This window comes from Pseudomonas sp. B21-047, from assembly GCF_024748775.1.
GTDB classification, from domain to species: domain Bacteria; phylum Pseudomonadota; class Gammaproteobacteria; order Pseudomonadales; family Pseudomonadaceae; genus Aquipseudomonas; species Aquipseudomonas capeferrum.
On record NZ_CP087169.1, the window covers coordinates 1,143,874 to 1,199,251 of the forward strand.

Sequence of the window (55,378 nt, forward strand, 5' to 3'; positions counted from 1 at the left end):
TCCCCTACCTGGGCCGCCTGTTCCGTTCCGACGCCAGCAAGAACACCAAACAGAACCTGATGGTCTTCATTCGCCCGCGCATCCTGCGCGATGGGCCGAGCCTGGCCGGGCTCAGCGAAGGCAAGTACCGCACCCTGCAGCAGACCACCCCGCTGCAGTTGCCGGACCTTGCCGGTGCTGAAGGCGCCACGCCGCTGCTGCAGGTGTTCCCCGCCAGCCGGGCGCGCCTGGACGGCGGTAACTGGTGATGCTGCCCTATCGGCTGGCACGCCAGGCAGGCCTGGCCATGACCCCCGCGCAAGACGGCTGGCAATTGTGGCTGCGCCGCGACGCTGACAGCGAGGTGTTGCAGGAGCTGCTGCGGGTGCATGGCCAGCCCGGTGCGCTGGCCTACCTGGAGCCCGCAGCATTCGACGAACAACTGGCACAGCTGTATCAGGGCGGCGATGCGGCCACCGCAGCGCTGATCGAAGGTATCGGCGACCAGGTTGACCTGGACAGCCTGATGAGCGAGATGCCGCGCATCGAGGACTTGCTCGAAAGCGATGACGAGGCGCCGGTGATCCGCCTGATAAACGGGCTGTTCGGCCAGGCCTTGCGCCTGCGTGCCTCGGATATCCATATCGAGACCTTCGAACAGAGCCTGGTGGTGCGCCTGCGGGTCGACGGCCACCTGCGCGAGGTGCTGCGCCCGCCGCGGGCGCTGTCGGCGATGCTGGTGTCACGCATCAAGGTCATGGCGCGGCTGGACATCGCCGAGAAACGCCAGCCCCAGGATGGCCGCATCACCTTGCGGGCGGCAGGGCGCGAGGTCGATGTGCGGGTCTCGACGCTGCCGGGCATTCACGGTGAACGGGTGGTGATGCGCGTGCTCGACAAGCAGGCCAGCCTGCTGGCGCTGGACAACCTGGGCATGCCGGCCGCCGTGCTGCAAGGCCTGCGCAGTTGCCTGGCGCGGCCCAATGGCATCGTGCTGTCCACCGGCCCCACCGGCTCGGGCAAGACCACCACGCTGTACGCCAGCCTCAACAGCCTCAACGATGGCAGCCGCAACATCCTCACCGTCGAAGACCCGGTGGAGTACGCCATCGCCGGCATCGGCCAGACGGCCATCAACCCACGCGCCGGGCTGACCTTTGCCAGTGGCCTGCGCGCCATCCTGCGCCAGGACCCGGATGTGATCATGCTCGGCGAAATCCGTGACCAGGAAACCGCACAGATAGCTGTGCAAGCCAGCCTCACCGGCCACCTGGTGCTCTCGACCCTGCACACCAACAGCGCAGTGGGGGCAGTGACCCGCCTGCGTGACATGGGCATCGAACCCTTTCTGATCGCGTCGTGCCTGCGCGGTGTGCTGGCGCAGCGCCTGGTGCGGCGGCTGTGCCAGTGTGCGGTGGCGCAGCCGCTGCAAACCGCCGAACGTGACTTGTGGCCCGAGCTGTGTGCGCTGGGCAGCAGTTACCACGCCGTCGGTTGCGAGCACTGCCAGGGCAGTGGCTATGTCGGGCGCCTGGGCCTGTACGAGTTCATCGAGCTGGACGCCGGCCTGATCGCGCTGCTGTACGACGGCGCCAGTGAGCAAGCCATGCAGGATTACCTGGCCGACCGTCGGCGCAGCCTGGTAGCCATGGCCAGCGATTGCCTGGCGCGTGGCGAGACCAGCCTGGCCGAAGTGCTGCGCGTGGTGCAGGGCTGAGCCATGCCGACCTATCGTTATCAAGCCGTCGACCTGGCCGGCAAGACCCACAAGGCCAGCCTGCAGGCCGACAGCGAGCGCCATGCGCGCCAGCTGTTGCGTGACCAGGGCCTGTTCGCCCGCCAGTTGCAGCGCCACGAGGCAGGCGTGCGGCAACCCCGCCGCCAGCGCCTGAGCCGTGCGCAACTGTGCGAACTGACCCGCCAGTTGGCGACCTTGACCGGCGCGGGCATCCCCTTGGTCGACGCCCTGGCCACCCTCGAACGGCAATTGCGCCAGCCTGCTTTGCACAGCGTGCTGGTGGCCTTGCGCGGTTCGCTCGCTGAAGGCCTGGGGCTGGCGCGCAGCCTGGCCCGCCAGGGGGCGCCGTTCAGCGGCCTGTACTGTGCACTGGTCGAGGCCGGTGAGCGCTCCGGGCGCCTGGCCCAGGTGCTCACGCGCCTGGCCGATCACCTGGAGCAGGTGCAACGCCAGCAGCACAAGGCGCGTACTGCATTGATCTACCCCTGTGTGCTGATGGGGGTGTCGCTTGCCGTGGTGATCGGCCTGATGACCTTCGTGGTGCCCAAGCTCACCGAGCAGTTTGCCCACGCCGGGCAGAGCCTGCCGTTGATAACCGCCTTGCTGATCGGCCTGAGCCAGGGGCTGGTGCACGCCGGGCCCTGGTTGCTGGGCCTGGCGATGCTGCTGACGCTGCTCGGTGGCTGGCTGCTGCGCAAGCCGCACTGGTGCCTGCGCCGTGATGAGTTGCTGTTGCGCCTGCCGCGTGTGGGCGGCCTGTTGCAGGTGCTGGAAAGCGCGCGGCTGGCACGTAGCCTGGCGATTCTCAGCAGCAGCGGCGTGGCCCTGCTCGAAGCCCTGCAGGTGGCCACCGAGACAGTTTCCAATCGGCGTATCCGCCTGGCCATGGAGCAGGTGCGCCAGCAGGTGCAGGGCGGCACCAGCCTGCACCGCGCGCTGGATGCCTGCCAACAGTTTCCGCCGTTGCTGGTGAACATGGTCGGCAGCGGCGAGGCCAGCGGCACCCTGGCCGACATGCTGGAACGGGTGGCGGACGACCAGGAGCGCGGTTTCGCCCGCCAGGTGGACACCGCCATGGCGCTTTTCGAACCGCTGATGATCCTGGTGATGGGCGCCGTGGTGCTGTTCATCGTGCTGGCGGTGCTGCTGCCGATCATGCAACTCAACCAGGGCCTGCAATTGTGAACACAAGGAGTACTTCCATGCAGCATCGTCGTAACCGTCAGCGTGGCTTCACCCTCATGGAGATCATGGTGGTGATCTTCATCATCGGCCTGTTGATCGCCGTGGTCGCACCCAGTGTGCTGGGCAACCAGGACAAGGCCATGCGGCAGAAGGTCATGGCAGACCTGGCCACACTCGAACAGGCGCTGGACATGTACCGGCTGGATAACCTGCGTTTTCCCAGTAACGAGCAAGGCTTGGCTGCGCTGGTGAAAAAGCCCGAGCAGGCGCCGCTGCCGCGTGCCTGGCGCAGCGATGGCTATGTGCGCCGCCTGCCGCAAGACCCATGGGGGACGCCGTACCAGTACCGCATGCCTGGCGAGCATGGGCGCGTTGATGTCTATTCGCTGGGTGCCGATGGTGTGCCTGGCGGCGAAGGGCAGGATGCCGACCTGGGTAACTGGGCGCTGTAAGGGTGCGCCGTGAACAAGGCTTCAGCCTGATCGAATTGCTGGTGGTGCTGGCCATCGCCGGGTTGATGTCCAGCCTGGCCGTGGCCTGGCTCGACAGCGGCAAGACGAATGTCGACCAAGCCCTGCAACGCCTGGCGGCCGAAACCCGGACCCAGGCGGCCCTGGCCCGCCATGCCGGGCAGTTGCGCGGGTTGCGCTGGACTGGCCAGCGGCCGGAGTTTGTCCGCCGCGAGGGCGACGCCTGGGTGGTCGAGACCGTCGCGCTCGGCGACTGGCCCAAGGGCCTGCGCCCGGACTGGCCCGCCAGCGCGCAGCCGCATCTTCTGTTCACGCCGCAAGGCTGGGCTCAGCCGGGCTCGGTGCGCTGGCACTGGGCCAAAGGCAGCCAGCAATGGGCCTGGCGCAGCGATGGCAAGCTACAGCTGGCGCCACTGCCATGAAGCGCCAGCAGCGCGGTTTCACTCTGCTGGAAGTGACCGTGGCCCTGGCGATTGCCGCCGTGCTGGCGGTGATCACCAGCCAGGTCCTGCGCCAGCGCCTGGCGGTGCAGGACAACCTGCAGCAGCACCGCCTTGGCCTGCTGTGCGCGCGCGAGCTGCAAGCCCGTTTCGTCGTCGAACAGTACTGGCCGACCAGCAACCAGGTGGGCGGCCAACTGAGCCAGGGCGGCCAGCTGTGCCATTGGCAGATGCGATTGCGCCGCACCGGCGTGCGTGACCTGCGCCGGGGCGAACTGCAGGTGTTCGGCGACCGCGACCAGCGGCTGCCGCTTGGCCAATACAGTGTTTTTCTGGAGCGCCCATGAAGCGGCATCAGGCAGGCCTTACCCTGATCGAACTGATGGTCGCGCTGGCCCTGACCGCGCTGCTCGGCATCATGCTGGCGGCATTGGTCAACGGCTGGCTGAAGGTGCGTGAGCGGTTGCAGGTGAGCAGCCAGCAAACCTCGGTGCTGGATTTTTGCCTGGCGCTGGAGCGGCGCCTCGACAGCCCGGTGCTGCGCCGGGTGTACGAACAGCGTCTGCCCTTGGCCAGCCGCTGGTTCGATTGGCAACCCGCGAACGGCCAACTGCTGTGGGTGGCTGCCACCGGCCTGCCTGAAGCTGAAGGCGGGTCGCGCCTACAGCGCCAGCGCTTGCGCTTCGAGGCGCGCGAGCAGCGTGTGTTGCTGGAGAGTTCGGCCGACCTGTATGCCGCGACTGCTGCGCGCTGGGTGTTGCGCGAGCAACTTGAAGGGGTGAGCAAGGTGAACGTTTTGTATCACCAGGGCGGCCGCTGGCAACCCTGGCCTTCCGATCAACCGGCGCACCCCGGCCGTGGTGTGCGCCTGGAGCTGCAGCGTGATGGAGCACCGTATGTCTGCACTTTCGTTATTCCCTGGGGGCGTTCATGAAGGTTGATTGGCGTCGACGTTCGCCGGCCCGGCCTTGGCTGTTGTTGCGCCCAGGCAGCCCTTGGGACTGGCTGCTGGTCGAGGGCGGTATCGCGCAGCGCCAGGGGCAGGGCGAGCCCCCGGAGAACCTGCAGGCGCGGGTGGCGTTGATCGTGCCTGCCGAGCACTGCAGCCACTTCCAGTTGCCCGCACCGCCGGGGCTCAGGCGTGAAGAATGGCCATTGTTGCTTGAAGACCGCTTGCTGCAGAGCGCGGATGAGGTGGTGTGTGGATGTTTGGGCCGTGAAGCCGGGCAGGTGCGGCTACTGACCGTGGCACGTCAGCATCTGGAGGGCTGGCGCGGGCAGTGTGTGGAATGGGGGGTGTCGGTCGAGTGTTGCTGGGCCGAATTTCAGTTGCTGCCTGTTCCTGAGGCGGGTGTGGCCTGGTGTTGGCAGAAGCCGGGCGGGTTCAGCTTGATGAAGGGGCTGAGCGAAGGCGCGGGCGAACGCTGGCTGGCCTGGCCTGATGCGCTGGGCGATGTGCGGGTCGAACCCTGGCCGCAACTGCGCAGGGTGCCGCTCGAGGGGCGCTGGCCCGACGAGTTGGCGCCGCTCGACAGCCTGCCTGGCCTGTTCGAGCAGCGGCGAACTCGCACCTTTGTTGGCCCCTCGCGAGCACAGCGTCAGCTGCTTGCCGCCTGCCTGCTGCTGGCCTGCACCTGGGGCGGCCTGTGGTTGGCCCAGCAATGGCGCCATGTGCAGCTCTGGCAAGCCCAGGTGCTTGCCGTGACCGGCGAGCAGGCAGGGCCGCGGCAGGCGGCGCAGGTGCTCAAGCGCCTGCGCGAAGCCGAACTGCAACAGCAATTGCGTGTGCGTCAGTTGGCAGACTTGCAGGGGCGCTTGCAGGCCTGGTTGCAAGCGCATCCCGGCTGGCGCCTGCAAGCCGTGCGCTTCGACGGCCAGCGCTGGCATGTGCGCGTGGAGGGGGAGGGGGCCGCACCGCCCTGGGGCGAGATGGCCAGTGCTGTTGGGGCACAGGTGCAAGTGAACGGGGATGCATCGTCGACCCGTGTGGTTTTCGACCTGGAGGTGGCGACATGAACCGGGACTGGGTTCAGCGCCATCGCCTGGCACTGGCCGGGGGGCTGATTGCGCTGCTGTCGAGCGTGCTGGTTGTACGCGAAGGACTGGCGCAATGGCACGCGCTTGGCCAATGGCGGGGGTTGGCGCAGGCGGCGGCAGGTTTGCAGGGGGGCGCGCCGCTGAGCTTGGAGCGTCTGCACCAGTCGGCGCAAGCGCGGCGCATCGAGTTGCAGGAGGTGGTCGCACAGGGTGAGACCTGGCACATGCAGGGGCAGGTGGCCGATGAGCAGGCCCTGCTGGGCTGGGTCGTTTCGCTGCAGAGCGAGGGCGCGCAACCGTTGCAGTGGGGGTTGGAGCACGCCCCCAACGGCCTGCGTTTTGACCTGGTGCTGCGGCCATGAGCCGGGGCAGCGTGGCGTGGCTGCTGTGGGTGTTTGTCCTGACCTTGCTGGTGGAGCTGCCGGCCAGTTGGCTGGTGCGTGGGTTCGGCCTGCCGGCAACGGGAGTGAGCGGCAGCTTGTGGCAGGGGCAGGCGACACAGCTTGGGCCGTTCGGGCCATTGCAGTGGGCCGTGCAGCCCTGGCGTTTGCAGGGCCAAGGGGCATTGGGCTTTCAGGGGCAGGCCTGGCAGGTGCGGGTTGAAGGCTGGCCTTGGCGTTGGCGCCTTGACGTTCAGCCCACAGCGGCGCAGGTGACTGTGCCTGCGGCCTATCGCCTGGTTGGGCAATGGCAGGGTACGCTGCGGGTGCACGGTGCGGGGCGGCGATGCCAGGCTGCCGAGGGGCGTATCAGTGTCACGGACCTGGCGCTGAGTGAGCCCTGGTCGTTGGGGTTAGGGCAGGGATGGCTCGAGGTGCAGTGCCGAGGTGGTTGGCATGTGCTGGGGCAGTTGGCGCAGCAGGGGCAGCATCAGTTGCAGGTGGATGCGCACCTGCTGGGGCGACAGGCCCAGGTCACCCTCGCGTTGCAGCCCGATGCCGCCCTGACGCCGCTGCTGCGCGGTGCGCAATGGCTGGGGCCAGAGGCGACAGCGGGGCAGCGGCTGATCAGGTGGTAATCACTTGAGTGAGGTCGCGGCCATTGATAGATCGCTATCTTACTGATTTGTAAGGTTTATCTGTGGGGTCGGCCAAGTCACCACATCATGGGTGGGTTCATGAAAGCGTCGACGGGCAACGGTTACTGCGCCTTGCCTTGCACGCTCGATACCCACTGCTCGCTGCGGTTGTGCCCGCTGGTGCGCAATAGCCCCAGGTCAAGCGCATTCTCACCGTCTGCAGCGCCCTTGCCTTTGGTGAACTCGGCCACGGCAGTGCCCAGGTCCACCGGCGAGTTGGACGCATCGATCGACACATCGCGGCGGTAGTCGCTGCCATTCAGGGTTTCACGGGTAACGGCATTGGCGTTCAACTCGACAGCGCCTTTGCCCGATTGCAGCCGGGCGCCCACCAGGTGGGCATCGCCACCGACCTTGAGGTCAAGCCCTTCACTGCCCTTGAGCGTGGCCTGCCTGGTCACGGTGTCGCGCTGTTGGTGTGAGACCTCCAGGCGCAAGGTCGGGGAAAAACCAGGATCGGCTTTGCTCAAGGCAGCGCCGGCTTTTTTGCCGATTTTGTCACTCAGCGGCCCAGCCAGCGCGTTGGCGGCGTTGGTGTAGCCCTGCGGGTTCTTCTCCTGGCTCAGGCGCAGGTCGCCTTTCACGCTCAAGCTGTCGACGCGGTCCTTGCGGCTGGCAACACGCAGGTCGCCGCCAACATCACCGTTTATGCGCCCGGCTTCCAGGCTGGCACCTTCGATGCGCGTGTCGCCACGGCTTTGCCACTGGATTTTTTCGGCGCGCAGTTGGCTGGCATTCCACGTGTGGTTGTCACGCTTGTCCAGCGCTACCTGGGCGCGGCCATGCAGGCCGAGGGTATCGGTAGCGCCCTTGGCCATGTTGAAGCCGGCCCCGGCCGTGATGTCGAGGTTGTCGCGTTGCTCGCGGTCGCTTGAAGCTTCGATCAGCATGCCGCCGCTTGCGGCGTTGAGCTCGATTTGTTCGGCCGAGGCTTGCAGGCCCTCAAGGTGCACGGCGATGTCCTCCCGGGCACGGCTGCTGAGGGTGAGCTTGCCCGCGCTTTCGAAGCTGGCATTGACGGCCTGGCTGGCGTCTTCGTTCTGCTTGCCATGGTTGAAGTGACCGCCGACAGCGCCACCCTTGGTCGCGCCAGTCTTGGCTGCCAGCTCCAGGCCGCCACCCAGGCTGCCGCCCTTGGCCTGCTGAGTATTGCTGGCCGCAGTGACCTGCAAACGGCCACCACTCTCCAGCAAGGTATCGCCGACCTTGGCTTCACGGCTGCCGATACGCGTGCCTTCCAATACAAGGTCTGCCTCACTGCTCAGATGCACAGCGCCCTTGGCATCGATCTGCGCCACCTGCGCCTTGGTCTGCGCGCTGTTCTGCTGGTTGTGATCCAGGTAGCCACGGGTGTCGACGCCGGTGCTGCCGGGGCGGTTGCCGACCTTGGCCCAGGCATTACCGTCAAGCTGCTTTGAGGCCTGGCTGTTACGGTCAGTGGCCTGCGGTAACGACAGCGTGGCGCCGCTACGCATCACCACAGCGCCGTCGCCACCGTCGATGCGCGTGCCCTCGTACTTGCCATCGCTGCCCAACTGCACCTGGATACCCTGTTGGCCATAGAGGCTGCCGGGCACGGCGGTACTGGCCAGGTCGTGTTTATCCAGCGAGCCGCCTTTACCGGCAATGCGTACATTGAGATCGTTACCGGTGCTGGTGTCTACGCGGGCATCGCCGCCATAGGCCAGGCGCTGTACGGTATCGGCCTGGGTGTTTTCGGCGGCGCTCAGGTGGTGCTGCGTGGCATCGATCAAGAGCTTGCCGGCGTTGGCCTTCCACGCGGTACCCTGGTCATCGATGACATCGGCCTTGACCTCGACTGCAGCCCCCGACAGCTCACTCACCTGGGCAAAGCCGCGGCGTTGGTTTTCCAGGCGCTTGAGGTGGTCTATGGTCATGTCGGCACCGGCGCTTGGCGCCACCATCGCGTCTTCAGGCGAGCCCTGCTGGAAGCGCGCCGCCTCTTCGCCCAGCACCAGCCGTTCGATGGGGCGGGTCAGGTCACGGTATTCGACGCTGGCGCCCAGGCTGCCTGCCCCGTTGTTGGTGACGCTTTCACGCTCTTGGGTATTGTGCACGGCACGGTTCTCGATGTGCTTGGCGGTTACGTTCAGTTGCTGGCCAGCTTCGACGCGCGCGGCTTCGGTAAGCAAACGCTCGGCGTCCAGCTTCACGTCCCCACTGGCCTGCAACTCGCTGCGTTGGACGGTGCTGTCGCGTTCGAGCTGGCTTTGGGTGTTGTGATGGCCTGCGAAAGCGCTGCCCAGTCGATCGATACCCCCTGTCACTTTCAAGCTGCCTCCACTCTGGCTGTCGTTGCTGACGGACTCGCGTTCATTGCGGGTTGCGCCAAGGCTGACCTGTTTGGCGGCCACAGTGAGGTCGCCAGCGCTTGCCACGACCTTGGAGCCATTGACCTGCAGGTCGGCATCGCTTTGCAGATCGACCGAAGCGCCTTTCAGTTCGCTGGCGACCTGCGTTGTTTCCTGCACCTTGCCCGTCGTGTTGGCGACCTGGTAGCCCACGCTGGCTTCGTACTGGCGTGATTGCGGTTTGCCGTCCTGTGCCTCCTGGGTCTGCCGGGCGCCGGCACTGAAGCCGCGTTGCTGTTGATCGGTTTGTGTTTCGCTGCGCGACTGCGCGCTGTCGATCGTCAGGTCGCCCTTGGCCTGCACCTGCAGGTGCTTGCCGGCTTCGATTCTTGCCCCGTGGATGCGTAGCTCCTCGGCGCTGGCCAGGCGCAGGTTGCTGCTGGACGAAACGTCGCTGAGCAGTACCTGGTCCTTGCGTGTGGTGTCCTTGCGATCGCTGCCGATCAGGCCGAACAGTTTGCTGTTGCCCTGATGGTCAGTCGACGTGCTGCTGCCGTGGTCGGCCTCGATCGCCAGCAGGCCCTTTTCGCTGTACAGCACCGAATCTTCCTTGCCGTGCACCTTGCTACCTTTGATGGTGACCTGGTCAGCCGTCATGTTCAGCTTGCCGTCTGCCGTCACACTGCTGCCAACCACCGTCTGCCCTTGCGTGTCATTACCCTTGCGATCACCGAAGAAAGTCCCGGAGACCAGGTCGCCGCGGTAGTTGCGCTGTGTGCCGCTGTCCTGCAATGCAGTGGTGCCGATCTCGACTTGCCGCGCCTTGATCTGCATGTCGCTGTTGCTGTGCAGCGTGCTGCCTTGAACCGTGAGGGTATCGGCCGCAGTGAGGGCCATGCGCTCGGCATTCAACGTGCTGCCCCGGGCTGTTTCCCGGGTTTGCTCGGTGTCGCGGTCACCGCGCCACAAGTCCTTGCGGTGACGTACCTGTTGTTTGATGTGCTGGCTGTCGATGCCTGCCACGATGTCCAGTTTGCCGCCACTGTCGACGTTCAATTCGCCGCCCGCCTTCACGTCGGCGGCTACCAGGCGCATGTCAGCGCCCGATTGCAGCATTACGCTGTCTTGGCCGTGCAACTGCGTGCCGTGCTGCTGGTTTTGGGTGGTGGTGCGCTCGCGGTTGTAGGTTTCGCGGGTGACGAAGAGAAACTTCTTCTTCCAGTTTTCGCGGTCGTGTTCGGTGTTTGCCAGGCTGTCGGCATCCAGGGTGAGTGACTGGCCGGCCTTGACCACCACCTGTTGCGCCTGCCCATCGACGGCCCGCAGGGTCAGGTCATGCGCGGCGCTGAGGTTCAGTGCGCCCCGTTCGCTGTGCAGTTCGCTGGGGTTGTCCGCCTTGCCGCTGATGTGCAGGGCGCCGGCCGAATGGATGTCGATACCGTCGCCGGCATGCACCTTTGCCGGCCCCATGCGCACCCCCGCGCCGTCAGCGGTGCTCAGCACACGGATACGCCCGGCACGCATGGCACCGAACAGGGTGGCATCGACACTGCCCTGTTCGCCGGGCAGGTGTTCGACCACCTGCCCGCTGGCGTGATCGATGCGGTTGCGGCCAACCGTGACGTTCAATTCATTGGCAGCCATGAGCAAGCCTTTGCTGTCTATTCGCGGCGCGATCAGATCAAGGGCACCGGTGCTGTTGCTCTGGCCGTCGTCGAGTACCTGCAGGGAGCCACTGGCGTTGAGGGTGTCGAGGTATTTGAGTTGCTGGTCCTCGAATTCCGGGGTGCCGACCACGAAGCCTGCGCGGGTGGTGTTGATGAAGCTGCCGCCGTTGAGGGTGATGCCATTGGGGTTGGCCAGGATGTAGTCGGCCGGGCGGCCGAAGATTTCCTGCGGCCCCTCGATCAGCGAAGCGTTGCGGCTGATCACCTCATTGAGGATGGTCGAGGCGGCCTGGCCCTGGAACTGCGGGTTGGCTGCAAGGGCGCCGGCCAGTTGCGACTGGCCCGCCTGCGTGGCGTTGTTCAGCACTACGCCGGGGTTGCCGACGTTGTAATCGAGGAACTGGTTGTGCGACAGGCCGCCAGCGTTGGGTGCAACGATGTCGATGACCGGGACGCCATGGCCGTTGTTGATGAGCGGGGTGCCTGCAGGGCCGCTGGCAGCTTCCAGGCCGCCCGAGGCTTGCGCGGTGCTGGAGCCGAGCAGGGCGAGGAAGATGGCCCAACGCAAGGTATTGGGGTGGGTAGACGTCAGTTGCGAGAGTGTTTGCATGTTCTCGTTCTCTTTGTTGTGGGTGAATCAGATGTTCAGGTGCCACTCCAGTACCCAGAAGCCCGGCTCCAGAAGCGTGCGGGGCCGGTCGCTGGTGTACAGGGCGCGTTGATAATCGAGGCGCAGGCGACTGTCGGGCAGGCTCACTTCGATGCCGGCCGCAGCACCGGCCAGGCGCAGGACGGGGCTGTCGCTGGCGAGCTGGGTCCAGCCAAGGTCGAGGCCGACGTAGGGGCGCACTTGCAACGGTGCCGCCCAGGCGGGGCTCAGCGGGCGGCTCAAGGTGTTGCGCCAGGCCGCGCCAGTGGCGCCGGCGTAGGTGTGCAGGCGGAAGCCGCGTACCGCCGAGTCGTCGCTGGCCAGCAGTTGTTCGACGGCGGGCAGTGGGTCGGGGCTGTACTGCAGGCCGAGTTCGCTTTGCCAGCGCCAGGGCTGAGGCGCTGCGCCTTGGCGAAGGTGCAGAAAGGTGGCGCGGTATTTGACGAAATCGCTGCGCAGCCCGTTGCTGCGCATGGCCGGGTTGTCCTTGGACAACCCCTTGAGGCCGTGGGCGACCCCCACATACCCGTTCCACAGCCCATTCTCGAGCCAGAGCCACTGCAGGCCGGCCTCGACGCTGGTGAGGGTAGGGCTCTGCAAGTCGACGACAACGCCGCCGGTGCGGTTGACCATCTGCTTGCGGTCCACCCGAGTACTGGCGCTGAGCATGCCCTGCTGATTGCGCCACAGCACGCGCTCGGCGCTCACGCCCTGGAAGCGGCTGCGGCCACTGCTGGTCTGTTGCCCGTGCGGGATGGGGGCGTTGTAACGCAGTTGGCTGGCGTTAAAGGCGAATGTCCACGGACCGTAGGGGATGCTGTAGTACACCGTGATGCCCGTGCTGGTGCCCGGCGCATCGAAGACGGTGCTGGCCAGCCACAGGCGCAGGTCGTCGTTTAGGCCCAGCGGGCTGTCCAGGCCGACCCCGAGGTTCAGGCGATGGCGGCCGGTCAGTTCACTGCCGCGGTTGTCCAGGCGGCCGTCCAGATGCCAGCGCGAGGCGACTTTGTGGGGCTGAACGCGCACGCGGGTGCCGCCTTGCAGTTCGCCGGGGAGCAAGTCGGCACTCAAGTCGTAGGCACGCAGGCGGTTAAGCTGGTCGAGACCTTGCTCCAGGTCCGGGAGGTACAGCGGCTGCCCCAGTACGCCAGGAAAAGCACCGCGCAAGGAAAGGGGCAGGTCGGCGCCGAGCTCGATCGACTCGACAAAACCTTCGCTGATGACGATATCCAGCGGGGCGTCATCTTCGGGGGGCTGGCGCAAGTAGGGGCGGCTGGTCGGGTAGCCGGCCTGGACATAGCGCTGGGTAATCGCCTTGAGCAGGCGGTTGATATCGGCGATGCCCATGCAAGGTTGCATCAGCGGCACCACGGTCGCCTCCAGTGCTGTCCCCGACACGTGTCGATGGCCGGCCAGGCGCACGCCGCTCACCGCCCAGCAGTGGCTGTCGCCAGTCTGTGCACTCTGACTGTGCTGATTACCTTGCGCAGCAGGCACCCGTTGCCAGCGCTCAAGGCGTTGTTGCTGTTCCAGTTGCCGCAGCGTTTGCTGCTGATCGCGCAACTGTTGGCTAGCCAGGTCGTCGGCCAATGCCTGGGCGCTGGTCATCACCCCGGTCAGGCAGCAGACCAGCAGCCTGCAGGCAATGATGAGAATTCGGTACGGCATTCAAGCACCCCGCAGAGGACGTACGGATTTCGTATTCGTCTGCGTGGATGCTAAGAATTAAGTGATTGGCTTGGATGCAGTACCCTGCCTAAGCGGCTGTCAGGCGGGTTCTCGTTTAGGGTGCGAAAGCTCCTACAGGATGAGTCGGCATGCAGGACGTGTCAGGGACGAATCTCGATCAATGTACCGTCCTTGACCAGCTCCCAGACTTCCTGCATGTCGTGGTTGCGCATGGCGATGCAACCTTCGGTCCAGTCCAGTGTGTGGAAGTACCACTCGGGGTAGTCATCATTGACCGGTGTGCCGTGGATCATGATCATGCTGCCGGCACTCACGCCTTCGCGGGTGGCGCGTGCGGCATCTTTGATGTTGGGGTAGGAGATGTGCATGGCCAGGTTGAAGCGGTCGCTCTGCTTGCGCCAGTCCAGCCAATAGAGGCCCTCGGGGGTCTTGCGGTCACCTTCGCGTTCCTTCGCGCCCTTGGGCTGCTTGCCCAGGGAAATGCGGTAGGTCTTGAGCGGTTCGCCGCGGCTGATCAGTTGCAGGCGGCGCTCGGACTTGATCACCAGCACCTTGTCGATCAGCGGTTGCATGGCCTGCTGCGAGGGCGACGATGTTTGCGCTGCCGGCAGGGGCTTGCGCACGATGGTCTCGGTGAAGGCCGCCTGGGACACCGAGGTAACGCAAAGGCAGAAAAGGGCGAGCAACCAGCGCATGAAACGGTATCCCTGATGACGTTAGGTGGTGGACGTGACATTCATCGGTGGCAGGTACTCATGGCCTATGGGGTAGTGCTGCCCGATGCGGTCGCGATAGTAGCATTCTAGTGTGCGTGTGACGGTGCGGAAAGCCAGCGCGTCCCACGGTATCTCATGCTCCTCGAACAGCCGCACTTCCAGGCTCTCGATACCCACATCGAAGCGCAGGTCGGCCAGTTCGGCGCGGAAGAATACATGCACCTGGTTGATGTGCGGCAGGTCGAACAGCTGGTACAGGTTCATGGGCCCGACCTGGGCGCAGGCTTCCTCGACGGTTTCACGACGGGCGGCCTGGTCGAGGGTCTCGCCGTTCTCCATGAACCCGGCCGGTAAGGTCCAGTAGCCACGGCGTGGCTCGATGGCGCGCCGGCACAGCAGCACCTGGCTACCCCAAGTGGGCAGGACCCCCGCCACGATGTTGGGGTTCTGGTAGTGAATGGTCTGGCAATACTCGCAGACATACCGCAGGCGGCTATCGCCCTCGGGTATCCGCTGAATGACCGGCTGGCCGCACGCGCTGCAGAATTTCATGCTTATCTTCCCTTATGACAGGGCTATCTTGGCGTGGCAGCCGGGCGGCCGCAAGCGCACAGGGCTTGGGTGCTTCTCGGCTTTGGTGCATCATGCAAGACAGGCCTTGGATACGAGAGTGCGCAATGCTGGACGAGCTACTTCGCCGAATGAGCAACCATGAACCCGCATCACTGGAAACCGACCGACGGTTTCCCGAAGCGGCGGTACTCTTGCCCATTACCCGCAGCGAAGCGCCCGAACTGGTCTTGACCCTGCGCGCCAAGGGCTTGTCGACCCACGGTGGCGAAGTCGCCTTCCCGGGTGGCCGGCGCGACCCTGAAGACCCGGACCTGGTGTTTACCGCCCTGCGCGAAGCCGAAGAAGAAATCGGCCTGCCCCCTGGGCTGGTGGAAGTGATTGGCCCGCTCAGCCCGCTGATCTCACTGCACGGCCTGAAAGTGACGCCATTCGTCGGGCTTATTCCCGATTTCGTCGAGTATCGCGCCAACGATGCCGAGATCGCGGCAGTATTCACCGTGCCGCTGGAATTCTTCCGCCAGGACCCGCGTGACCATACTCACCGTATCGATTACCAGGGCCGCAGTTGGTATGTGCCCAGTTACCGCTACGGCGAATACAAGATCTGGGGGTTGTCGGCGATCATGATCGTCGAGCTGGTCAACCTGCTGTATGACGCCGGCATCAGCCTGCATCAACCCCCGGAGCGTTACATCGAGATCTGAGCGGGGCCCACCCCGCCGTCTGCTACAAACCGCCGCCGTTTATCCTGAGGAGCGAGCATGAAATATCGCCTGGGCGACCTGCGGGTCGACAGCCACCCCACCAGCTGGATCGCGCCCAACGCCACCGTGATCGGCAATGTGCGCCTGCAGGCCCGTGCCAGCGTGTGGTTTGGCGCTGTATTGCGCGGTGACAACGAACTGATCGACATCGGCGAGGACAGCAATGTCCAGGACGGCACCGTGATGCATACCGACATGGGTTCGCCGCTGACCCTGGGCAAGGGCGTGACGGTTGGCCATAACGCCATGCTGCATGGCTGCACGGTCGGCGATTACAGCCTGGTCGGCATCAATGCGGTGATCCTCAACGGAGCCCGCATCGGCAAGCACTGCATCATCGGCGCCAATGCGCTCATCCCCGAGGGCAAGGAGATCCCTGACGGTTCGCTGGTGATGGGCTCGCCGGGCAAGGTGGTGCGTGAACTGAGCGAGCAGCAGATGCGCATGATCGAGGCCGGTGCCGCGCACTATGTGCACAATGCCCAGCGCTATGCGCGCGAGCTGGTAGCTGACGATGAGTGAGGTCATTGCCGTCGAGCGCCCGGTCGCTTCGCCTTGCGTCAGCATCTGCGCGCTGGACGAGCAGGATATCTGCACCGGCTGCCAGCGTACCGTGGCCGAAATCGGTCGCTGGGGGCGGATGGATAACACCGAGCGTCGCGCCGTACTGAAACTGTGCCATGAGCGGGCGGTGGCCGCTGGGTTGATCATGGGGCAATGATTCGGCGCTGGCTGCCTCGCAGGTTTACCCGCGAAGCAGCCAGCGGTAATCTGTACGGCTTGCCCACAGATTACCCGCCATGTTCTATCTCATCGCCTATATCAGCAGCGTAGTGCTGATCAACTACGCCTTCTCCAGCGCCCCGCACCTGGACATCATCTGGTCCGCCTGGGGTGGCCTGGTGTTCATCCTGCGCGACATGGTGCAGACCCGGTTCGGGCATGGCGCCCTGGTCGCCATGCTGGTGGCCCTGGTGTTGTCCTACATCACCTCGGAGCCTGCCATCGCCCTGGCCAGCGCCACGGCGTTTTTCGTTTCCGAGCTGATCGACTGGCTGGTGTTCAGCATCACCCGTCGGCCCCTGCGTGACCGCCTGTGGCTGAGCTCGGCGTTGAGCATTCCGGTCGATACCTTCATTTTCTTCGGCATGATCGGCGCGCTGACCCCTGCCGTGATCGGCACGGCCATGGCCTCGAAGTTCGCCGGTGTCACCGCCGTGTGGCTGGCCATGGCATTTCGCGCCCGGCGGGCTGCCGCGGTCGGTTGATGGTGTAGAATACGGGTCCTTTTTCAGCGGGCGGCGCTTAGCCTGGCGCAGCCCCGGACGCCTTCGAGGACCTGAAATGACCCGTATCGGAACCCCATTGTCGCCCACCGCGACCCGTGTACTGCTCTGCGGCTGCGGTGAGCTGGGCAAGGAAGTGGTGATCGAGCTGCAGCGCCTGGGCGTCGAAGTGATCGCCGTGGACCGCTACGCCAACGCGCCGGCCATGCAGGTGGCGCACCGCAGCCATGTGGTCAACATGCTCGATGGCGTCGCCCTGCGCGCGGTGATCGAGGCCGAGAAACCGCACTACATCGTCCCCGAGATCGAAGCCATCGCCACCGCGACCCTGGTCGAACTGGAGAGCGAAGGCTTCACCGTGGTGCCCACCGCCCGTGCCACCCAGCTGACCATGAACCGTGAAGGCATCCGGCGCCTGGCTGCCGAAGAGCTGGACCTGCCGACCTCGCCGTACCACTTTGCCGATACCTACGAAGACTACGCCAAGGCCGTGGCCGATGTCGGCTACCCGTGCGTGGTCAAACCGGTGATGAGCTCATCGGGCAAGGGCCAGAGCCTGCTGCGCAGCGATGCCGACCTGCAGCAGTCCTGGGACTACGCCCAGGAAGGCGGGCGTGCCGGCAAGGGCCGGGTGATCATCGAGGGCTTCATCGACTTCGATTACGAAATTACCCTGCTGACCGTGCGTCATGTCGGCGGCACCACCTTCCTCGAGCCTGTCGGCCATCGTCAGGAGAAAGGTGACTATCAGGAATCGTGGCAGCCCCAAGCCATGAGCCCGAAGGCCCTTGCCGAGTCGCAGCGAGTGGCCAAGGCGGTCACCGATGCACTGGGCGGGCGTGGCCTGTTCGGCGTGGAGCTGTTCGTCAAAGGCGACCAGGTGTGGTTCAGCGAAGTGTCGCCGCGCCCGCACGACACTGGCCTGGTGACCTTGATCTCCCAGGACCTGTCGCAGTTCGCCTTGCACGCCCGCGCCATTCTCGGCCTGCCGATCCCGGTGGTCCGCCAGTTCGGGCCGTCGGCGTCGGCGGTGATTCTGCCGCAGGGGCAATCGCAGCAGACCAGCTTCGCCAACCTTGGTGCTGCGCTGAGCGAGCCGGATACGGCCATTCGCCTGTTCGGCAAGCCGGAAATCAACGGCCAGCGCCGTATGGGCGTGTGCCTGGCGCGTGACGAATCGATCGAAGCGGCGCGGGCCAAGGCGACCCGTGCTTCGCAGGCGGTCAAGGTCGAGTTCTGATCTGAAATGGCTGGGGGCGCAAAGCGCCCCCAGCGTCTTCACAGTTCGGTATGCCGGGTCTCTTTAAGGCACAGCACAGCAATCAGACTGATCACCGCCGCCACCGAAACATACCCGCCCACCCAGCTCAAGCCGCCCATGCTCACCAGCTTCTGGGCAAAGAACGGCGCCGCCGAAGCCCCCACGATGCCACCCAGGTTATACGCCGCCGACGCGCCGGTATAACGTACGTGGGTCGGGAACAGCTCGGGCAGCAACGCCCCCATTGGCGCGAAGGTCACCCCCATCAGGAACAGCTCGATGGCCAGGAACAGCGCCACACCTGTGGTCGAGCCCGAGGTCAGCAGCGGTTCCATGGTAAAGCCCGAAGCCACCGCCAGCAGGCCGCCGACGATCAGTACCGGTTTGCGCCCGTAGCGGTCGCTGAGCCAGGCCGACAGTGGCGTGGCCAGGGCCATGAAGACCACCGCAAAGCACAGCAGGCCAAGGAACGTCTCACGGCTGTAACCCAGCGTGGACACGCCGTAGCTGAGCGAGAACACCGTCGAGATGTAGAACAGCGCGTAGCACACCACCATCGCCGCAGCACCCAGCAGGGTTGGCACCCAGTGCTTGGCGAACAAGTCGACCACCGGCATCTTCACGCGCTCATGCTGGGCAATGGCTTTGGCGAACACCGGGCTCTCTTCGAGCTTGAGGCGCACATACAGGCCCACCAGTACCAGGGCGGCGCTGAGCAGGAACGGAATGCGCCAGCCCCATTCACGGAATTGCTCGTCACTGAGCACCAGGGCCAGAGTCAGGAACAAGCCGTTGGCAGCCAAAAAGCCGATTGAAGGGCCCAGCTGCGGGAACATGCCGAACCAGGCGCGCTTGCCCGGTGGTGCGTTTTCGGTCGCCAGCAGCGCCGCGCCGCCCCATTCGCCACCCAGGCCCAGGCCTTGGCCGAAGCGCAGCAGGCAAAGCAGGATCGGCGCCCACACGCCAATGCTGTCATAGCCGGGCAGCACGCCGATGGCGGTGGTGGAGACGCCCATCAACAGCAGCGACGCCACCAGGGTCGATTTGCGGCCGATACGGTCGCCAAAGTGGCCGAACAATGCCGAACCCAGCGGGCGTGCGAGGAAGGCGATGCCGAAGGTAAGAAAGGCCGCGAGCATCTGCGCGGTGCCCGACCCGGAGGGGAAGAACACCGGGCCGATCACCAGCGCGGCGGCAGTGGCGTAAACGTAGAAGTCGTAGAACTCGATGGCAGTGCCAATGAAGCTGGCGGTGGCCACCCGCGCGGGCGAGTTGACCGGCGCGGCAGGCGCTTGGGCATAGGTGCTGCTGGTGGTCATTAAGTAGGTCCCTAACAGTCTGGTCGTGCGCCACGGGCTTGATCCGCGAGGGTGCGTGCTGCCTCAATGGGCAGGCACCGTTGCACGGACGCCGAAGCGTATTGTTCTTTTGCTCGCTCGACTGACGATAGCCCAGGGGGGGTAGGGGCGGGCGCGGGTACTGTTCGGGGTATTGAAGCAGGGCCGCAGGGCGTGTCAGTGGTGCGGACTGGCCGTGGGCCGCCGGGTGCGGGTAGCAGGCGGGACGGCGGGGCTGGGTAAGCGTGACCCGAGTATAGCTAGCGGGTCACGGTCCACACCAGTACCTTGCTGGCGCAATTGTCCTCTGTTTCGAGGATTTCCAGGCGATATCGGCCGATCTTCAGGCAAACCGCACTTTCCGGGATGCTTTCAAGCGCTTCGGTGACCAACCCGTTGAGGGTTTTCGGCCCGCCATCGCAAGGCAGGTGCCAGCCCAGGGTGCGGTTGATCTCGCGCAGCGAGGCGGTGCCTTCGATGACGAAGGTGCCGTCGGCCTGGGGGTGTACGTGCGGGTTGTCCAGCCCCTGTTCGTCTTCGAATTCGCCAACGATTTCTTCGAGGATGTCTTCCAGGGTGACGATGCCCAGCACCTCGCCGTATTCGTCCACCACTACGCCCAGGCGGCGTTGCTGCTTGTGGAAGTTCAGCAACTGCATCTGCAGGGGTGTGCTTTCCGGAACGAAGTAGGGTTCGTAGCAGGCGCCGTGCAGCTTCTCCAGGGTCAGCTCTGCCCTGGGCAGCAGGTGGCTGATCAGCTTGGTATTGAGGATCGCTTCAACCTGGTTGATATCGTTGTGATAGACCGGCAGCCGGGTGTGCCGGCTGACGATCAACTGCTCGATGATGCGTTCGATCGGCTCGTCCAGATTGATACCATCGACTTCGTTGCGCGGCACCAGGATGTCGTTGACGGTGACTTTGTCCAGCGACTGCAAACCATCGAGCAGCCCGTGGCGCACTGGCTCGTGCGCTTCGTCTTCGTCGAAGTCGTCATCTTGCTGTGGGTGCAGGGCCACCGCCGTAGGCTGCGCACGGAACGGGCGCAGGATCAGCTTGGCGCAACCATCGAGCAGGCAGGCCAGTGGCTGGAGGATAGCCAACGGCACCTTCAGCAGGTTGGCACCCAGGCTGACGAACGCCTGTGGGTTACGCCGCGCCAGGCGCCGCGGCAGGAACTCGGCAAACACCAGCAAAGCCAGGGTGGCGCCCAGGCCGGCCAGCCAGAAACCGTGTTCGCCGCTGTAGCGCTGGCCGATCAGGCAGGCCAGGCCCAGTACCAGCAGCTTGCCCAGGCTGGCGCACAGCACTAGTGCCTGGGCGGGCAGGGGGGCTTGCCCGTCGTCGCCATTGCGCAGCGAACCATTGAGTTGCAGGCGTGCGGCATCCACGGCGCTGAACAGCGCCGACCACAGCAGCGACAGTGCCAGGGTGCCGAATAGCGGGGCGTACGGCAGGGTGTCCATGGGCGGCCGTCAGATATGCAAGATGAATTCGCGGACCAGCTTGCTGCCGAAATAGGCCAGCATCAGCAGGCAGAAACCGGCCAGCGTCCAGCGGATCGCTTTGTGGCCACGCCAACCCAGGCGGGTGCGGCCCCACAGCAGAACACTGAACACCACCCAGGCGACGCAGGCCAGCAAGGTCTTGTGCACCAGGTGCTGGGCGAACAGGTTGTCGAGGAACAGCCAGCCGGAAATCAGCGACAGCGAGAGCAGACACCAGCCGGCCCAGAGGAAGCCGAACAGCAGGCTTTCCATGGTTTGCAGCGGCGGGAAGTTGCGGATCAGCCCGGACGGGTGTTTGTTTTTCAACTGGCGGTCCTGCAGCAACAGCAGCAGCGACTGGAATACGGCAATGGTGAACAGGCCGTAGGCCAGGATCGACAGCAGGATATGCGCGAGGATGCCGGGCTCTTCGTTGATCAGCGGCACGGTGCCCGGTGGCGCGAACTGGGCCAATAGCGCCGTGACCGCACCCAGCGGGAACAGCAGCACCAGCAGGTTTTCCACCGGGATGCGCAGGCACGCCAGCAGGGTCAGGGTGATGACCGCCACGGCGATCAGGCTGGCGGCGCTGAAGAAGTCGAGGCTCAGGCCCAGCGGGGTGATCAGCTGGAAGAACAGGGCGCCGCTCTGGGCGATCACAGCAAGGGCACCGAGCAAGCCCAGCAGCCGTTTGTCGGACTTGCGGCCCTGGGCCAGGTGCGAACCCTGGTAGAGGGTCGCAGCTATATAAAGGCCGGCGGCGATCAGGTTGGGGATGAGGCTGGGTGAGGAGAACATAAGTCCTGGTTGGCGAGCCTTAAAGAGACGGAGTTTGGCATAGTGAGCTGCAAGCTGGAAGCCGTAAGCTACAAGCAAGGGCTGATGTGCAGGCTGGGCGCTTTTCCTTGTGGCTTGCAGCTTTGAGCTTGCCGCTCGGAAGCCAAGGTGTGCGTCGCCGTTACACTTCGCTATAATCGCCGCCTTGCTGTGCCCTGGGGGTGTGCATTTCCCCCTCGGCGCCTGACAAACCTCGGCTTTTACTGGGCCAGAAAGGATCACCATGTTCGAAAACCTGACCGACCGCCTGTCACAGACGCTGCGCCATGTCACCGGCAAGGCCAAGCTGACTGAAGACAACATCAAGGACACGCTGCGCGAAGTACGCATGGCGTTGCTCGAGGCCGACGTTGCCTTGCCGGTGGTCAAGGATTTCGTCAACAGCGTCAAGGAGCGTGCGGTCGGTACCGAAGTGTCGCGCAGCCTGACCCCGGGCCAGGCCTTCGTGAAGATTGTCCAGGCCGAGCTGGAAAGCCTGATGGGCGCGGCCAACGAAGACCTCGCGCTGAACGCCGCACCACCGGCCGTAGTGCTGATGGCTGGCTTGCAGGGTGCGGGTAAGACCACCACCGCCGGCAAGCTCGCGCGCTTCCTCAAGGAGCGCAAGAAGAAGAGCGTGATGGTGGTGTCGGCCGACGTCTATCGCCCGGCGGCGATCAAGCAGCTGGAAACCCTGGCCAACGACATCGGCGTGACCTTCTTCCCGTCCGACATCAGCCAGAAGCCTGTCGCCATCGCTGAAGCGGCGATTCGCGAAGCCAAGCTCAAGTTCATCGACGTGGTCATCGTCGACACCGCCGGCCGTCTGCACATCGACGCCGACATGATGGACGAGATCAAGGCGCTGCATGCCGCGGTCAAGCCGGTCGAGACCTTGTTCGTGGTCGACGCCATGACCGGCCAGGACGCCGCCAATACCGCCAAGGCCTTTGGTGAAGCCCTGCCGCTGACCGGCGTGGTGTTGACCAAGGTCGACGGTGATGCCCGTGGCGGTGCCGCACTGTCGGTGCGGGCCATTACCGGCAAGCCGATCAAGTTCATCGGTATGGGTGAGAAGACCGAGGCCCTCGAGCCGTTCCACCCCGACCGCGTCGCGTCGCGCATCCTCGGCATGGGCGATGTGCTCAGCCTGATCGAGCAGGCCGAGCAGACCATCGACAAGGCCAAGGCTGACAAACTCGCCAAGAAGCTGAAGAAGGGCAAGGGCTTCGACCTCGAAGACTTCCGCGACCAGCTGCAGCAGATGAAGAACATGGGCGGCCTGGGCGGCCTGATGGACAAGCTGCCGAGCATTGGCGGGGTCAACCTGTCGCAGATGGGCAACGCCCAGGGCGCGGCCGAGAAGCAGTTCAAGCAGATGGAAGCGATCATCAACTCCATGACCCCGGCCGAGCGCCGTGACCCTGAACTGCTCAGCGGTTCGCGCAAGCGCCGCATCGCCATCGGCTCCGGCACCCAGGTGCAGGACGTCGGCCGGCTGATCAAGCAGCACAAGCAGATGCAGAAGATGATGAAGAAATTCTCTGCCAAGGGCGGCATGGCCAAGATGATGCGCGGCTTGGGCGGCATGATGCCTGGCGGCGGCATGCCCAAGCTGTAAAACCGATTCAGGCCAGTGGCGGCAAGCCCGCCGCTGGCCGGAACCCGCTTCGGCGGGAACACTGTCGCCTCATGAGCAGGCGGCTAAATAGCAGATCAGCAGGCTGGCCTTTTTATTTGAAGTAAAAAGGCATTTGCAAATGTCCGGATATTCCTTGAGAATGTGCGGCCTTTCGGGCACCCGTGTGCCCGCTGTGCATCATGATTTGCAGCACCGACTACAGGAACGATGTTCAATGCTTACCATTCGTCTTGCCCGTGGCGGCTCCAAAAAGCGCCCGTTTTACCAACTGACCGTAACCGACTCGCGTAACCCGCGTGACGGCTCCCACATCGAACAGGTTGGCTTCTTCAACCCGATCGCTCGTGGTCAGGAAGTTCGTCTGTCCGTTAAACAAGACCGCGTTGCTCACTGGCTGAGCATCGGCGCACAGCCGTCTGAGCGTGTTGCTCAGCTGCTGAAGGAAGCTGCCAAGGCTGCTGCCTGAACTGTATGAACGCGACGCCAGAAAAGGCTGACGACCTCATCGTCGTTGGCAAGATTTTTTCGGTTCACGGCGTTCGCGGCGAGGTGAAGGTGTATTCCTTTACCGATCCGATTGAAAACCTGTTGGATTACCGTAACTGGACGCTTCGGCGCGAAGGGTCGGTCAAGCAGGTAGAGCTGGTCAGTGGCCGTTCCAATAAAAAGGAGCTGGTCGCCAAGCTCAAAGGGCTCGACGATCGTGACGAAGCGCGTCTTCTGAGCGGTTACGAGATTTGCATCTCGCGCAGCCTTTTGCCCAACCTGACGGACGACGAGTACTACTGGTACCAGTTGGTCGGTCTGAAAGTCATCAACCAGGACGAACAGCTGTTCGGCACGGTTGATCACCTGTTGGAGACCGGCGCGAACGATGTAGTGGTGGTCAAGCCTTGCGCAGGCAGCCTGGATGACCGTGAGCGCTTGTTGCCCTATACGGCGCAATGTGTGCTGGCAGTCGACCTTGAAGCCGGTGTGATGCGGGTCGAATGGGACGCGGATTTCTAACTGATGGGTAACCTTCGCGTAGAAGTCATCACGTTGTTCCCCGAGATGTTCTCGGCCATTACGGAGTACGGCATTACCAGCCGCGCGGTGAAGCAGGGCTTGTTGCAAGTCACTTGCTGGAATCCGCGGGACTACACCAGTGATCGCCACCACACGGTGGATGATCGGCCTTTTGGCGGTGGTCCGGGGATGGTGATGAAGATCAAGCCTCTGGAAGATGCACTGGCCAGTGCCAGGCAAGCGACCGGAGCAGCGGCAAAGGTGATCTACCTTTCGCCACAAGGCCGCAAGCTGGATCAGCAAGCGGTCAAAGGCTTGGCCGAACAGGAATCTCTGATCCTGATCGCCGGCCGTTATGAAGGCATTGACGAGCGTTTTATTGATGCTCATGTCGATGAAGAGTGGTCGATTGGTGACTATGTGCTTTCCGGTGGTGAGCTACCGGCCATGGTACTGATCGATGCGGTTACGCGGCTGCTGCCCGGAGCTTTAGGGCATGTAGGCTCGGCGGAGGAAGATTCCTTCACCGATGGCTTGCTGGATTGCCCGCACTACACCCGACCTGAGGTGTATGCGGATCAGCGTGTACCCGACGTGTTGCTAAGTGGCAACCATGCACATATCCGGCGATGGCGGATGAAGCAGTCCCTTGGTAGGACCTTCGAACGACGCGCCGATCTTCTGGAAAGTCGCTCACTTTCTGGAGAAGAGAAAAAGCTGCTCGAGGAATACCTCCGCGAGCGGAACGATAGTTAACGTATCGATGGTGGATCACGTTTGTCCACCTTAGGAGCACAGCATGACTAACAAAATCATCCAGCAGCTCGAAGCAGAGCAGATGAGCAAGGAAATCCCGACCTTCGCACCAGGCGACACCATTGTCGTCCAGGTTAAAGTGAAGGAAGGTGAGCGTTCCCGTCTGCAGGCGTTCGAAGGCGTTGTTATCGCCAAGCGTAACCGTGGTCTGAACAGCGCCTTCACCGTGCGCAAGATCTCGAGCGGCGTTGGTGTTGAGCGTACCTTCCAGACCTACAGCCCGCAAATCGACAGCCTGGCCGTGAAACGTCGTGGTGACGTGCGTAAAGCCAAGCTGTACTACCTGCGCGACCTGTCCGGCAAAGCCGCTCGCATCAAGGAAAAACTGTCCTGAGTACAGTTTGCCCGGTGGCCATGGCCGCCTAGCGAGAAAAAAAGCAGCCTTCGGGCTGCTTTTTTGCGTTTTGAAACTTAAGAAAGCGATGTGACCAGACATGACTACCCGAGACCAGGAAATCCAGCGCCGCACCGAGCTTTCGGTAACCCGCGTGACCAAGGCGGTATTCCCCAACACTACCAACCATCACAACACCCTGTTTGGCGGCACCGCGCTGGCCTGGATGGACGAAGTGTCGTTCATCGCCGCCACACGCTTCTGCCGCTTGCCATTGGTGACGGTTTCGACCGACCGCATCGACTTCAAGCACCCGATCCCGGCGGGTTCGATCGTCGAGCTGGTGGGCACGGTGATCAAGGTGGGCAACACCAGCTTGCAGGTGCAAGTGGATGTGTTCGTCGAGAACATGTACCTGGATGGCCGCGAACGGGCGATCCATGGTGTGTTCAGCTTTGTCGCCATCGACGAAGACAAGCGGCCGGTGCCGGTGCTGCCCCAGGCCTGACGCTCAACCTGGCGTGGTTGCAGCGTCGGCGACCGGCAGCGGCTCGACCAGGGCGACCAAGGTCCAGCCCGACTGCGGCGTGAGTGGGTTATCCGGGCTCGCTACATGCACCCAGCCATTGGCGTCACGGGCGAACAGCAGGTGCGCGCGGTCGCCATGCAGTGCCTGATAATTTTCCCAGTCGAAGCCTTCGGTCAGGTGGGTGCTATACAGCTCGGCGCCGCGGTGCAAGTGATTCGCCAGTTGCTGGTAGGTCATCGCGCTTGAACCGAGCAGGTGGCCGCGGTGCTCCTCGCTGGCCCGGTGCTTGTCACTGCGCTGTTTCTCCAGGCCGCTGGCGAGTACGAACAGGCGGCTGTGGCCGAAATCATGGCGAAAGCGGGCGCAGGCCAAGGCGTTGATCTCGCCGGCCGGCGACAGCCCCAACAGGTGGCCGAGGCCGACCAGGTCCAGGTGTGCATCGGCATGCTGCGAGGCGGGGTTGCCAAAGTAGGTCGGCAAGCCGTCCATGCGCGCGGCGCGGATGTTTTCCCAGCTCGAATCGGTCAGCAGTACACGGCAACCCAATTGCTGCAGGGCTTTGCCAAGGGTGCGCGCAGGCCCGTTGGCGCCGACGATGAGAAAGCCGCTGGGGGCGGGCTCGGCGACCTTGAGCAGGCGCGCCAGCGGCCTTGCCGTGGCGCTCTGCAGCACCACGGTGCCGATGATCACGGCGAAGGTCAGGGGCACCAGCAACAGCGCATCCTGATGGCCGGCCTCGTGCAGGCGGATCGCGAAGATCGCCGATACCGCGGCGGCGACGATGCCACGCGGGGCGATCCAGGCCAGCAAGGCCCGCTCGCGCCAGTTCAGCGAGGAGCCCAGCGTCGACACGAAGACGTTCAGCGGCCGTGCCAGCAACTGGATCACCAGCAGCAGCGCCAGCACCGCCGGGCCCAGCCCGAGCAAGGCGTGCAGGTCGAGGCGCGCGGCCAGCAAGATGAACAGGCCGGAGATCAGCAGCACGCTGAGGTTCTCCTTGAAGTGCAGGATCTGCCGCACATCCACCCCGCGCATGTTGGCCAGCCACATGCCCATCAGCGTCACCGCCAGCAGCCCTGATTCGTGCACGATCTGGTTGGCGGCGATGAAGATGCCCAGCACCGCTGCCAGCGACGCCAGGTTGTGCAGGTACTCCGGCAGCCACTGTTCGCGCATGACCTGGCCCAGCAACCAGCCGCCGGCAGCGCCCAGTGCAGTGCCGCAGAAGATCACCCCGGCAAAGGTACCCAGGCTCTGGATCAGGCCATTGCCATCGGCACTGGCAATGATGAAGCTGTACACCACCACGGCCAGCAGCGCGCCAATCGGGTCGATGACGATGCCTTCCCAGCGCAGGATATTGGCGATTGTCGCCTTTGGCCGCACTACCCGCAGCATGGGCACGATCACTGTCGGCCCGGTGACCAGGGTCAAGGTGCCGAACAGGATCGCCAGCGGCCAGTCGAACCCCAGCAGCCAGTGGGTCGCCAGCGCGATCACCAGCCAGGTCGACAGCGCGCCAACGGTGACCAGGCGGTGCACCACGCTGCCGATATCGCGCCACTGCGACACGTGCAGGGTGAGGCTGCCCTCGAACAGGATCAGCGCCACGGCCAGGGACACCAGCGGCATCAGCAACGGGCCGAACAACGCCTGCGGGTCGAGCCAGCCGAGCAGCGGGCCGACAGTGATGCCGGTCAGCAGCAGAAAGAGGATGGCCGGCAGTTTCAGGCGCCAGGCGAGCCACTGGCAGGCCAGGGCGGCGGCGCCGATGCCACCGATGCTGAGAAGGATCTGCTGTTCGTTCATGCGGGCTCCCTATGCTGGCGCTGTTATGAAAGACTAAGCGTCATTTCGTCGTTTGCCACCGAGTTTTCATGCCCGCCCTAGACCACCCCCTTATTGACCAGTTTCTTGATGCCCTGTGGCTGGAAAAAGGCCTGTCGGACAACACCCGGGTCTCCTATCGCAGCGACCTGGCGCTGTTCAACGGCTGGCTCCAGGAGCACACCGTGGCCTTGCCCGACGCCGGTCGCGAGCTGATCCTCGATCACTTGGCCTGGCGCCTCGACCAAGGCTACAAACCGCGCTCCACCGCACGCTTTCTCTCTGGCCTGCGTGGCTTCTTTCGCTACCTGCTGCGCGAAAAGCTGGTGGCGATTGACCCCACCTTGCAGGTGGAGATGCCGCAGTTGGGCCGGCCTTTGCCGAAATCCTTGTCCGAAGCCGACGTCGAAGCACTGCTGCAAGCGCCGGACCTCGGCGAAGCCATCGGCCAGCGCGACCGCGCCATGCTCGAAGTTCTGTATGCCTGCGGCCTGCGGGTTACCGAACTGGTCAGCCTGACCCTCGACCAGGTCAACCTGCGCCAAGGCGTATTGCGGGTCATGGGCAAGGGCAGCAAGGAGCGGCTGGTACCGATGGGTGAAGAGGCAGTGGTGTGGCTGGAGCGCTACCTGCGCGATGGCCGCAGCGAGCTGTTGAACGGCCGCCCCAGTGATGTGCTGTTCCCCAGCCTGCGCGGCGAGCAGATGACCCGCCAGACCTTCTGGCACCGAATCAAGCACCACGCACGGGTTGCCGGTATCGACAAGGCGTTGTCACCCCACACCTTGCGCCATGCCTTCGCGACCCATCTGCTCAACCACGGTGCCGACCTGCGCGTGGTGCAGATGCTGCTGGGCCACAGCGACCTGTCGACCACGCAGATCTACACCCACGTGGCCAAGGCCCGTTTGCAGCAGCTGCACGCCCAGCATCACCCGCGTGGATGAATGATTTTCATGTTCCGCCGGCCGGTATCCGCAGACCCCTTCAACGGTGGTGTGATGTGGTAGGCTTGAGCGGTTTGCACCAAGGGCCGCACGGTCACCGTGTTTTTTTGCAGGTGACGCCCTCCGGCCCCTGTCCGCCTTCAGGAGTTCCCATGCGTTTGACCCAGATTTTCGCCGCCGCCGCGTTGGCGCTGGCCAGTACCTTTGCCGTTGCCGCGGCAACCGACAGCAATGCCGGTGCCGAGCAGGCCATCCGCAAGTCGTTGCAGAACCTCGAACTGGAAGTGCCCGTAGAAAGCGTTGCCAGCAGCCCGCTCAACGGCCTGTATGAAGTCAAGCTGCAGGGCGGCCGTGTGCTGTACGCCAGCGCTGACGGCCAGTTCGTCATGCAGGGCTACCTGTACCAGATCCAGGACGGCAAGCCGGTCAACCTGACCGAGAAGACCGAGCGTCAAGGTGTCGCCAAGCTCATCAATGGCATTCCAGCCGCCGAGATGGTGGTTTATCCTGCCAAAGGCGAGACCAAGTCGCACATCACCGTGTTCACCGATACCACCTGCCCGTATTGCCACAAGCTGCACGCCGAAGTGCCGGAGCTGAACCGTCGCGGTATCGAAGTGCGCTATGTCGCCTTCCCGCGTCAGGGCCTCGGTTCGCCGGGTGACGAGCAGTTGCAGGCAGTCTGGTGTTCCAGCGACCGCCGCGCGGCGCTGGACAAGATGGTCGATGGCAAGGAAATCAAGGCGGCCAAGTGCGCCAACCCGGTCAGCAAACAGTTCCAGCTGGGCCAGTCGATCGGCGTCAACGGCACGCCGGCGATCGTCCTTGAAAGCGGCCAGGTGATCCCGGGCTACCAGCCGGCGCCGCAAGTGGCCAAGTTGGCCCTGGCCGGCCAGCAGCAAGCAGCCAAGTAATCAATTCAGTACGCCGTCGTCATGGGGTGACGGCATGTTTCACGGTCGGCGCAGGTGCCGGCCGTTCAATGGGGAGTTCACAGTGAAACCGGTCAAAGTAGGCATCTGTGGGTTGGGGACCGTCGGTGGCGGAACCTTCAATGTACTTCAGCGCAACGCCGAGGAGATTGCCCGCCGTGCCGGGCGCGGTATTGAAGTGGCCCAGATCGCCATGCGCTCGCCGAACCCGAACTGCCAGATTACCGGTACCCCCATTACCGCTGATGTGTTCGACGTTGCGAGCAACCCGGAGATCGACATTGTCATCGAGCTGATCGGTGGCTATACCATCGCCCGTGACCTGGTACTCAAGGCCATCGAAAACGGCAAGCACGTGGTCACCGCCAACAAGGCGCTGATCGCCGTGCACGGCAACGAAATCTTCGCCAAGGCCCGCGAGAAGGGCGTGATCGTCGCCTTCGAAGCGGCGGTTGCCGGCGGCATCCCGGTGATCAAGGCCATCCGTGAAGGCTTGTCGGCCAACCATATCAACTGGCTGGCCGGCATCATCAACGGCACTGGCAACTTCATCCTCACCGAAATGCGCGAGAAGGGCCGTGCCTTCCCGGACGTACTGGCTGAAGCCCAGGCCCTGGGCTATGCCGAAGCCGACCCGACCTTCGACGTCGAAGGCATCGATGCTGCGCACAAGCTGACCATCCTGGCCTCCATTGCCTTTGGTATCCCGCTGCAGTTCGACAAGGCCTACACCGAGGGCATCACCCAGCTAACCACCGCTGACGTGAACTACGCCGAGGCCCTGGGCTATCGCATCAAGCACCTGGGTGTGGCACGCCGCACGGCCGAAGGTATCGAGCTGCGCGTGCACCCGACGCTGATCCCGAGCGACCGCCTTATCGCCAACGTCAATGGCGTCATGAACGCAGTCATGGTCAACGGCGACGCCGCTGGCTCGACCCTGTACTACGGCGCCGGTGCCGGTATGGAGCCGACCGCTTCGTCGGTGGTGGCCGACCTGGTCGACGTGGTCCGCGCCATGACCTCCGACCCGGAAAACCGCGTGCCGCACCTGGCCTTCCAGCCCGATTCGTTGTCGTCGCACCCGATCCTGCCGATCGAGGCCTGCGAAAGTGCCTACTACCTGCGCATCCAGGCCAAGGATCACCCCGGTGTTTTGGCCCAGGTGGCCAGCATCCTGTCGGAGCGTGGCATCAACATCGAATCGATCATGCAGAAGGAAGCCGAAGAACAGGATGGCCTGGTGCCGATGATCCTGCTGACCCACCGCGTGGTCGAGCAAGGCATCAACGACGCCATCGTCGCTCTGGAAGCCCTGCAGGATGTGGTTGGCAAGGTCGTGCGCATCCGCGTCGAACAGCTTAATTAACGAAGAGTGCCGACGGGCCGCGCCAGCGGCCCCGGCCCCAGTCTCGAAGGTTTGCACCATGCGCTATATCAGCACCCGCGGCCAGGCACCGGCCCTGAATTTTGAAGATGTGCTGCTGGCTGGCCTTGCCAGCGACGGCGGCCTGTACGTCCCTGAAAACCTGCCACGCTTCACCCAGGAAGAGATCGCCTCCTGGGCTGGCCTGCCTTACCACGAACTGGCCTTCCGTGTGATGCGCCCGTTCGTTGCCGGCAGCATCGCCGATGCCGACTTCAAGAAGATCCTCGAAGAAACCTACGGCGCGTTCGCTCACGCCGCCGTGGCGCCGCTGCGCCAGTTGAATTCGAACGAGTGGGTCATGGAGCTGTTCCACGGCCCGACCCTGGCCTTCAAGGACTTTGCCCTGCAGTTGCTCGGCCGCCTGCTCGACCACGTGCTGGTCAAGCGCGGCGAGCGTGTGGTGATCGTTGGCGCCACCAGCGGTGATACCGGTTCTGCCGCCATCGAAGGTTGCCGCCGTTGCGACAACGTCGACATCTTCATCCTGCACCCGCACCAGCGTGTGTCGGAAGTACAGCGTCGGCAGATGACCACGATCTTCGGCGACAACATCCACAACATCGCCATCGAAGGCAACTTCGACGACTGCCAGGAGATGGTCAAGGCCAGCTTCGCCGACCAGTCGTTCCTCAAGGGCACCCGCCTGGTGGCAGTCAACTCGATCAACTGGGCGCGGATCATGGCCCAGATCGTCTACTACTTCCACGCAGCCCTGCAGTTGGGCGGGCCAGCCCGCTCGGTGGCGTTCTCGGTGCCTACCGGTAACTTCGGCGACATCTTCGCCGGTTACCTGGCGCGCAACATGGGCCTGCCGATCAGCCAGCTGGTGGTGGCCACCAACCGTAACGACATCCTGCACCGCTTCATGAGCGGCAATCAGTACGTCAAGGAAACCCTGCACGCGACCTTGTCGCCGTCGATGGACATCATGGTGTCGTCCAACTTCGAGCGCCTGCTGTTCGACCTGCATGGCCGCAATGGCGCTGCCATTGCCGAGCTGATGGCGAACTTCAAGCAGGGTGGCGGCTTCAGCGTCGACGAAGACCGCTGGACCGAGGCGCGCAAGCTGTTCGACTCGCTGGCCGTCAGTGACGAGCAAACCTGCGAGACCATCGCCGAGGTGTTCGCCAGCACCGGTGAAGTGCTCGACCCGCATACCGCGATCGGCGTCAAGGCCGCCCGTGAGTGCCGCCGCAGCCTGGACACGCCAATGGTGGTGCTGGGTACTGCGCACCCGGTCAAGTTCCCGGAAGCGGTAGAGAAGGCCGGTGTGGGCAAGGCGCTGGAGTTGCCTGCGCACCTGGTCGACCTGTTCAGCCGCGAAGAGCGCTGCACGGTGCTGGCCAATGACCTGAAGGCCGTTCAGGGCTTTGTCAGCCAGCACGGTAACCGCGGCAAGCCGCTTTAACGCCAGGGCCGCCACATAACCTATCGCCGGCAAGCCGGCGATAGGTCGCGCAGCAGCATCGTTCTGCGGCTGTCTCCTTGCGCTGTTTCAGACTTTTCCTATTTAAACCGCTCGACGTCTTGCCTAGATTTGTGGGTCCTTCCTTCAGGAGCGGCTCATGTCCAGGCCTTACGTGCTGATTCACCAGGCACGCCCTTCCCACCAGATTCTTCTGCATCAGGCCTTCAACGCCCAAGGCATATTCGACGTGCGCATCATCGAGGACGCGGGCGACCTGCGCGCCTGCCTGTCCGCTGGCCGCTGCCCTGACTTGCTGATACTTGACCACGCGATGCCCACAAAGGCAGGGCATGCCGTATTGAAACGCCTCGCCGGCATGCCTGCGTTGCGCGCCTTGATGTTCGTGGGGCAGGCAGCACCCGACCAGCACAATCTTGCCCTGGAGGCCAAGCGACGGGGGCTTTGGGTGGTTGCCGAGCTGCCCTGGCCGCTGTCCATGACGCACCTGCAGCGTGCGCTTCAGTGTCTGGGCAGGCGTACTCAAACTGTCACGTCTGCACCGCATGCTCACTGAAACAGCGCCGGCGTCTCGAACTTTAGGCTGCGCTTGTTGGTCAGTTTCTCTATAGCCCACCACGCAGCGAGTGATCCGGATGGAAAGAATCTGCAGACTGCTCAACGAAGCCCTGACCCCTTATCAAACCCACCTGGGCATCGCCGATGCCAATGGCAATCGTCAATTGACCGTGTTTGACAGCCTTGCAGGCATCACCCTGCAGCGCACGGTAAGCCTGCGCCAGTTGCAGGAGCAGCGCCTGCTGATTGACGTGGTGGATGGTCTGCACCGTGATCTGCAGATTGCCGAAGGGCGATTGCAGCCTTGTGTCATTGCTGCGTTGCAACAGCGTCAGCAACCTCAGGGAACCTTTGCCTGACCCGGCTTTCAGACACAGTAAGGGCAGCCAGCCAGCGCTTTGCTCCGGTGTTGGCAGGCTGTTCCGGGAAGTCTCCAAGGACTTTCGATTGGCCCCGGGCGTCCTCCCCAGCGTCCGGGGTTTCTTTTTTTTGCGTGATTCACGCCGGCATGGGCAAAGGCCTATTCGCCTTTGAAAAACTGCTTGCTCTGCTCCAGGTAGTCTTCCTGCAACTGCGGGTCCAGCCACCGTGCATACAGCCCCGGCAACGTGTCCCGACGCAGCGTGGGCAGCAGTTGGTCGATGTGCGCAATGGCCTCGCGCCCCAGTGGCGAGTTCGAGCAACCCACATGCAGAAACTGGTAAGGGTTCACGCCTTGCACAGGGTGGAAGTGGTAATCCGCCAGTAACCCGCCTTGCTGCTGGATCAGGTAACGCACCTCTGGCCAGTACCCCATCACCATGTGCAGGCGGCCCAGTCGCTGCATCTGCAGTTGGTTGGCGGTGGCATCGTTGCCATAGTGGCGGCTGAGCGACGCGTCTGGCAGCTGACGCAAAACCTCATCGATCTGCGTGCCATAGCTGCGCTCGGCGACGATACCGAGCTTCAACGAGGTCTGGTTCAACAGCCCTTGCAAATCGACTTCGTGGCCTGTGAGAAACGGCGCAAGCAGTGCCTCGTCTTCCTTGCGGACCACCAGCCCGCCGCTCATTACACCCAGTAACGGCATGGAAAAATGCACGTATCCGGCACGTTCCTGCGTCCACAGCAGGGTCGGGTCGCAGGTGAAGCTGCTGGCGTCCTGAAGCATCTGGATACCCCGCGCGCGGTTGACCCGGACGATGCTGTGATCGTATTCGGGCATCTGCGCGATCAACTGCGGCAGCAGGCGATCAACCACCCCCTGGCCTTTCTCCGGGCCTTCGAAAATGGTGAACGGCGGCAGGTCTCGAACCAGCCACCAGATACGCTCCTTGGCCGCGGCGGGCAGTATGGCCAGTGCGGGCAGTAGCCCGCACAGCAGGAGCAGGGGGCGCAACCAGCGGGCAACTCGCATCGGCGGCGGCAGAGGTCAGACCGCGCCTGCTGCGCGCAGGCCGGCGATGGCGGCTGCGTCGTAGCCCAGGGCAGCGAGCAGTACTTCGGTGTGTTCACCCAGCGCCGGCCCGACCCATTCGGTGGCGCCGGGCGTTTCCGAAAGCTTGGGCACGATGCCTGGCATCTTGAAGGGTTTGCCGTCTGGCAGGCGTGCCTGCAGAAACATCTCCCGTGCCAGGTATTGCGGGTCATTGAACATGTCTTCGGCGGAATAGATGCGGCTGGCTGGCACTTCGGCGGTGGTGAGCACCTGCATGAGCTGGTCCAGCGGCTGGCTGTTGGCCCAGCGGTCGATTACCCCGTACAGCTCGTCCCGGCGCAGGTCGCGGCCATCGTTGGTGGCCAGCGTGGGGTCATCGGCCAGGTCGGCGCGGCCGATGGCCTGCATGAAGCGCTTGAAGATCGCATCGCCGTTGGCGCCGATCTGCACATGCTTGCCATCGGCACTGGTATGGATGGAGGAGGGGGTGATGCCCGGCATGATATTGCCGGTGCGCTCACGGATGAAACCAAAGACGTCGAATTCCGGGACCATGCTTTCCATCATGGCGAAGATCGCCTCGTACAGCGCCACGTCCACTACCTGGCCCTGGCCGCCGTTGACTTCCTGGTGACGCAAGGCCATCAACGCGCCGATCACTCCCCACAAGGCGGCAATCGAGTCACCGATGGAAATACCCGTGCGCACCGGCGGGCGGTCATCGAAGCCGGTGATGTAGCGCAGGCCGCCCATGGACTCGCCCACGGCGCCAAAGCCCGGCTGGTCTTTCATCGGCCCGGTCTGGCCGAAACCGGACAGGCGCACCATGACCAGGCGCGGGTTGAGCGCGTGCAGCACGTCCCAGCCCAGGCCGAGTTTTTCCAGCACGCCGGGGCGGAAGTTTTCGATCAGGATGTCGGCGTCGGCCAACAGGCGTTTGAGGATATCGAGGCCTTCCGGGTGCTTGAGGTTGAGGGTCAGCGACTGTTTGTTGCGCGCCTGCACGAACCACCACAGCGACGTGCCTTCGTACATCTTGCGCCATTTGCGCAGCGGATCGCCGCCATCGGGGGACTCGACCTTGATCACCTCGGCGCCGAACTCGGCACAGATACGCGAGGCGAACGGGCCAGCGATAAGGGTCCCGAGTTCGATGACTTTAAGGCCGGCGAGGGGTTTGCTGGGCGTAGGCATGGGGCATCCGTGGCAACTGGGCAGAGCCGTGGTTTTATCATAGCTCCGAAGCCGCAGATACTGCCGCGGCGCAACGAAGGGCAGGATCGGTTAGACTGTGTCACTTTTCTTTGCGCAAGAAGCCCGTCGACCATGGCCCAGCCGTCCACCACCTACAAATTCGAACTGAATCTGACCGACCTCGATCGCAGCGTGTACGAAAGCGTCAAGCAGACCATTGCTCGTCACCCGTCGGAAACCGAAGAGCGTATGGCGGTGCGTCTGCTGGCTTATGCGCTTTGGTACAACGAGCAGCTGTCGTTTGGTCGCGGCCTGTCGGATGTCGATGAGCCGGCATTGTGGGAAAAGAGCCTGGACGATCGCGTTTTGCACTGGATCGAAGTCGGCCAGCCGGACGCGGACCGCCTGACCTGGTGTTCCCGCCGCACCGAGCGCACCAGCCTACTGGCCTACGGTAGCCTGCGAGTGTGGGAGAGCAAAGTGGTACCTGCGGTCAAGAACCTGAAGAACCTGAACATTGCCGCTGTGCCGCAAGAGGTGCTGGAGACCCTGGCCACCGACATGCCGCGCAGCATCAAGTGGGACGTAATGATCAGCGAAGGCACAGTGTTCGTCACCGATGACCGTGGCCAGCACGAAGTGCAGCTGCAGTGGCTGCTTGGCGAGCGCGGCTGAGCCGAAGCCCTTATGCGTATCGAACCTCGCCCCCTGCCGTCGACCCTGCCATTTCTGGGTAACCTGCCACCCTTGCTGACCCGCCTGTATGCCGCCCGCGGCGTGCAGAGCGAGGCCGAGCTGGACAAGAGCCTGGCGCGGCTGCTGCCGTACCAGCAGCTCAAAGGCATCGAGGCGGGGGTAGACCTGCTGGTCGAAGCGCTCGACCAGCGCCAGCGCATCCTCATCGTTGGCGACTTCGATGCCGACGGCGCCACCGCCAGTACCGTGGGTGTGCTGGGCCTGCGCTTGTTGGGCGCGGCCCACGTCGACTACCTGGTGCCCAACCGCTTCGAATTCGGCTATGGCCTGACCCCGGAGATCGTTGAGGTCGCGCTGCAGCGCCAACCGCAATTGCTGATCACTGTCGACAACGGTATCTCCAGTGTCGACGGCGTGGCGGCAGCCAAGGCAGCGGGGCTCAAGGTGCTGGTCACCGATCACCACTTGCCGGGCGAGCAGTTGCCCGACGCCGATGCGATCATCAACCCGAACCAGCCGGGCTGCGACTTCCCGAGCAAGTCGTTGGCCGGGGTCGGGGTAATCTTCTATGTGCTCATGGCCTTGCGCGCACGCTTGCGCAGCCTGGGGCGCTACCAGAACCAAGCACAGCCGAATATCGGCGAGCTGCTCGACCTGGTGGCGCTGGGCAGTGTCGCCGACGTGGTGCCGCTGGACGCCAACAACCGCATTCTGGTGCACCAGGGCCTCGAGCGCATTCGTGCCGGCCGCGCACGGCCGGGGCTCAAGGCGATTCTGGAAGTGGCCCGCCGTGACCACCGGCGCATCACTTCGACTGACCTGGGGTTCATCCTTGGCCCGCGTTTGAACGCGGCCGGGCGCCTGGACGACATGAGCCTGGGCATCGAGTGCCTGCTGTGCGAAGACGCGGCCTTGGCCCAGGACATGGCCCAGCAGCTGGACGATCTCAACCAGGACCGCAAGTCCATCGAGCAAGGCATGCAGCGTGAGGCGCTGGCCCAGCTGAAGGATTTGCCGGTCGAGTCCATGCCGTATGGCCTGTGCCTGTTCGACGCCGACTGGCACCAGGGCGTGATCGGGATTCTCGCTTCGCGCCTGAAGGAGCGTTATCACCGGCCGACCATCGCCTTTGCCGATGCTGGCGACGGCATGCTCAAGGGTTCGGCGCGCTCGGTGCCCGGTTTTCATATCCGCGATGCGCTGGATGCGGTGGCGGCGCGTCATCCGCAGCTTATCAGCAAGTTCGGCGGCCATGCCATGGCAGCGGGGTTGTCGCTGCCTGAGGGCAACTTCCCGGCCTTTGCCGAGGCATTCGACGAAGAAGTACGGCGCCAGCTTTGCGAAGACGACCTCACTGGCCGATTGCTGTCCGATGGCAGCCTGGCGGTGGAGGAATTCCACCTCGACCTGGCCAAGGCCCTGCGCCATGCCGGGCCTTGGGGCCAGCACTTCCCGGAGCCGCTGTTCCATGGTGTGTTCCAGTTGGTCGAGCAGCGCGTAGTGGGTGAGCGGCACCTGAAGGTGGTGCTCAAGAGCGAGTGCGGTTCGGTGCGGCTCGATGGCATTGCCTTCGGCGTCGACCGCGAGGTGTGGCCGAACCCGACGGTGCGCTGGGTGGAGCTGGCGTACAAGCTGGATGTGAACGAGTTTCGTGGCAATGAAAGTGTGCAACTGATGATTGCCCACATGGAGCCGCGTTGACGGCAAGGTGCTTGCCCTCCAAAGCCATGCCTCAGTCACCTCATAGCAAATCCCACGGAACCTCCCCCCCACCCAATCTGGTCTAGTCTGAACATAGACCGGACCCGGGCCACGGACGTGTAATTGAGTGCCCGGGCCGGATCACCATTGGAGTCCTTGGGAGGTGCCCTCATGAGCTTGCTGCTCGAGCCTTACACCCTGCGTCAGCTGACGCTGCCCAACCGCATCGCGGTCTCGCCGATGTGCCAGTATTCCGCCGTCGATGGCCTGGCCAACGACTGGCATCTTGTCCACCTGGGCAGCCGCGCCGTCGGTGGCGCCGGCCTGATCATTGCCGAAGCCACAGCGGTAACCCCTGACGGGCGTATCACCGCCGAAGACCTCGGCCTGTGGAATGACGAGCAGATAGCCCCACTGCAGCGCATCACCCGTTTCATCACCGCCCAGGGCGCCGTGCCAGGCCTGCAACTGGCCCACGCCGGGCGCAAGGCCAGCACCCATCGGCCCTGGTTGGGCAAGCATGGCAGCGTAAAAGTCGAAGAGGGCGGCTGGCAGCCGGTCGGGCCGTCGAAGATCGCCTTCGACCCTGAACATGCGGTGCCTCACGAGCTGTCGCCAGGGGAGATCGCCGGCATCGTGCAGGCGTTCGCCGACGCCGCCCGGCGCGCCCTGACAGCGGGGTTCAAGGTGGTCGAGGTGCATGCGGCGCACGGCTACCTGCTGCATCAGTTTCTCTCTCCGCTGAGCAACCAGCGGCGTGACGACTATGGCAGTTGCTTTGAAAACCGTATCCGCCTGACCCTCGAAGTCACCCAGGCGGTGAGGGACGTCTGGCCTGCCGAGCTGCCCGTGTTCGTGCGGGTATCAGCGACCGACTGGGTCGAAGACGGCTGGAACCCGGACGAAACCGTAGAGCTGGCCCGTCGTCTGCGGGCGCTGGGGGTGGACCTGATCGATGTTTCCTCCGGCGGCACGTCGGTCAACGCCGAGATCCCTACGGGGCCTGGCTACCAGACCCGCTTTGCCGAGCGTGTGCGCAAGGAATCGGAGATTGCCACTGGCACGGTGGGCATGATCACCGAACCGGCGCAGGCCGAGCATATCCTGCGCACCGGGCAGGCCGATGTCATCTTCCTGGCGCGCGAATTGTTGCGTGACCCCTATTGGCCGCTGCATGCCGATGATGACCTGGGGGGCAACAAGGCCACCTGGCCGGCGCAGTATCAACGGGCTACCAGCCGGGCCAACCCGATCCATGAGTCGGATTTACGGGACTGATAATGACCCCCGTGGCAGCGGGCTTGCCCCGCGAACACGGGCGAAGCCCGTGCCATCCTTCGCGGTGCTTGCTTCGCGGAGCAAGCCCTCTCCCACAGGCTCCTGCTAACGCCGCGGTGGTCTCAATGCTTGATCATCACATGCCGCACGCAGGTGTAGTCCTCCAGCCCATACACCGACATATCCTTCCCATAACCCGAATGCTTCTGCCCGCCATGGGGCATTTCGCTGACCAGCATGAAATGGGTATTCACCCACGTGCAGCCATACTGCAGCCGCGCCGCCAGGCGATGAGCGCGGCCGGTGTCGCTGGTCCACACCGATGATGCCAGGCCATAATTGGAGTCATTGGCCCATTCCAGCGCTTGGGCCTCGTCAGTAAAACGGGTCACCGACACCACTGGGCCGAACACTTCGTTGCGCACGATCTCGTCATCCTGCAGGGCATCGGCCAGTACGGTCGGCTCGAAAAAGAAGCCGTCGCCGTCAATCGCCTTGCCGCCGGTCACCAGGCGGATATGTGGCTGGGCAATGGCACGCTGCACCAGCCCGGCAACCTTGTCGCGGTGTTGCGCGCTGATCAGTGGCCCCAGCTCGGTGTCCTCGGCATCCTGCAAACCGTGCTTGAGGCTGGCGACGGCGTCGCCCAGGCGCTGCACGAACTGCTCGTAAATACCCTCCTGCACATACAGGCGGCAGGCTGCAGTGCAGTCCTGGCCGGCGTTGTAGAAGCCGAACGTGCGGATACCGTCGATGGCGGCGTCAATGTCGGCATCGTCGAACACCAGCACCGGCGCTTTGCCGCCCAGCTCCATGTGCATGCGTTTCACGCTGTCGGCCGTGGCGCTGATGATGTGCGCGCCGGTAGGGATCGAGCCGGTCAGTGACACCATGCGCACTTTCGGATGGGTAACCAGTGGCGTGCCGACTGTCTGGCCGCGGCCGAAGAGAATGTTGAGCACGCCGGGCGGCAGCAGGCCCTGGGCCAGTTCGCCCAGGCGCAGCGCGGTCAGCGGCGTCAGTTCGGACGGTTTGATTACCACCGTGTTACCGGCGGCCAGTGCCGGTGCGACCTTCCAGGCCAGCATCATCAGCGGGTAGTTCCACGGCGCGATCGAGGCGACCACGCCCAGCGGGTCGCGGCGGATCATCGATGTGTGCCCCGGCAGGTACTCACCGGCCGCCGAGCCGCCCAGGCAGCGCGCTGCGCCGGCAAAAAAACGGAAGACATCGGCGATCGCCGGTATTTCGTCATTCAGTGCCGCGCTGAAAGGCTTGCCGCAATTCTGCGATTCGAGCCGGGCCAGTTCTTCGCCATGCTGCTCGATGGTGTCAGCCAGCGCCAGCAGCGCCAGGGAACGGTCTTTGGGGCTGGCCTGCGACCAGCTGTCGAAGGCCAGGTCGGCGGCACGCACGGCGCTGTCGACCTGGGCCTCGGTGGCCTCGTTGATCTGCGCCAGGGCGCTGCCCAGGGCGGGGTTGAGCACGGTCCAGGCCGGCCCGTCGCCAGCTACCAGGCGACCGTTGATCAGCATGTGCGTTTGCATGAGGGACTCCTCCAGGGTCATTTGCCGCTGCCCGCCACGCTTTCGCCGCCGCGGGTCAGGTAATAGGCGCCAAGGATCGGCAGCATGGTCACCAGCATCACCAGCATGGCGACCACGTTGGTCACCGGCACGTCGCGTGGGCGGCTGAGCTGGTTGAGCAACCAGATCGGCAGGGTGCGTTCGTGGCCGGCGGTGAAGGTGGTAACGATGATTTCGTCGAACGACAACGCGAAGGCCAGCATGCCGCCTGCCAGCAGCGCCGAGCCGAGGTTGGGCAGGATGATGTAGCGGAAGGTTTGCCAGCCGTCTGCGCCAAGGTCCATCGAGGCCTCGATCAAGCTTTGCGAGGTCCGCCGCAGGCGGGCGATGACGTTGTTGTAGACGATCACCACACAGAAGGTGGCGTGGCCGACCACGATGGTGAACAGGCCAGGCTCGATGCCCAGGCGCTTGAACGCCGAGAGCAGGGCGATACCGGTGATGATGCCAGGCAGGGCAATCGGCAGGATCAGCATCAGCGAAATACCTTCCTTGCCAAAAAAACTGCGCCGGTACAGCGCTGCCGAGGCCAGGGTGCCGAGCACCAGAGCGATCAACGTGGCCAGGCAGGCGACCTGCAGCGACAGCTTGATGGCTTCGAGCACGTCGGGGCGGGCGAAGGCCACGGTGAACCACTTCAGGGTGAACCCCTTGGGTGGGAAGCTGAACGCTGCGTCTTCGGTGTTGAAGGCGTAGAGGACGATGATCAGGATCGGGAAGTGCAGGAACAGCAACCCGCCCCAGGCCGCCAGGCGCAAACCCATTGATGCATGTTCAGAGTGCATCGAATGCCCCCAGGCGCTTGACGATGGAGAGGTACAGCGCAATCAGCACGATGGGCACCAGGGTGAACGCGGCGGCCATCGGCATGTTGCCGATCGCCCCTTGCTGGGCGTAGACCATGCTGCCGATGAAGTAGCCGGGCGGGCCGACCAGCTGCGGCACGATGAAGTCGCCCAGGGTCAGCGAGAAGGTGAAGATCGAGCCTGCGGCAATACCGGGGATCGACAGCGGCAGGGTCACCTGCCAGAAGGTTTGCCCGGGCCTTGCCCCCAGGTCTGCCGAGGCCTGTAGCAACGATGGCGGCAGACGCTCCAGCGAGGCCTGGATCGGCAGGATCATGAACGGCAGCCAGATGTACACGAACACCATGAAACGCCCCAGGTGTGATGTCGACAGGGTGCTGCCGCCAATGCCTGGCACCGTCAACAGCGCCTGTAGCAGGCCATCCAGGTGCAGCAACTGGACGAACCACTGGGCCACGCCGCCCTTGGCCAGCAGCAGGGTCCAGGCATAGGTCTTGACGATGTAGCTGGCCCACATCGGCATCATCACAGCGATGTAGAAGAATGCCTTGGTTTTGCCGCTGGTGTAGCGCGCCATGTAATAGGCAATGGGGAAGGCCAGTACCGCGCTGGCCAGCGACACCGCCACGGCCATGCCCAGGGTGCGCAGGATGATGTCGAAGTTCGACGGGTTGAACAGCGCAGCGAAGTTGCCCAGGGTCAGGTCCGGGGTCACCGCCATGGTGAAGTCGTCGAAGGTATAGAAGCCTTGCCACAGCAGGTTCAGCAACGAGCCCAGGTAGATCGCCCCGAACCAGGTCAACGGCGGGATCAGCAGCAGCGTCAGGTAGAGGTTGGGCCGCCGGTACAGCAGGTTGGCAAAGCGGCGCAACGGGCCTGGGTTGGCAAGACGCGCGTTCATCTCAGCGGCCCTCGTCGAGCACGGTTTCCAGCAGTGCCGTCATCGCTTCACGGGGCCAGCGCGCCTGCACCCGCTGGCCGGCCTGCCAGGTTTGCGCGTGGGCCTGCCAGCGGTCGTTGGCCTGGCTCACCGTCAACAGCTGGCCGCTGTCCAACTGCAGTTCGAAGCGGGTGGCGCTGCCCTGGTACTGCACATCGTGCAGCAGGCCGCTGACCTGCACCTCATGGCTGTCGGCGGCTTGTTCACCCAGGCGGATATGCTCGGGGCGGATGGAAAACGGCGCAGGGCTGCCGTTGAGCTGCTCGGCCAGCTCGCCACGCACCACATTCGAGGTGCCGACGAATTCGGCGACGAAGGTAGTAGCCGGCTGCATGTACAGGTTGCGCGGGGTGTCGACCTGTTCGATGCGGCCGCGGTTGAACACCGCCACGCGGTCGGACATCGACAGGGCTTCGGTCTGGTCGTGGGTGACGAAGATGAAGGTGATGCCCAGCTGGCGCTGCAGCTTTTTCAGTTCGCCCTGCATCTGTTCGCGCAGCTTCAAGTCCAGCGCCCCCAGCGGTTCGTCGAGCAGCAGCACCCGTGGGCGGTTGACCAAGGCGCGGGCGAGGGCGACGCGCTGGCGCTGGCCGCCGGACAGCTGCGCCGGTTTGCGCGCACCGTAACCGGTCAGCGCCACCATCGCCAGGGCCTCGTCGGCGCGGGCATGCCGTTCGGCCTTGGCCACGCCTTTGACCTTGAGGCCATAGGCGATGTTGTCGCGCACGTTCATGTGCGGGAACAGCGCATAGTCCTGGAACACGGTATTGACGTCGCGTTGGTAGGGCGGCACCCCGGCGGCTTCCACGCCATGGATGCGAATCGAACCGTTGTCGGGGTGCTCGAAGCCTGCGATCAGGCGCAGGCAGGTGGTCTTCCCCGACCCGGAGGGGCCGAGCATGGAGAAGAACTCGCCATCCATGATGTCGATGCTGACCTGGTCGACGGCCTTGACCTCGCCGAAGGTGCGGGAAACCTGGGTGAACTGGACTGCTAGGGGCATGGCCGGTACTCAGTTGTTGCTGTGTTGCCTGTACCGGATCTTTCGCGGGGCTGCAGCGCGAATAGGCCGGTACAGGCTCAATCGACCTCAGCGCCCGCCCATGATCGCGATGTAGTCCTGCGTCCAGCGGCTATAAGGCACGAACTTGCCGCCCTGCGCCTGCGGCGTCTTCCAGAAGGCGATCTTGTCGAAGTTGTCGAAACCATTGGTCTTGCAGCCTTCGGCGCCCAGCAGTTCGCTGCCGGTGCAGGCCGCCGGCACCGCTGGCAATGAGCCGAACCAGGCGGCCACATCACCCTGCACCTTCGGTTGCAATGACCAGTCCATCCACTTGTAGGCGCAGTTGGGGTGTTTGGCCTCGCTGTGCAACATGGTGGTGTCGGCCCAGCCCGTGGCGCCCTCCTTGGGTATGGTAGAGGCCACCGGCTGGTTCTCTGCTTTCAGGCCGTTGACCATGTAGCCCCAGGAGCTGGAGGCGGCCACGCCTTCGTTCTTCACATCGCTCATCTGCACCGTGGCGTCATGCCAGTAGCGGTGGATCAGCGGCTGTTGCTGGCGCAACAGTTCGAGCACGGCCTTGTACTGGGTTTCGTTCAGTTCGTAGGGGTCCTGGATACCCAGTTCCGGCTTGGCCGACTTCAGGTACAGCGCCGCATCGGCGATGTAGATCGGCCCGTCGTAGGCTTGCACGCGGCCTTTGTTCGGCTTGCCATCGGGCAGGTCCTGCGGCTCGAAGACCACCCCCCAGCTGGTTGGCGCCTGCTTGAACACCTGCGTGCTGTACAGCAGCACATTCGGCCCCCACTGGTATGGGGTGCCGTAGGCTTGCTTGTCGACCACGTACCAGCCACCGTTTTGCAGGCGCGGGTCGATGTTCTTCCAGTTGGGGATCAGCGCAGTGTTGATCGGTTGCACCCGCTTGCCGGCGATCAGCCGCAGCGACGCATCGCCCGAGGCCGTGACCAGGTCGTAGCCGCCCTTGGTCATCAGGCTGACCATTTCATCAGAGGTGGCGGCCGTCTTGACGCTGACCTTGCAGCCGGTTTCCTTTTCAAAGCCGGTGACCCAATCGTAGGCTTTGTCGCTTTCACCGCGCTCGATGTAACCGGGCCAGGCGACGATATCCAGGCGCCCCTCGCCGGCCCCCAGGGCCTTGAGCGGTTCGGCGGCCTGCAGGCTGGCGCTGGCCAGCAACGCGCCGGTCAGGGCGCCGAGCAATGCGGTGTTGTGCGCTGACATGGTGTTCCCTCTTATTGGAGATCTTGGTCGGGGCAGTCATCAAGCAAGCCGTGAAACGCTTGTTATAAGCGTAGTGCGATTGTGCGAGGTATTGGCGATATCGAGTCTAGTTGGCTTTTTGCTGGCCAATGCAACATCCGGAAGCAAATCCCCCCGTGGCGATCGCTCGGGCAAGGCTTAATCTGGCTGTCCTTTTGCAACGTCTGGAGGCACTTCAATGAACACCCGCGGACTGCTCGATCAACTGCTCAAGTCTGGCCAGCAACTGCTCGACAGCCAGGCCGGCAAAGCGGGCTCAGGCAAGCCAGGCGCGGGCGCCGGCGGCCTCGGCAGCCTGTTGTCCGGTGTCGGCGGCGGCGCTTTGGGGGCAGGGGCGCTGGGCCTGTTGCTGGGTAACAAGAAGGCCCGCAAATACGGCGGCAAGGCCCTGACGTACGGTGGCCTCGCTGCACTCGGGGTGTTGGCCTACAAGGCCTATGGCAACTGGCAGGCGCGCCAGCAGGGGGCAGGTCAAGCGCCCGAGCCGCAGACCCTCGACCGCCTGCCGCCGGCCCAAGCCGAGCAGCACAGCCAGGCGGTGCTGCGGGCGCTGGTGGCAGCGGCCAAGTCCGATGGCCATATCGACGAGCGCGAGCGGGCCTTGATCGAAGGCGAATTCACCCGCCTGGACACGGACGGCGAACTGCAGCAATGGCTGCACGCCGAGCTGAACAAACCGCTGGACCCGGCCGAGGTGGCGCGTGCCGCGCAAACGCCGGAAATGGCCGCCGAGATGTACCTGGCCAGCGTGATGATGGTCGACCAGGAGCATTTCATGGAACGTGCCTACCTGGACGAACTGGCCCGCCAGTTGCGCCTGGACCCAGCCTTGCGCCAGGAACTGGAGAACCAGGTACGGCTTGGCGCAGGCCAATAGCACACGGCTTGGCTTGTCCATCAGGCAAGGATGCCTGAATACCCCGCATTTCAGCCGCAAAAGCGTAGGATGCCTGGGCTATACTTCGGCGATTTTCCCCGCTCGTTGTGAATTCCTGAGGGCTGAATGTGAAGAACTGGACGTTGCGCCAACGGATCCTGGCAAGTTTCGCCGTGATCATCGCCATCATGCTGCTGATGATCGTCGCCGCCTACTCGCGGTTGGTGGCGATCGAAAGTGCCGAGCAGGCAGTGGGCACCGACAGCATCCCCGGGGTCTACTACAGCTCGATGATTCGCAGTGCCTGGGTCGACAGCTACGTCACCAGCCAGCAGCTGGTGGGTTTGTCCAACCATCGCGAAATCACGTCGGCGGACTTGGAGCTGTTCAAGAGCTTCGAGGATCGCCTCAAGCAACATATGGCCAGCTACCAGGAGACCATTCAGGACCGCGATGACCAGACGCGTTTCGATAGCTTCGTGCAGTTGGAAGAAAACTACATCAAGATCGTCGGCCAGGTGCTGGACACCTACCGCCAGCGCAATTATGTCGAAGCCGAACGGCTGATCAACGAGGTGCTCACCCCGGCCTGGGTCGATGGCCGTCAGCACCTGAACGATGTGATCGAGAACAACCGGGCCTCGGCCGAAGCCGCCACCCACGACATCGTCAGCGCCGTAAGCACGGCCAAGGGCAGCATGATGATTTCGCTGCTGCTGGCAATCGTTGCCGCCGGCATCTGCGGGCTGCTGCTGATGCGCGCCATCAGTGCGCCCATGCAGCGCATCGTCCACGCCCTCGACCGGCTGCGCTCGGGTGACCTGAGCATGCGCCTGAGCCTGGACCGCAAGGACGAGTTCGGCGCCATCGAAAGCGGTTTCAACGAAATGGCCGAGGCGCTGGCCAACCTGGTGTCCCAGGCCCAGCGTTCATCGGTGCAGGTGACCACCTCGGTGACCGAGATCGCCGCCACCTCCAAGCAGCAGCAGGCTACCGCGACCGAGACCGCCGCGACCACTACTGAAATCGGCGCCACCTCGCGGGAAATCGCCGCCACCTCGCGTGACCTGGTACGCACCATGACCGAGGTCACCTCTGCCGCCGATCAGGCTTCGAGCCTGGCCGGCTCCGGCCAGCAAGGCTTGGCCCGCATGGAAGAGACCATGCACCAGGTGATGGGCGCCGCCGACCTGGTCAATGCCAAGCTTGGCATCCTCAATGAGAAGGCCAGCAATATCACCCAGATGGTAGTGACCATCGTCAAGGTGGCCGACCAGACCAACCTGTTGTCGCTCAATGCCGCCATCGAGGCTGAAAAAGCCGGCGAGTACGGTCGTGGCTTCGCCGTGGTGGCCACTGAAGTGCGCCGCCTGGCCGACCAGACTGCCGTGGCCACCTACGACATCGAGCAGATGGTGCGCGAGATCCAGTCGGCTGTCTCGGCCGGGGTAATGGGCATGGACAAGTTTTCCGAAGAAGTGCGCCGCGGCATGTTCGAGGTCCAGCAGGTGGGCGAGCAGCTCAGCCAGATCATCCATCAGGTGCAGGCCCTGGCGCCGCGTGTGTTGATGGTCAACGAAGGCATGCAGGCCCAGGCCACCGGCGCCGAGCAGATCAACCAGGCACTGGCCCAGCTCAGCGATGCCAGTACCCAGACGGTCGAGTCGCTGCGCCAGGCCAGTTTTGCCATTGACGAGCTCAGCCAGGTGGCCGCAGGCCTGCGCGGCGGCGTGTCGCGCTTCAAAGTCTGACGGCGATGAACGACTTGCAACCCCACGCTGCTCGGGCGAGCGACGCCAAGGGCACGTTGTACCTGCTGTTTCGTATCGCTGATCAGCGCTTTGCCCTGGACGTGCACGAGGTGGTCGAGGTGCTGCCGCGTCGGCCGCTGAAGCCGATCGCCCAGGCGCCGGCGTGGGTCGCAGGTATTCTCGCGCACCGCGGCGCGCTGGTGCCGGTGGTCGACCTGTCGGCGCTGAGCTTTGGCCAGGCAGCAGCGCAACGTACCAGCACGCGTCTGGTGCTGGTGCGTTACCGGGGCAACCTGCAACTCGGGCTGATCCTTGAGCAGGCGACCGAAACCTTGCGCTGCCGCCGCGAAGAATTCCAGCCGTATGGCCTGGACAATGCCGACGCTCCCTACCTGGGCCCGGTGCGCCAGGACCACCTGGGCCTGTTGCAACTCATCGAAGTCGATGACCTGCTGACGGACGCCGTGCGCGAGCTGGTGTTTGCCGATCACAGCGGTGCACCAGGGCAAGGAGTGCCGACATGACTGAACAGCGTTTCTTCCGCTACCTGCGCGAGCGTATCGGCCTGGATGTGGAGTCTGTGGGGGCGTCCATGGTCGAGCGCGCCTTGCGCCAGCGCTGCGTTGCCGTGAACGCGGCAGACCTGGACGATTACTGGCTGCGCCTGCAGCAATCGGCGGACGAGCAACAGGCATTGATCGAGGCGGTCATCGTCCCCGAGACCTGGTTCTTCCGATACCCCGAATCGTTCACGGCCCTGGTCGGGCTTGCCCATAAACGCCTGGCCCAGCTGGCCGGCGCACGCCCGGTGCGGCTGCTCAGTCTGCCGTGCTCGACCGGCGAAGAACCCTATTCACTGGCCATGGCGCTGCTGGATGGCGGCATGAGCCCTGGCTCGTTCATGATCGACGGCATCGATATCAGCCCCATTTCGGTGGCCAAGGGCGAACAGGCGGTTTATGGGCGCAATGCCTTTCGCGGCAGCGACCTGGGTTTTCGCGAGCGCTTTTTCGATGCGCTCGATGACGGCCACCGCTTGCAAGGCCGGGTGCGCCAGCAGGTCAGCCTGCAGGTAGGCAATGTGCTGGATCCGGCACTGGCCAGCCGCGATGGCCTGTACGATTTCGTGTTCTGCCGCAACCTGTTGATCTATTTCGACGTGCCCACGCAGCAGCGGGTGTTCGAGGTGCTCAAGCGCCTGACTCACGCGCAGGGCGTGCTGTTCATCGGGCCTGCCGAAGGCAGCTTGCTGGCGCGGCTGGGGATGCGCCCGTTGGGCATTGCGCAGTCGTTCGCCTACGTGCGCCAGGAGGGCGACAGCGCGCCGGTCGCCACGCCGAGCGCGCCACCCGCCAGGCGCACGCTGCCGCCTTTGGCCATGCCCGTGTACCCGCCGCCCACCCCGTCACTGACGCGGCCGTTGCGGCCCCTTGTGGCCGCTGCCAAGGCGCCACTGCCGCACGACAGCATGGGCGAGAGCGAGGCCGAACTGCTGGCCAGCATTGCCCGGCATGCCAACGCCGGTGCCAGCGCGCAGGCGCGCGCCGCTTGCCAGCGTTACTTGAGCCAGTTCGCGCCGACCGCGCAGGTTTACTACTGGCTGGGGTTGCTCAGCGATACCGAAGGCGATGCCGGCCAGGCGCTTACCCATTATCGCAAGGCCCTGTACCTCGAACCGCAGCACCCCGAAGCCCTGGTACACCTGGCGGCGTTGCTCGCGGCCCAAGGCGACCTGGCCGGCGCGCAGCGTTTGCAGGCGCGTGCCGCACGGGTCGGTCGGGAGTCTGAACGATGAGGGGGGAATCCGCGATGCAACTGCTTGCCCAGGCCGACGAGCGCATCGACGACTGCTGGAACCGCATCGGCGTGCACGGTGACAAACAGTGCCCGCTGCTGGAGCAGCACATCCATTGCCGCAACTGCGACGTCTATGCCGCTGCCGCCACGCGCCTGCTCGACCGTTACGCCCTGCTGCAGGATGACCAGGCCGTTGCGGCGCAAGCCGCCGAGCAATCTGTCGGCCACTCCCTGCTGTTGTTCAGGCTCGGCGAAGAATGGCTGGCCCTGGCGACCGCCTGCCTGGCAGAGATCGCGCCCTTGCAGGCGGTGCACTCGCTACCGCACCAGCGTTCGCGGGTATTGCAAGGCGTCGCCAACGTGCGGGGCGCGTTGGTGCCGTGCCTTTCGCTGGCTGACCTGCTGGGGGTGCAACCGACTGCCGGGCAACAGCGCAGCGGCCGCGAGATGCCGCGCATGCTGATCCTGGCCGCCGAAGGTGGGCCGGTGGTGATGGCAGTCGAAGAGATCGACGGCATTCATCGGCTTGACCCGGCGTTGCTGGACAGCGGCCAGGACACCACGCGCTTCACCGCAGCGGTGCTGCAGTGGCGTGGCCGCAGCGTGCGCGTGCTGGACGATCAACAATTACTGTCTGCCGTGCAGCGGAGCCTGTCATGACCCCAGAGCAAATGCGCGACGCATCGTTGCTCGAGCTGTTCAGCCTGGAGGCCGAGGCGCAGACCCAGGTACTCAGCGCCGGCCTGATGGCCCTGGAGCGCAACCCCACCCAGGCCGACCAGTTGGAAGCCTGCATGCGCGCGGCCCACTCCCTGAAGGGGGCCGCGCGCATTGTCGGGGTAGACGCTGGCGTCAGCGTTGCCCATGTAATGGAAGATTGCCTGGTGGCTGCCCAGGAAGGCCGCTTGCGGCTGGGTGCCGAGCATATCGATGCGCTGCTGCAGGGTACCGACCTGTTGATGCGCATCGCCACGCCAGGCGACACCGCCGCGCAAGCGACGCTGCCGGTGTTTCTCGCACAGATGGCCAGCTTGCTGGACCCAGGCGCCGCGCCAGCGCATAGGCCAGCGGCCCTGCCGACAGTGTCTGTACGAGCAACGCCCATCGAGCCCTTGGCGGAGCCCATGGAGGCGGAATTCGAGCTTGAACCCGTGCCCCGGCGCAAGGCTGGCAAACGCGCTGGCGAAGGCGCAGAGCGGGTGCTGCGGGTCACCGCCGACCGCCTCAACAGCTTGCTCGACCTGTCCAGCAAGTCGCTGGTGGAAACCCAGCGGCTCAAGCCTTACCTGGCCACCTTGCAGCGCCTCAAACGCATGCATGGCCAAGGCATGCAGGCCCTCGATGGCTTGCGCATGCAACTGGAAGACAGTGGCCAGAGCAGCGAAGTGCTCGAAGCCCTGGCCCAGACCCAGCGCCTGTTGGCCGAAACCCAGCAGATTTTGCAGCAGCAGGCCGCCGACCTTGACGAATTCGGCTGGCAGGCCAGCCAGCGCGCACAATTGCTCTATGACACCGCCCTGGCCTGCCGGATGCGGCCTTTCGCTGACGTACTGGCCGGGCAGAGCCGCATGGTCCGTGACCTTGGGCGCTCCCTGGGCAAGCCGGTGCGCCTGGTCATCGAAGGCGAAAAGACCCAGGTCGACCGCGATGTGCTGGAAAAACTCGAAGCACCGCTGACCCACCTGCTGCGCAATGCGGTCGACCACGGCATCGAACTGCCCGAGCGGCGCCTGCTGGCAGGCAAGGCGCAGGAGGGCGTGATTCGCCTGCGCGCCTCGCACCAGGCCGGCATGCTCAGCCTAGAGCTGATCGACGATGGCGCCGGTATCGACCTTGAGCGCCTGCGCAGCGCTATCGTCGAGCGTGCCATGTCGCCGGCCGACACGGTGGCCCGGATGAGCGAGGCGGAGCTGATGACGTTCCTGTTCCTGCCCGGTTTCAGCCTGCGCGACACCGTGACCGAGGTGTCGGGGCGCGGGGTTGGCCTGGATGCCGTGCAGCACATGATCCGCGAGCTGCGCGGCTCGATCGAGTTGACGCAATTGGCGGGGCAGGGCTGCCGCTTCCACCTGCAGGTGCCGCTGACCCTGTCGGTGGTGCGCAGCCTGGTGGTGGAGGTGGGCGGCGAAGCGTATGCCTTCCCGCTTGCGCATATCGAACGCACCTTGGAGGTGACCGCCGAACAGATCGTGCAGATCGAAGGGCGCCAGCACTTCTGGCACGAAGGGCGACACATCGGCCTGGTGGCGGCAAGCCAGTTGCTCAACCGCCCGGCAGGGCAGGACGATGAGCGCAGCCTGCGGGTGGTGGTGATCCGCGAGCGCGAGCAACTCTACGGGGTTGCCGTAGAACGCTTGATCGGCGAGCGGGTGCTGGTGGTGATGCCCCTCGACCCGCGCCTGGGCAAGGTCCAGGACATCTCCTCCGGTGCCTTGCTCGACGACGGCTCGGTGGTGTTGATCATCGACGTCGAAGACTTGCTGCGCTCGGTGGAAAAACTGCTCAGTACCGGCAGCCTGGAGCGCATCGAGCGGGGCAGCAGTGGCGCCCGTGGCGCAGCGCGCAAGCGCATTCTGGTGGTCGACGACTCGCTCACCGTGCGCGAGCTGCAGCGCAAGCTGCTGGGCAACCGCGGTTACGACGTGGCGGTGGCGGTAGATGGCATGGACGGCTGGAACGCGTTGCGCGGCGACGACTTCGACTTGTTGATCACCGATATCGACATGCCGCGCATGGATGGCATCGAGCTGGTCACCCTGGTGCGCCGGGACCAGCGCTTGCAATCGCTGCCGGTGATGGTGGTGTCGTACAAGGACCGTGAGGAAGACCGACGGCGAGGCCTGGATGCTGGCGCCGACTACTATTTGGCAAAGGCCAGTTTCCACGACGATGCGTTGCTGGATGCTGTGGTGGAGTTGATCGGAGGTGCCCAGGGGTGAAGATCGCCATCGTCAATGACATGCCCATGGCGGTCGAGGCGTTACGCCGGGCGCTGGCCTTCGAGCCTGCGCACCAAGTGATCTGGGTGGCGGGCAACGGCGCCGAGGCGGTGCAGCGCTGCGCCGAGCAGTTGCCTGACCTGATCCTCATGGACCTGATCATGCCGGTGATGGATGGGGTGGAGGCGACGCGGCGGATCATGGGCGAAACCCCCTGTGCCATCGTGATCGTCACGGTCGACCGCAAACAGAACGTGCACCGGGTATTCGAGGCCATGGGCCATGGCGCCCTGGATGTGGTCGATACCCCGGCCCTGGGGGCGGGCGATGCCCGAGAGGCGGCGGCGCCGTTGCTGCGCAAGATCCTCAACATCAGTTGGCTGATCGGCCAGCAGCGCAGCCCGGCCGCGCGCCCGGTTGCCACGCCCTTGCGCGAAGCATCACAGCGCCGGGGGCTGGTAGCCATTGGCTCGTCGGCGGGCGGCCCGGCTGCCCTGGAGGTGCTGCTCAAGGGCTTGCCCCCTGCATTTCCGGCGGCCATCGTGCTGGTCCAGCATGTCGACCAGGTGTTTGCCGCCGGCATGGCCGAATGGCTCAGCAGCGCAGCAGGCCTGCCGGTGCGCCTGGCCTGCGAGGGCGAGCCGCCGCAACCGGGGCAGGTGTTGCTGGCGGGCACCAACCACCATATCCGCCTGCTGAAAAACGGCCAGCTGGCCTACACTGCCGAACCGGTCAACGAAATCTACCGGCCCTCGATCGATGTGTTCTTCGAGAGTGTGGCGCGCTACTGGAGCGGCGATGCCGTAGGTGTGCTACTCACGGGCATGGGCCGCGATGGTGCCCAGGGCCTGAAACTGATGCGCCAGCAAGGTTTCCTGACCATCGCCCAGGACCAGGCCAGCAGTGCCGTGTACGGCATGCCCAAGGCCGCCGCAGCGATCGACGCGGCGGTGGAAATCCGCCCGCTGGAGCGAATAGCCGGGCGCTTGATGGAATTCTTTGCAAAATGACGATATGTATTGAATCACGCCGCCTGGCCGGCAGTGATCAGGTGAATAGGGATGAATGATCTACCGATCGAAGGTTTCGCGACCGCCAACGAAAATTCGGCGATGGTCCTGTTGGTCGACGATCAGGCGATGATCGGCGAAGCGGTGCGTCGTGGCCTGGCCCACGAAGACAACATCGACTTCCACTTCTGCGCCGACCCGCACCAGGCCGTGGCACAGGCCATGCGCATCAAGCCGACGGTCATCCTGCAGGACCTGATCATGCCGGGCCTGGATGGGCTGACCCTGGTGCGCGAGTACCGCAACAACCCGGTTACCCAGGATATCCCGATCATCGTGCTGTCGACCAAGGAAGACCCGCTGGTCAAGAGCGCGGCGTTTGCTGCGGGGGCCAACGACTACCTGGTCAAGTTGCCAGACAACATCGAGCTGGTGGCGCGTATTCGCTACCACTCACGCTCCTACCTGACCTTGCTCCAGCGTGACGAAGCCTACCGCGCCCTGCGTGTGAGCCAGCAACAGTTGCTCGATTCCAACCTGATGCTGCAGCGGCTGATGAATTCCGATGGCCTGACCGGGCTTTCCAACCGGCGCCATTTCGACGAGTACCTGGAGCTGGAATGGCGCCGGGCCATGCGCGAGCAGCAGCAGCTGTCGTTGCTGATGATCGACGTCGACTACTTCAAGGCCTACAACGATAACTTCGGTCACCTGGCCGGTGACGAGGCGTTGCGCCAGGTGGCCGAAGCGATTCGCGGCTCGTGTTCGCGGCCGACCGATCTGCCGGCGCGCTATGGGGGCGAGGAGTTTGCCCTGGTGCTGCCCAATACATCCCCGGGGGGCGCGCGGCTGATTGCCGAGAAATTGCGCCAGACCGTGGTGGGGTTGGGTATTGCCCATACGGCGCCAGCGGCTGATGCGCGGTTGACCGTGAGCATTGGCCTGGCGACGCAGACGCCGGCGGTTGGCGGGCATTGCCGGCAGCTGATTTCGGCGGCGGACAAGGGCTTGTACCAGGCCAAGAACAGCGGGCGTAATCAGGTGGGGGTTGCCTGAGGGCGAGATCGAGCGCCGCCCGCGCGGCGCTCGATCTCCCAGGCGCCGAAAGCCTATAGCCCAACACATCGTAAATCCCCCAAACCTACCGCCCGGCGGGTCTGCCGCCCCGCGTCTGAGTCAGTTATACTCGCAGGCTTTTCACCGAATTCGCACGAGAGCCTCCCCCCATGGAAATCCAACCGATCCTGAACACCATCAAGGACCTCACCGAGCGTTCCCAGTCCATTCGGGGGTATCTTTGACTACGATCACAAGCATGACCGCCTGATCGAAGTCAACCGCGAGCTGGAAGACCCCAGCGTCTGGAACAAGCCTGAGTACGCCCAGGAACTGGGCCGTGAGCTTGCGTCGCTGAAAACCATCGTCGGCACACTGGATGAACTCGCCGGTGGCCTGAGCGATTGCCGCGACCTGCTGGACATGGCCGTCGAAGAGAACGACGAAGGCGCCGTCGACGACGTGGTCGCCGAGCTGCAGCGCCTGGAAGAATCCCTCGCCCAGCTGGAATTCCGCCGCATGTTCAGCGGCGAGATGGACATGAACAACGCCTACCTGGACATCCAGGCCGGTTCCGGCGGTACCGAAGCCCAGGACTGGGCCAACATCCTGCTGCGCATGTACCTGCGCTGGGCGGACAAGCGCGGCTTCGATGCCACCATCATGGAACTGTCCGAAGGTGAAGTCGCCGGCATCAAGGGCGCTACCGTGCACATCAAGGGCGAATACGCCTTCGGCTGGCTGCGTACCGAAATCGGCGTGCACCGCCTGGTGCGCAAGAGCCCGTTCGACTCCGGCGCTCGTCGCCACACCTCGTTTTCGGCCGTGTTCGTATCGCCTGAAATCGACGACAAGGTCGAGATCGAGATCAACCCGTCCGACCTGCGCATCGACACCTACCGCTCCTCCGGTGCCGGTGGCCAGCACGTCAACACCACCGACTCGGCGGTGCGTATCACCCACGTGCCGACCAACACCGTGGTCAGCTGCCAGAACGAACGCTCCCAGCACGCCAACAAAGACACCGCCATGAAAATGCTGCGGGCCAAGTTGTACGAGCTGGAAATGCAGAAGCGCAGCGCCGCTTCCCAAGCCCTGGAAGACAGCAAGTCGGACA

At 64.3% G+C, this 55,378-nt stretch carries 54 protein-coding genes (2 of these 54 running past the window's edge); 39 read left to right on the top strand and 15 right to left on the bottom strand.

The features are described from left to right. The 10 genes in view from gspD to LOY26_RS05265 are tightly spaced (at most 17 nt apart) and all read left to right on the top strand, a layout consistent with a single transcriptional unit that may run on beyond the window. Positions 1-248, top strand: partial view of a type II secretion system secretin GspD gene (gene gspD / locus LOY26_RS05220; protein ID WP_186663049.1) — the 3' end only. Its footprint begins 1,510 nt before the window's first position; 248 of the gene's 1,758 nt are visible here — the last part of the coding sequence; its start codon lies beyond the left edge, outside the window; the stop codon is at positions 246-248. After that, complete coding sequence (locus LOY26_RS05225; protein ID WP_186654287.1) at positions 248-1,696, top strand: GspE/PulE family protein; 1,449 nt, start codon at positions 248-250, stop codon at positions 1,694-1,696. The genes gspD and LOY26_RS05225 overlap by 1 nt, the downstream gene beginning before the upstream one ends. Positions 1,697-1,699: 3 nt before the next feature. Beyond that, a complete protein-coding gene (gene gspF / locus LOY26_RS05230) occupies positions 1,700-2,902 on the top strand; it encodes a type II secretion system inner membrane protein GspF (protein WP_186654290.1) in 1,203 nt (400 codons plus the stop codon). A 17-nt stretch (positions 2,903-2,919) separates the two neighbouring features. After that, complete coding sequence (gene gspG / locus LOY26_RS05235) at positions 2,920-3,354, top strand: type II secretion system major pseudopilin GspG (RefSeq protein WP_033700983.1); 435 nt, start codon at positions 2,920-2,922, stop codon at positions 3,352-3,354. Positions 3,355-3,356: 2 nt separating this feature from the next. Continuing rightward, positions 3,357-3,794 (top strand): type II secretion system minor pseudopilin GspH, encoded by a 438-nt coding sequence (gene gspH, locus LOY26_RS05240; RefSeq protein WP_258714467.1) that lies wholly within the window; start codon positions 3,357-3,359, stop codon positions 3,792-3,794. Then, on the top strand, positions 3,791-4,159 hold the full coding sequence (locus LOY26_RS05245) for a type II secretion system protein GspI (protein WP_186654303.1): 369 nt from the start codon (positions 3,791-3,793) through the stop codon (positions 4,157-4,159). The genes gspH and LOY26_RS05245 overlap by 4 nt, the downstream gene beginning before the upstream one ends. Continuing rightward, a complete protein-coding gene (locus LOY26_RS05250) occupies positions 4,156-4,746 on the top strand; it encodes a type II secretion system protein (protein ID WP_186654307.1) in 591 nt (196 codons plus the stop codon). Before LOY26_RS05245 ends, LOY26_RS05250 begins: the two co-directional genes overlap by 4 nt. Next, positions 4,743-5,828, top strand: a complete 1,086-nt coding sequence (locus LOY26_RS05255; protein WP_258714468.1) for a GspL/Epsl periplasmic domain-containing protein — start codon at positions 4,743-4,745, stop codon at positions 5,826-5,828. Before LOY26_RS05250 ends, LOY26_RS05255 begins: the two co-directional genes overlap by 4 nt. Next, a complete protein-coding gene (gene gspM, locus LOY26_RS05260) occupies positions 5,825-6,211 on the top strand; it encodes a type II secretion system protein GspM (protein WP_186654313.1) in 387 nt (128 codons plus the stop codon). Before LOY26_RS05255 ends, gspM begins: the two co-directional genes overlap by 4 nt. Then, on the top strand, positions 6,208-6,867 hold the full coding sequence (locus tag LOY26_RS05265) for a general secretion pathway protein GspN (protein ID WP_186654316.1): 660 nt from the start codon (positions 6,208-6,210) through the stop codon (positions 6,865-6,867). Before gspM ends, LOY26_RS05265 begins: the two co-directional genes overlap by 4 nt. 122 nt (positions 6,868-6,989) lie before the next feature. Here LOY26_RS05265 and LOY26_RS05270 read toward each other — a convergent pair whose 3' ends face one another. The 4 genes from LOY26_RS05270 to LOY26_RS05285 all read right to left on the bottom strand — a co-directional run bounded on the left by LOY26_RS05270 (position 6,990) and on the right by LOY26_RS05285 (position 14,512). Then, positions 6,990-11,516 (bottom strand): hemagglutinin repeat-containing protein, encoded by a 4,527-nt coding sequence (locus LOY26_RS05270; RefSeq protein ID WP_258714469.1) that lies wholly within the window; start codon positions 11,514-11,516, stop codon positions 6,990-6,992. A 27-nt stretch (positions 11,517-11,543) separates the two neighbouring features. Further along, complete coding sequence (locus tag LOY26_RS05275) at positions 11,544-13,223, bottom strand: ShlB/FhaC/HecB family hemolysin secretion/activation protein (protein ID WP_186662954.1); 1,680 nt, start codon at positions 13,221-13,223, stop codon at positions 11,544-11,546. A gap of 161 nt (positions 13,224-13,384) precedes the next feature. Continuing rightward, positions 13,385-13,939 carry a murein L,D-transpeptidase family protein gene (locus LOY26_RS05280; protein ID WP_033700971.1) on the bottom strand — a complete coding sequence of 185 codons (555 nt, stop codon included), beginning with the start codon at positions 13,937-13,939 and terminating at the stop codon, positions 13,385-13,387. A gap of 21 nt (positions 13,940-13,960) precedes the next feature. Continuing rightward, positions 13,961-14,512: an NUDIX hydrolase gene (locus tag LOY26_RS05285; RefSeq protein ID WP_033700970.1), complete on the bottom strand. Its 552-nt coding sequence runs from the start codon at positions 14,510-14,512 to the stop codon at positions 13,961-13,963. Between the two features lie 125 nt (positions 14,513-14,637). On the opposite strand from LOY26_RS05285, the gene LOY26_RS05290 reads away from it, so the two are divergent. From LOY26_RS05290 to purT, 5 genes are all read left to right on the top strand, one after another. Beyond that, entirely contained in the window at positions 14,638-15,237 is a 600-nt protein-coding gene (locus LOY26_RS05290) for a CoA pyrophosphatase (protein WP_033700969.1), read from the top strand. Positions 15,238-15,294: 57 nt separating this feature from the next. Beyond that, positions 15,295-15,819: a gamma carbonic anhydrase family protein gene (locus LOY26_RS05295; protein WP_033700968.1), complete on the top strand. Its 525-nt coding sequence runs from the start codon at positions 15,295-15,297 to the stop codon at positions 15,817-15,819. After that, positions 15,812-16,018 carry a DUF1289 domain-containing protein gene (locus LOY26_RS05300; protein ID WP_033700967.1) on the top strand — a complete coding sequence of 69 codons (207 nt, stop codon included), beginning with the start codon at positions 15,812-15,814 and terminating at the stop codon, positions 16,016-16,018. Before LOY26_RS05295 ends, LOY26_RS05300 begins: the two co-directional genes overlap by 8 nt. Before the next feature lie 79 nt (positions 16,019-16,097). Further along, on the top strand, positions 16,098-16,565 hold the full coding sequence (locus LOY26_RS05305) for a VUT family protein (RefSeq protein WP_033700966.1): 468 nt from the start codon (positions 16,098-16,100) through the stop codon (positions 16,563-16,565). 76 nt (positions 16,566-16,641) lie between these two features. Next, a complete protein-coding gene (gene purT, locus LOY26_RS05310; protein ID WP_047581517.1) occupies positions 16,642-17,823 on the top strand; it encodes a formate-dependent phosphoribosylglycinamide formyltransferase in 1,182 nt (393 codons plus the stop codon). Positions 17,824-17,861: 38 nt separating this feature from the next. Here purT and LOY26_RS05315 read toward each other — a convergent pair whose 3' ends face one another. The 3 genes from LOY26_RS05315 to LOY26_RS05325 all read right to left on the bottom strand — a co-directional run bounded on the left by LOY26_RS05315 (position 17,862) and on the right by LOY26_RS05325 (position 21,466). Beyond that, complete coding sequence (locus LOY26_RS05315; protein WP_186654325.1) at positions 17,862-19,163, bottom strand: MFS transporter; 1,302 nt, start codon at positions 19,161-19,163, stop codon at positions 17,862-17,864. 278 nt (positions 19,164-19,441) lie between these two features. Beyond that, a complete protein-coding gene (locus LOY26_RS05320; protein ID WP_186654336.1) occupies positions 19,442-20,647 on the bottom strand; it encodes a transporter associated domain-containing protein in 1,206 nt (401 codons plus the stop codon). A 9-nt stretch (positions 20,648-20,656) separates the two neighbouring features. Further along, positions 20,657-21,466, bottom strand: coding sequence for an inner membrane protein YpjD (locus LOY26_RS05325; protein WP_033700961.1), 810 nt, complete (start codon positions 21,464-21,466; stop codon positions 20,657-20,659). 262 nt (positions 21,467-21,728) lie between these two features. Between LOY26_RS05325 and ffh the strand changes: the two genes are divergently transcribed. The 6 genes from ffh to LOY26_RS05355 all read left to right on the top strand — a co-directional run bounded on the left by ffh (position 21,729) and on the right by LOY26_RS05355 (position 25,792). Next, entirely contained in the window at positions 21,729-23,105 is a 1,377-nt protein-coding gene (gene ffh, locus LOY26_RS05330) for a signal recognition particle protein (protein WP_033700960.1), read from the top strand. A 235-nt stretch (positions 23,106-23,340) separates the two neighbouring features. Next, positions 23,341-23,592 carry a 30S ribosomal protein S16 gene (gene rpsP, locus LOY26_RS05335; RefSeq protein ID WP_016501232.1) on the top strand — a complete coding sequence of 84 codons (252 nt, stop codon included), beginning with the start codon at positions 23,341-23,343 and terminating at the stop codon, positions 23,590-23,592. A gap of 5 nt (positions 23,593-23,597) precedes the next feature. Continuing rightward, positions 23,598-24,134, top strand: coding sequence for a ribosome maturation factor RimM (gene rimM / locus LOY26_RS05340; protein WP_033700959.1), 537 nt, complete (start codon positions 23,598-23,600; stop codon positions 24,132-24,134). Positions 24,135-24,137: 3 nt separating this feature from the next. Then, entirely contained in the window at positions 24,138-24,890 is a 753-nt protein-coding gene (gene trmD, locus LOY26_RS05345) for a tRNA (guanosine(37)-N1)-methyltransferase TrmD (RefSeq protein ID WP_033700958.1), read from the top strand. 43 nt (positions 24,891-24,933) lie between these two features. Then, a complete protein-coding gene (gene rplS / locus LOY26_RS05350) occupies positions 24,934-25,284 on the top strand; it encodes a 50S ribosomal protein L19 (RefSeq protein ID WP_008094487.1) in 351 nt (116 codons plus the stop codon). Between the two features lie 100 nt (positions 25,285-25,384). After that, complete coding sequence (locus tag LOY26_RS05355; RefSeq protein WP_009683444.1) at positions 25,385-25,792, top strand: acyl-CoA thioesterase; 408 nt, start codon at positions 25,385-25,387, stop codon at positions 25,790-25,792. A 3-nt stretch (positions 25,793-25,795) separates the two neighbouring features. Here LOY26_RS05355 and LOY26_RS05360 read toward each other — a convergent pair whose 3' ends face one another. Beyond that, positions 25,796-27,622, bottom strand: a complete 1,827-nt coding sequence (locus tag LOY26_RS05360) for a sodium:proton antiporter (protein ID WP_047581520.1) — start codon at positions 27,620-27,622, stop codon at positions 25,796-25,798. Positions 27,623-27,690: 68 nt separating this feature from the next. Here LOY26_RS05360 and xerD point away from each other — a divergent pair, with 68 nt between their 5' ends. From xerD to LOY26_RS05390, 6 genes are all read left to right on the top strand, one after another. Further along, the gene (gene xerD / locus LOY26_RS05365; protein WP_186654342.1) at positions 27,691-28,587 is read left to right on the top strand and encodes a site-specific tyrosine recombinase XerD; all 897 of its coding nucleotides are present in this window, start codon (positions 27,691-27,693) and stop codon (positions 28,585-28,587) included. Positions 28,588-28,739: 152 nt separating this feature from the next. Then, a complete protein-coding gene (locus LOY26_RS05370; RefSeq protein WP_033700954.1) occupies positions 28,740-29,501 on the top strand; it encodes a thioredoxin fold domain-containing protein in 762 nt (253 codons plus the stop codon). An 82-nt stretch (positions 29,502-29,583) separates the two neighbouring features. Then, positions 29,584-30,888 carry a homoserine dehydrogenase gene (locus tag LOY26_RS05375; RefSeq protein ID WP_033700953.1) on the top strand — a complete coding sequence of 435 codons (1,305 nt, stop codon included), beginning with the start codon at positions 29,584-29,586 and terminating at the stop codon, positions 30,886-30,888. Between the two features lie 58 nt (positions 30,889-30,946). Next, positions 30,947-32,356, top strand: a complete 1,410-nt coding sequence (thrC, locus tag LOY26_RS05380; RefSeq protein ID WP_033700952.1) for a threonine synthase — start codon at positions 30,947-30,949, stop codon at positions 32,354-32,356. 157 nt (positions 32,357-32,513) lie between these two features. Next, positions 32,514-32,930 (top strand): histidine kinase, encoded by a 417-nt coding sequence (locus tag LOY26_RS05385; protein ID WP_186654347.1) that lies wholly within the window; start codon positions 32,514-32,516, stop codon positions 32,928-32,930. Positions 32,931-33,009: 79 nt separating this feature from the next. Next, entirely contained in the window at positions 33,010-33,291 is a 282-nt protein-coding gene (locus LOY26_RS05390; protein ID WP_033700949.1) for a DUF3509 domain-containing protein, read from the top strand. Between the two features lie 161 nt (positions 33,292-33,452). On the opposite strand, the gene LOY26_RS05395 is transcribed toward LOY26_RS05390, so the two are convergent. Continuing rightward, positions 33,453-34,328, bottom strand: coding sequence for a TIGR02285 family protein (locus tag LOY26_RS05395; RefSeq protein ID WP_186654348.1), 876 nt, complete (start codon positions 34,326-34,328; stop codon positions 33,453-33,455). A gap of 15 nt (positions 34,329-34,343) precedes the next feature. Then, positions 34,344-35,543: a CaiB/BaiF CoA-transferase family protein gene (locus LOY26_RS05400; RefSeq protein WP_258714470.1), complete on the bottom strand. Its 1,200-nt coding sequence runs from the start codon at positions 35,541-35,543 to the stop codon at positions 34,344-34,346. 132 nt (positions 35,544-35,675) lie between these two features. Here LOY26_RS05400 and LOY26_RS05405 point away from each other — a divergent pair, with 132 nt between their 5' ends. The 3 genes from LOY26_RS05405 to LOY26_RS05415 all read left to right on the top strand — a co-directional run bounded on the left by LOY26_RS05405 (position 35,676) and on the right by LOY26_RS05415 (position 39,218). Next, positions 35,676-36,218 (top strand): YaeQ family protein, encoded by a 543-nt coding sequence (locus LOY26_RS05405; protein WP_186654353.1) that lies wholly within the window; start codon positions 35,676-35,678, stop codon positions 36,216-36,218. A gap of 12 nt (positions 36,219-36,230) precedes the next feature. After that, positions 36,231-37,940, top strand: coding sequence for a single-stranded-DNA-specific exonuclease RecJ (gene recJ, locus LOY26_RS05410; RefSeq protein WP_258714471.1), 1,710 nt, complete (start codon positions 36,231-36,233; stop codon positions 37,938-37,940). Positions 37,941-38,111: 171 nt separating this feature from the next. After that, positions 38,112-39,218 carry an NADH:flavin oxidoreductase/NADH oxidase gene (locus LOY26_RS05415; protein ID WP_186654358.1) on the top strand — a complete coding sequence of 369 codons (1,107 nt, stop codon included), beginning with the start codon at positions 38,112-38,114 and terminating at the stop codon, positions 39,216-39,218. Between the two features lie 122 nt (positions 39,219-39,340). Here LOY26_RS05415 and LOY26_RS05420 read toward each other — a convergent pair whose 3' ends face one another. The 5 genes from LOY26_RS05420 to ydcS form a co-directional block, all read right to left on the bottom strand. Further along, complete coding sequence (locus tag LOY26_RS05420) at positions 39,341-40,765, bottom strand: gamma-aminobutyraldehyde dehydrogenase (RefSeq protein WP_186654361.1); 1,425 nt, start codon at positions 40,763-40,765, stop codon at positions 39,341-39,343. A gap of 17 nt (positions 40,766-40,782) precedes the next feature. Next, positions 40,783-41,589 carry an ABC transporter permease gene (locus LOY26_RS05425; protein ID WP_033700942.1) on the bottom strand — a complete coding sequence of 269 codons (807 nt, stop codon included), beginning with the start codon at positions 41,587-41,589 and terminating at the stop codon, positions 40,783-40,785. Further along, a complete protein-coding gene (locus LOY26_RS05430; RefSeq protein WP_095064075.1) occupies positions 41,579-42,511 on the bottom strand; it encodes an ABC transporter permease in 933 nt (310 codons plus the stop codon). Before LOY26_RS05430 ends, LOY26_RS05425 begins: the two co-directional genes overlap by 11 nt. A 1-nt stretch (position 42,512) precedes the next feature. Then, positions 42,513-43,553, bottom strand: a complete 1,041-nt coding sequence (locus LOY26_RS05435) for an ABC transporter ATP-binding protein (protein ID WP_186654363.1) — start codon at positions 43,551-43,553, stop codon at positions 42,513-42,515. 87 nt (positions 43,554-43,640) lie between these two features. Beyond that, positions 43,641-44,792 carry a putative ABC transporter substrate-binding protein YdcS gene (gene ydcS / locus LOY26_RS05440; protein ID WP_186654365.1) on the bottom strand — a complete coding sequence of 384 codons (1,152 nt, stop codon included), beginning with the start codon at positions 44,790-44,792 and terminating at the stop codon, positions 43,641-43,643. 217 nt (positions 44,793-45,009) lie between these two features. Between ydcS and LOY26_RS05445 the strand changes: the two genes are divergently transcribed. The 9 genes from LOY26_RS05445 to prfB all read left to right on the top strand — a co-directional run. Continuing rightward, positions 45,010-45,708 (top strand): tellurite resistance TerB family protein, encoded by a 699-nt coding sequence (locus LOY26_RS05445; RefSeq protein ID WP_186654369.1) that lies wholly within the window; start codon positions 45,010-45,012, stop codon positions 45,706-45,708. Between the two features lie 128 nt (positions 45,709-45,836). Continuing rightward, on the top strand, positions 45,837-47,459 hold the full coding sequence (locus tag LOY26_RS05450; protein ID WP_186654373.1) for a methyl-accepting chemotaxis protein: 1,623 nt from the start codon (positions 45,837-45,839) through the stop codon (positions 47,457-47,459). Positions 47,460-47,464: 5 nt separating this feature from the next. Then, complete coding sequence (locus LOY26_RS05455) at positions 47,465-47,983, top strand: chemotaxis protein CheW (protein ID WP_047581546.1); 519 nt, start codon at positions 47,465-47,467, stop codon at positions 47,981-47,983. Further along, on the top strand, positions 47,980-49,254 hold the full coding sequence (locus tag LOY26_RS05460; RefSeq protein WP_186654377.1) for a CheR family methyltransferase: 1,275 nt from the start codon (positions 47,980-47,982) through the stop codon (positions 49,252-49,254). Before LOY26_RS05455 ends, LOY26_RS05460 begins: the two co-directional genes overlap by 4 nt. Continuing rightward, positions 49,251-49,916, top strand: coding sequence for a chemotaxis protein CheW (locus LOY26_RS05465; RefSeq protein WP_186662961.1), 666 nt, complete (start codon positions 49,251-49,253; stop codon positions 49,914-49,916). The genes LOY26_RS05460 and LOY26_RS05465 overlap by 4 nt, the downstream gene beginning before the upstream one ends. Continuing rightward, positions 49,913-52,195 (top strand): hybrid sensor histidine kinase/response regulator, encoded by a 2,283-nt coding sequence (locus LOY26_RS05470; RefSeq protein WP_186654382.1) that lies wholly within the window; start codon positions 49,913-49,915, stop codon positions 52,193-52,195. Before LOY26_RS05465 ends, LOY26_RS05470 begins: the two co-directional genes overlap by 4 nt. Further along, positions 52,192-53,205 carry a Wsp signal transduction system protein-glutamate methylesterase WspF gene (gene wspF, locus LOY26_RS05475; protein ID WP_186654384.1) on the top strand — a complete coding sequence of 338 codons (1,014 nt, stop codon included), beginning with the start codon at positions 52,192-52,194 and terminating at the stop codon, positions 53,203-53,205. The genes LOY26_RS05470 and wspF overlap by 4 nt, the downstream gene beginning before the upstream one ends. Positions 53,206-53,256: 51 nt before the next feature. Next, positions 53,257-54,261: a Wsp signal transduction system regulator diguanylate cyclase WspR gene (gene wspR / locus LOY26_RS05480; RefSeq protein WP_186654387.1), complete on the top strand. Its 1,005-nt coding sequence runs from the start codon at positions 53,257-53,259 to the stop codon at positions 54,259-54,261. A gap of 170 nt (positions 54,262-54,431) precedes the next feature. Next, positions 54,432-55,378 (top strand): peptide chain release factor 2 gene (prfB, locus tag LOY26_RS05485; RefSeq protein WP_143500723.1). Its coding sequence is split into 2 segments (ribosomal slippage): positions 54,432-54,503 and positions 54,505-55,378, totalling 1,095 coding nucleotides (it continues 149 nt past the right edge of the window); the frame shifts between segments, so codons are not numbered across the junction.

Excerpts from the sequence above, each read along its gene's own strand:
- LOY26_RS05225 (WP_186654287.1), top strand. The coding sequence starts at position 248 with ATGCTGCCCTATCGGCTGGCACGCCAGGCAGGCCTGGCCATGACCCCC.
- gspF (WP_186654290.1), top strand. The coding sequence starts at position 1,700 with ATGCCGACCTATCGTTATCAAGCCGTCGACCTGGCCGGCAAGACCCAC.
- gspG (WP_033700983.1), top strand. The coding sequence starts at position 2,920 with ATGCAGCATCGTCGTAACCGTCAGCGTGGCTTCACCCTCATGGAGATC.
- LOY26_RS05245 (WP_186654303.1), top strand. The coding sequence starts at position 3,791 with ATGAAGCGCCAGCAGCGCGGTTTCACTCTGCTGGAAGTGACCGTGGCC.
- LOY26_RS05250 (WP_186654307.1), top strand. The coding sequence starts at position 4,156 with ATGAAGCGGCATCAGGCAGGCCTTACCCTGATCGAACTGATGGTCGCG.
- LOY26_RS05255 (WP_258714468.1), top strand. The coding sequence starts at position 4,743 with ATGAAGGTTGATTGGCGTCGACGTTCGCCGGCCCGGCCTTGGCTGTTG.
- gspM (WP_186654313.1), top strand. The coding sequence starts at position 5,825 with ATGAACCGGGACTGGGTTCAGCGCCATCGCCTGGCACTGGCCGGGGGG.
- LOY26_RS05265 (WP_186654316.1), top strand. The coding sequence starts at position 6,208 with ATGAGCCGGGGCAGCGTGGCGTGGCTGCTGTGGGTGTTTGTCCTGACC.
- LOY26_RS05270 (WP_258714469.1), bottom strand. The coding sequence starts at position 11,516 with ATGCAAACACTCTCGCAACTGACGTCTACCCACCCCAATACCTTGCGT.
- LOY26_RS05275 (WP_186662954.1), bottom strand. The coding sequence starts at position 13,223 with ATGCCGTACCGAATTCTCATCATTGCCTGCAGGCTGCTGGTCTGCTGC.
- LOY26_RS05280 (WP_033700971.1), bottom strand. The coding sequence starts at position 13,939 with ATGCGCTGGTTGCTCGCCCTTTTCTGCCTTTGCGTTACCTCGGTGTCC.
- LOY26_RS05285 (WP_033700970.1), bottom strand. The coding sequence starts at position 14,512 with ATGAAATTCTGCAGCGCGTGCGGCCAGCCGGTCATTCAGCGGATACCC.
- LOY26_RS05290 (WP_033700969.1), top strand. The coding sequence starts at position 14,638 with ATGCTGGACGAGCTACTTCGCCGAATGAGCAACCATGAACCCGCATCA.
- LOY26_RS05295 (WP_033700968.1), top strand. The coding sequence starts at position 15,295 with ATGAAATATCGCCTGGGCGACCTGCGGGTCGACAGCCACCCCACCAGC.
- LOY26_RS05300 (WP_033700967.1), top strand. The coding sequence starts at position 15,812 with ATGAGTGAGGTCATTGCCGTCGAGCGCCCGGTCGCTTCGCCTTGCGTC.
- LOY26_RS05305 (WP_033700966.1), top strand. The coding sequence starts at position 16,098 with ATGTTCTATCTCATCGCCTATATCAGCAGCGTAGTGCTGATCAACTAC.
- purT (WP_047581517.1), top strand. The coding sequence starts at position 16,642 with ATGACCCGTATCGGAACCCCATTGTCGCCCACCGCGACCCGTGTACTG.
- LOY26_RS05315 (WP_186654325.1), bottom strand. The coding sequence starts at position 19,163 with ATGACCACCAGCAGCACCTATGCCCAAGCGCCTGCCGCGCCGGTCAAC.
- LOY26_RS05320 (WP_186654336.1), bottom strand. The coding sequence starts at position 20,647 with ATGGACACCCTGCCGTACGCCCCGCTATTCGGCACCCTGGCACTGTCG.
- LOY26_RS05325 (WP_033700961.1), bottom strand. The coding sequence starts at position 21,466 with ATGTTCTCCTCACCCAGCCTCATCCCCAACCTGATCGCCGCCGGCCTT.
- ffh (WP_033700960.1), top strand. The coding sequence starts at position 21,729 with ATGTTCGAAAACCTGACCGACCGCCTGTCACAGACGCTGCGCCATGTC.
- rpsP (WP_016501232.1), top strand. The coding sequence starts at position 23,341 with ATGCTTACCATTCGTCTTGCCCGTGGCGGCTCCAAAAAGCGCCCGTTT.
- rimM (WP_033700959.1), top strand. The coding sequence starts at position 23,598 with ATGAACGCGACGCCAGAAAAGGCTGACGACCTCATCGTCGTTGGCAAG.
- trmD (WP_033700958.1), top strand. The coding sequence starts at position 24,138 with ATGGGTAACCTTCGCGTAGAAGTCATCACGTTGTTCCCCGAGATGTTC.
- rplS (WP_008094487.1), top strand. The coding sequence starts at position 24,934 with ATGACTAACAAAATCATCCAGCAGCTCGAAGCAGAGCAGATGAGCAAG.
- LOY26_RS05355 (WP_009683444.1), top strand. The coding sequence starts at position 25,385 with ATGACTACCCGAGACCAGGAAATCCAGCGCCGCACCGAGCTTTCGGTA.
- LOY26_RS05360 (WP_047581520.1), bottom strand. The coding sequence starts at position 27,622 with ATGAACGAACAGCAGATCCTTCTCAGCATCGGTGGCATCGGCGCCGCC.
- xerD (WP_186654342.1), top strand. The coding sequence starts at position 27,691 with ATGCCCGCCCTAGACCACCCCCTTATTGACCAGTTTCTTGATGCCCTG.
- LOY26_RS05370 (WP_033700954.1), top strand. The coding sequence starts at position 28,740 with ATGCGTTTGACCCAGATTTTCGCCGCCGCCGCGTTGGCGCTGGCCAGT.
- thrC (WP_033700952.1), top strand. The coding sequence starts at position 30,947 with ATGCGCTATATCAGCACCCGCGGCCAGGCACCGGCCCTGAATTTTGAA.
- LOY26_RS05385 (WP_186654347.1), top strand. The coding sequence starts at position 32,514 with ATGTCCAGGCCTTACGTGCTGATTCACCAGGCACGCCCTTCCCACCAG.
- LOY26_RS05390 (WP_033700949.1), top strand. The coding sequence starts at position 33,010 with ATGGAAAGAATCTGCAGACTGCTCAACGAAGCCCTGACCCCTTATCAA.
- LOY26_RS05395 (WP_186654348.1), bottom strand. The coding sequence starts at position 34,328 with ATGCGAGTTGCCCGCTGGTTGCGCCCCCTGCTCCTGCTGTGCGGGCTA.
- LOY26_RS05400 (WP_258714470.1), bottom strand. The coding sequence starts at position 35,543 with ATGCCTACGCCCAGCAAACCCCTCGCCGGCCTTAAAGTCATCGAACTC.
- LOY26_RS05405 (WP_186654353.1), top strand. The coding sequence starts at position 35,676 with ATGGCCCAGCCGTCCACCACCTACAAATTCGAACTGAATCTGACCGAC.
- recJ (WP_258714471.1), top strand. The coding sequence starts at position 36,231 with ATGCGTATCGAACCTCGCCCCCTGCCGTCGACCCTGCCATTTCTGGGT.
- LOY26_RS05415 (WP_186654358.1), top strand. The coding sequence starts at position 38,112 with ATGAGCTTGCTGCTCGAGCCTTACACCCTGCGTCAGCTGACGCTGCCC.
- LOY26_RS05420 (WP_186654361.1), bottom strand. The coding sequence starts at position 40,765 with ATGCAAACGCACATGCTGATCAACGGTCGCCTGGTAGCTGGCGACGGG.
- LOY26_RS05425 (WP_033700942.1), bottom strand. The coding sequence starts at position 41,589 with ATGCACTCTGAACATGCATCAATGGGTTTGCGCCTGGCGGCCTGGGGC.
- LOY26_RS05430 (WP_095064075.1), bottom strand. The coding sequence starts at position 42,511 with ATGAACGCGCGTCTTGCCAACCCAGGCCCGTTGCGCCGCTTTGCCAAC.
- LOY26_RS05435 (WP_186654363.1), bottom strand. The coding sequence starts at position 43,553 with ATGCCCCTAGCAGTCCAGTTCACCCAGGTTTCCCGCACCTTCGGCGAG.
- ydcS (WP_186654365.1), bottom strand. The coding sequence starts at position 44,792 with ATGTCAGCGCACAACACCGCATTGCTCGGCGCCCTGACCGGCGCGTTG.
- LOY26_RS05445 (WP_186654369.1), top strand. The coding sequence starts at position 45,010 with ATGAACACCCGCGGACTGCTCGATCAACTGCTCAAGTCTGGCCAGCAA.
- LOY26_RS05455 (WP_047581546.1), top strand. The coding sequence starts at position 47,465 with ATGAACGACTTGCAACCCCACGCTGCTCGGGCGAGCGACGCCAAGGGC.
- LOY26_RS05460 (WP_186654377.1), top strand. The coding sequence starts at position 47,980 with ATGACTGAACAGCGTTTCTTCCGCTACCTGCGCGAGCGTATCGGCCTG.
- LOY26_RS05465 (WP_186662961.1), top strand. The coding sequence starts at position 49,251 with ATGAGGGGGGAATCCGCGATGCAACTGCTTGCCCAGGCCGACGAGCGC.
- LOY26_RS05470 (WP_186654382.1), top strand. The coding sequence starts at position 49,913 with ATGACCCCAGAGCAAATGCGCGACGCATCGTTGCTCGAGCTGTTCAGC.
- wspR (WP_186654387.1), top strand. The coding sequence starts at position 53,257 with ATGAATGATCTACCGATCGAAGGTTTCGCGACCGCCAACGAAAATTCG.